Here is a 53,981-nt window from a genome sequence, read left to right on the forward strand (position 1 = left end):
ACCTTGCGCTCGGGGGCCGCCACCGCGGCGCCGACGGCCAGCGGCAGGCCGATGCCGATCGCCCCGCCGGTCAGGGCGAGCACCTCGTGCGGGGCGGCGGTCAGGGCCGGCACGGCGATGCCGCCGCCGGAGGTCACGCTGTCGTCGCAGATGATCGCGCCCTCCGGCAGGTGGCGGGCGACGGAGAGGCCGGCCATCGCCGCGCTGAGCGGGCCGGACGGGGCGGCCTCGGGGCGCTTCAGGGGCTGGCTCGGGCCCTGCTTCGGGGCGCCCATGGCGTCGGCCAGCGCGGCCAGACCGGCGACCGCGTCCTCGGCCCGCGCGGCGAGCGTCAGGGTCTTGCAGCCCTCGGGGACCAGCACGCTCGGCCGGTTCGGATAGGCGAAGAAGGCCACCGGCTCGGTGGTCCCGGCGAAGACCATCAGGTCGACGCCGGCCAGGTCGCTCAGCGCCATCTCGCCGAAGTACTGCATGCGGCTGGGGGCGAAGTGCCCGGCCCCGCGCGGCTGGCGGGCGACGAAGGTGTCTGAGACGATCCTGACGCCGGCGGCCTGCAGGCGGGCGGCCTGGACCAGGCCCTCGGCGCGGCAGGCCTGGCCGCCGATCAGGATCACCGGTTTCGCCGCGGCCTTCAGCGCCTTGGCCGCGGCGTCCACGGCCGAGCCGGCGGGGGCCGGCCGCACCGTCCGCTGAGCGATGATCGGTTCGCCCTTGGTCTCCAGCCAGGCGCTGTCGGCGGGCAGGATCAGGCTGACCGGGCCGCCCGGCGGTCCGAAGCTCGCGGCCACCGCCTCGGCGGCGAGGCCCGCCACCGCGTCGGGGCTGTCGGCGGACTTCACCCACAGCGAATTGGGCGCGGCCAGCGCCGGGATGTCGGAGTTGAGCGGGGCGTCGTACTGGCGGTGATAGGTGGCGTGGTCGCCGATGACGTTGACCACGGGCGTGAAGGCGCGCCGCGCATTGTGCAGGTTGGCGATCCCATTGCCGTAGCCGGGACCCAGATGCAGCAGGGTGCAGGCCGGCTTGTCGGCCATGCGGCCGTAGCCGTCGGCGGCGCCGGTCGCCACGCCCTCGAACAGGCAGAGCACCGGCCGCATCTCGGGCTTGCGGTCGAGCGCCGCCACGAACTGCATCTCGCTGGTGCCGGGGTTGGCGAAGCAGGCGGTCACATCGTTGGCGACAAGGGTCGCGAGCAGGGCGTCGGCGCCGTTCATGTTCAGAACACCATCACGTCTGGAGGAGGAGGGTCGGCGAACAACTTCTGGATGGCTCCGGCGCGCCGGGCGCGGGCCAGGGCCTGGGCGATATAGCCCTTGTCGGTGATCTCGCCGGACGCGGCGTCGGGGGCGTCAGGCAGGACGAGGGCGCGCGCCACCCGGCCGCCGGACCCGCGGGCCCTGGCGTTGAAGCCTTCGAGGCCCGCGCGCACCGCGGCGGCGACCTCGGCGGGCGCCAGGCGGGGGTTGGGATAGAGCAGGAGGCCCACGGCCTCTTCGCCCTCGCCGCAGACCACCGCGTCGGTGACCGCCCCGCCGATCGCGCCCACCGCGCCGATGCGCAGGTCGCCGACGCCCACGAAGGTGCCGCTGGCGAGCTTGAAGTTCTCCGAGAGCCGGCCGTCGAAGATCATCCCCTGCGCGGGATCGTCTGGGTCGACGAAGCGGGCGGCGTCGCCGATCACATAGAAACCTTCGTCGTCAAAGGCGCGCGCCGATAGCTCCGGCTGGCCGAGGTAGCCGCAGGTGATCTGCGGTCCCTTCACCCGGAAGTCGAGCTTGCCGGGCTGCGGGACCAGCCGCACCGACGTCCCCGGGATCGGGAGGCCGATCATCCCCATGCGGTCGTTGGGCCAGTGGACGTTGCAGGCGGTGGGGCCGGTCTCCGTCGCGCCATAGCCGGACGCGAAGCTGATCTTCTCCCCGACCGTGCGGACGGCGACGGCCTGGATGCGGTCGGCGGTCGCCTGGCCGAGCGCCGCGCCGCCGTACTGCAGCACCCGCACCCGCTCGAAGAACCGCCGGGCGAGCGCCTGGTCCTTCTCAAGCTCGTCGACGAACAGCATCCAGCCGGCCGGGACCATGTTCTGGTAGGTGGGCGAGATCTCGCGCAGGTTCCGCACCGTCTCGCCGAACCGCGCGGCGGTCGGCTGGCCGTGGTCGATGTAGAGCGTGCCGCCCCGCTGCACGCCCATGTGCAGGATCGAGTTGGCGCCCAGGCTGTGGCTCCAGGGCGCGGAATTGACCATCACCGGCGGGTCGGGATCGTCGTAGCAGGCGGCGATCTGGGCGGAGTTCAGGCAGACGTTGGCATGGCTGCAGATCACCGCCTTGGGGTGGCCGGTCGAGCCGGAGGTCAGCAGGTACTTGGCATGGTCGGCTGGGCTGGCGGTCGCAACGGCGGGCGAGCCGGCCAGCAGGGCTTCGAAGGCGATGTCTCTGTCCCGCGGGTTCCTCGAGGCGATGACCGGCAGTCCGGCGAGGCTCGGCGAAGCGAGCCCGTCAGCGAACAGCGCCGCGTCGTCGGTGTAGACCGCCGCCGGCTTCAGCACCTCGCAGGCCCGCGCCAGCCGCTCGGGCTGGGCGTTCTTCAGGCCGTACTGCGGCGAGACCGGCGCGATCGGCATGCCCTGGCTCATCGCCGCATAGCCGATCAGCGCATGCTCGATGCCGTTGTGGGCCAGGATCAGCAACGGCGCGGGGCCGATGACGCCGAGCGCCCGCAGGCCGCCGGCGATCGCGGCCACCCGCCTATGCGCCTCGGCGAAGGTGACGGTCCGCCAGCCTTCGCCGGAGCGTTCGGCCAGCCATACCCGGTCGGGCGCGGCCTGCGCCCAATGCGCCAGGCCGGCGGTCATGGTCTGGAACCCGGTCGAATGGGGCGTCGGGTTGGTCAGCACCATCTCGTCCCCCGCCCGCCGCTCGACCTCCAGCTTTCGCGGCGCATAGCGCGGGTCGCGGAACGGGGCGGTGGAAAGATTGAGCTCGGCGTCCATGCTGGGAGCCTTATTCCAAGCGCCGGGCCAGAAGGGAAGGCTCAGGCGCCGAGCGCGGCCAGCCTGCGTTCCAGGAACAGGCGTTCGGCGGGAGCGGGGTGCAAGGCGAGCGCGGCCTTCAGCGCTTCGGCCGCCTCGGCGTCCCGGCCGGCCTTGGCGTAGAGGCCGGCGCGGGCGGCCTGGTAGGGAAGCCAGGCGGCGAGACGTTCCGGACCCTCGACCGTGGCCAGCGCCGCCAGGCCGGCCTCGGCGCTCTGCGCTTCGGCCACCGCCACCGCGCGGTTGACCGCGGTGACGGCGGAGGGGCGCACGGCCATGAGGATGTCGTAGAGCGTGACCACATCGCTCCAGGGCGTGGTCCCGATCTCCAGCCGCGAGGCGTGGGCGGCGTGGATCGCGGCCATCAGCTGGTAGGGGCCGCTGCGTCCGAGCTCGGCGGCCCGGCGCATCAGGGCCACGGCCTCGGCGATCAGGCGGCCGTCCCAAAGCCGCACGTCCTGCTCGGAGAGTGGGATCATGGCGCCGGCGGCGTCGAGGCGCGCGGGGCGGCGGGATTCGGTGAGCCGGACGAGCGCCGCCAGCCCCAGCACCTCCGGCTCCTCAGGCAGCAGTTCGGCCAGCAGGCCGGAGAGCCGCAGGGTCTCGGCCGCCAGGTCCGCGGCGTCCGAGGCGAGGGCGGCGTCCTCATAGGCCTGGGCGTAGGCGATCTCCAGGGTGGCCAGGACGGCGTCCAGACGCTCGCCCCAGGCGTCGGGCTCGGGGATCTCGAAGCCGATCCGGGCGTCGCGGATCTTGCGCTTGGCCCGGGTCAGCCGCTGCAGCATGGCGACCTCGGTGGTCAGCCAGGCGCGGGCTATGCGCTCCACCGACAGGCCGCAGAGCGTGCGCAGGGTGAGCGCGATCCGCGCCTCGGGAGCCAGCGCCGGGTGGCAGCAGACGAAGATCAGCCGCAGCCGCTCGTCGGGGATCGGCTCGAACGCCGCCATCAGGATGGTCTCGGGGTTGGGCGCGGGTTCGGGGGCGTCATGGACCGCCGTCTCGCGCACCTTGGTCCGGCGGCCGATGTCGAAGGCCCGCCGCCGCCCGACCGCATAGAGCCAGGCGGCCGGATCGCGGGGAACGCCGTCGCGCGGCCAGGTCTCCACCGCGCGCAGGCTGGCGAAGGCGAAGGCCTCCTCGGCCATGTCGAGGTCGCGGAAGCGGATGGCGAGCGCCGCGCGGATGCGGTCGCCCGCCTCGCGCACGGCCTCGGCCAGGATCTGCGCCGCATCCCGCGCCATGGGCCTACATCACATGGACGGGGCGGACTTCGACGGCGTAGTTGGGGCCGCCCGGGATCTTCTTGCCCCAGGCGATCGCCGCATCCAGGTCGGGCGCCTCCACCAGGTAGTAGCCGGCGAGCTGCTCGCGGGTCTCGGCGTAGGGTCCGTCGTGCAGGCTCTGCGAGCCGGCCACGGTGCGCACGGTCGTGGCGGTGGCGGTGGGCTGCAGCCGGTTGCCGCCGACCATGGCGCCTGCCTCCTGCAGCTCGGCGCCCAGCCGCATGTGGGCCGCGGTGATCTCCTGCAGGACCGCCGGCGCGGTGCCGGTCGCGGGATCCCAGAGCTTCTCGTCGGTATAGATCAGCAGCAGATATTGCATGGGTCTCGTCCTCTTCAGGGGCCAGCTTGGCCGACGCGAAGGGCCGCGTCATCTGAGAGACGCGCCGCCTGGCCGGGATTCGACCGGGCTTCCTGCCTTTCTCAGGTGGGGGGCGCGGGCGGGTTTTCCAGCAGCTTGCGCAGGTCGGCGATGGCGTGGGCCGCGGGCGAGCGGCGCTGCCGCCAGACCAGCAGGGTGACGGCGCCCAGGGTCGCGGCGATAAACGGGATCGGCCCGAACAGCCAGGCCGCGGCGGCGAGCGCGAAATAGTAGCCGCGGACCCCGGAATTCACCGAATGGAGCGCCGGGTTGAGCAGCCGGCCGGCCGCGTCCCCGAAGGCGTGGTGGGTCGCATCGTCCGCCCGCTCGGGCGTGGCCCCGATGGCGGCGAGGACATAGTTGAGCTGACGGATGCCCCAGATGAAGTCGAGCAGGCCGCGGGCCAGGGTCAGCAGCACCAGCGCGAGCTGGCCCTCGAACAGGAGCCTCGAAGAGCTGTTGATCGCCACCAGGCTGGAGACGTTGCGGTAGCTGGTCTGCCCCCCGAACAGCACGCCGGCGAGCGCCGCGATCAGCAGCAGGTTGGAGGAGGCGAAAAAGGAGGACGAGCTCAGCGCCTGGGCCAGCAGCTGGCCGTCCATGAAGCGGTTCTCGCGCCGCGCCATGTTGTGCATCCAGGCGGTGCGCACGACCATGAGATCGGTGTTGATCACCGCCCCGCCGCGCCGGCCCATGAGGTTCAGGAACGGCTGGTAGAACAGCCAGCAGACGCCGAACAGGCTGACGGCGGCGAGGTTCAGGGGGCTGAGCTCAATCATCGGCGATCAGGCTGGTGACGTTGGTGTTCCGCAGGCGTGCGGCGGCGATGGCCCCGACGCCCATGACGACGGCCACATAGATATAGAAGCGGCTTTCGACGTGGGCCGCCTTGAACCATTCGGCGATGTATTCCGCGGTGCCGCCGAAAAGGGCGTTGGCCAGGGCATAGGGAAGCGAGACGCCCAATGCCCGCACATGCGCCGGGAAGAGCTCGGCCTTGACCACCGCGTTCACTGCCGAATAGCCCGAGTGGCAGAGCACCAGGATCATCACCAGGCCGAAGGCCACGAGCGCCGAGCCCGCATCGCTGATGGCGGTCATCACCGGATAGGTGGCCAGCGCGCCCAGCCCCAGGCCCACGGCCATGGTGGTCTTGCGCCCGACGATGTCCGACAGCCAGCCGACGCCCGGCTGGATCACCATGTAGAGCACCAGCACGCCGGCCATGATCGCCGTGCCGGTGTCCTTGGAGAAGTGCGCGGTGTTGACCAGGAACTTCTGCATGTAGGTCGTGTAGGCGTAGAAGGCCAAGGAGCCGGCGGCGGTCAGCACCAGGACGATCCAGAACTCGCGGGGATGCTGGCGGATCAGCGTCATGGTGCGGCCCCGCTCGGAGGTCGCCGCCGTCTCGTTGAGGTAGGAGCGGGTCTCGTCGAGACCGGTGCGGATCCAGAAGACCACGATGGCCAGCACGCCGCCGACCGCGAAGGGGATGCGCCAGCCCCAGGCCGCCAGGTCGGCCTTGGAGAGCACGTGCTGCAGGACCACCAGCACGACGAGCGCCGCGACCTGGCCGCCGATCAGGCTGGTGTACTGGAAGGACGACCAGAAGCCGCGATGCTTCGCGCCGGCCATCTCCGACATGTAGGTGGCGCTGGCGCCATATTCGCCGCCCAGCGACAGGCCCTGGACCAGGCGCGCGGCGAGCAGGCCGAGCTGCGCCAGGACGCCGATCTGGGCGAAGGTCGGGAGGATGGCGATGGCGAAGGAGCCCAGGCTCATCAGGGCCACCGACAGGGTCAGCGCCGCGCGCCGTCCCGACCGGTCGGCGTAAATCCCCATCAGCCAGGCGCCCGCCGGCCGGGCGATGAAGCCGGCCGCGAAGATCGCCGCGGTCTGCAGCTGCTGGGCGGTCTGGTCGCCCTTGGGGAAGAAGTGGGCGGCGAAATAGAGGCTGGTCGAGGAATAGGCGAACCAGTCGTACCACTCGACGAGGTTGCCGGCCGACCCGCCGAGGATCGCCTTGATGCGCTTGAGCGCCGACATCGGCCCTGGGGTAATCGGCCCAGGGGTCGCCTCCGCCGTCGCTCCGCCCTGCGCCATGCATCCCCCGCTTGTTGCGGGGAGATGCTAGGCGATTTTCAGCCGCGAGGCGCCCGAAAATCGCCCGGCAAGGACTCCGTGAGCGTTCGGCGGCGCCGAACGCCGGGTTGGTTCGCTACCTCAGGGGCTGCGCTAGATCTTGCCCAGCAAGACCAGCACGATGATGATCACGAGGATCAGGCCGAGACCGCCGCTCGGATAGTAGCCCCAGCTGCGCGAATGGCCCCAGGTGGGCAGGGCGCCCAGCAGCAGCAGAACCAGGATGATGATCAGGATCAGGCCCACGCGTCTCTCCTCCGTGTGATGTCGGCTGCGCGAGCAAACGGACGGTCACGGTAGAGGTTCCGGCGCGGATCGGCCGGCGGGCTAGTCGGCGGCGTCGGCGGTGTGCAGGTGGGCGTCGGTGTCCTTGACGCCCATGGCGTACATCAGCCCGATCCAGCCGCCCTTGATGCGCGGCAGCAGCGCCAGCGTCAGCGCCGCCAGCGGGATCAGGATCAGCGGCAGGGAGTAGGCCGGGTTCGAGCGCCAGACGATCGGGAAGAACAGCATCGGCGCCACCACCAGGTGGCCGACCAGGAGGATGGTCAGATAGGCCGGGCCGTCGTCGGCGGGATAGCGGGCGAGGTCGGTGTCGCAGACCTCGCAGCGGCCGTTCACCTTCAGGTATTTCCAGAACAGCTTGCCCTGGCCGCAGGACGGGCAACGTCCGGCAAGGCCGCGGAACAGCGAACGCCTCAGTGGATGGACGATCTCAGCCATGGCCAGCATATGGGCCCCCCGCGAAGGAAAGGAAAGCCGGCCCGGCGAATCCGCCGCACCTGTCGCAGAGGATGGTTTCTCCCGGCGTCTGTGAGGTTTTGGCCGGCCGCGCCGCAGCCCCTAGAGGGGTGCTGCCAGGGCGGCGGCAGCGGCCAGGGCGCCGCGCGCCCGCGCGATCACCCGGGCGCCTCCGTTCGGCGTTGTCAGGGCCTCGACGATCAGCCGGGCGCTCAGCGAAAGACGAAGCGCGGTCAGCGGCTTGCCGTCGCGGACGCCGACTGAGACCGCCTGTCCCAGATGCACCGGCGAGGCCGCGCGCATCAGCCCGCGATGCAGCGCCTGCGTCTGCTCGGGACTCGGCGGCCCACGGCGCCCGAGCGGCAGGAAGGAGAAGATCGTCTGCTGCGCGTCCCAGGCCCCAGGCGCCGTCCGCCGCAGCAGGGGCGCGGGGAGCGGTTCCAGGTTTCCGGCCTCGCCCATGGCCTGCGAAACCGCCGCGCCGAAGGCCGCCAGGAACCCGGCCACGCTATCCTCCGGCAAGCTCCGGAAGGCGGCGAGTTCATGCAGCGCGGCCTCCCAGCGCAGCATCATCCCGGGGTTGGGCCGATCGGGGAGCAGGCGGCGTCCGAGCCAGGCTTCCGGCCAGTCCTGGCGGCCGCAATAGTCGCCCAGCGCGGGCAGCAGGGCTCGGTGACGCAGCGCTTCGGCTTCGCCCGGCGGCACGAGGAGGGCGCCTGAAAACGCCGGGCCTCCGAGGAATTTCGATCCGGTGACCGCCACCAGGAAATCCCGGCGCAGATAGTCGGCGAGCGTCGCGTTGGAGATCCGGAACTGGCAGGCGTCGACCAGCACGCTCACCGCGCCGGCGAAGCGCGCCTTGAGCCGGCTCGCGCAGTCCGGGCTCGGCGCGACCAGGCCGGTCTTCGAGACATCGACGAGGCTGAGCAGCACCCGCGCGCCGCCTTCTATCGCCAAGGCGCAGGCGCGCTCGAAGTCCGCGTCGACCGCTTCAGTTGGCCGCGGGACGCCGCTCGGTTCGCGGACCGGGATTCCGATGGCTTCGCCGCACACGGCCCCGGCCAGCGGCTCGCCGGCGTCACCGGCCCGGCCGTGCGGCGTCAAGGCGGCGAACCGGCGGCCCCGGACCGCGTCCGGCACGCCGCGTCCCGTCTCGGCGGGAGCGGCCAGCAGGGCGGTCAGCGGGCGGCGGCCGTCCGAGGCCAGGGTGGCGGCGATCAGATGCAGGTCGGTGCCGGACGCCGCGAGGATCAGGTCACCGGCGGCGGCCTCGGGCAGGCCGCACAGGGCGGCCAGGCGCCGGCGAAGGCCGGTCATCTCCTGCGCGTAGGCGTCGGCCGGTCCGGCGGTGATGCGCGCCGCGGCCCGGGCGGCCGCGTCGTAGGCCGAACCGGAGATCACCGAGGCGGTGGACGATCCGAATGCGGCGAGGCCATCGTGGGGCGCCGCCGCGCAGCCGTAGCGGTTGAGGCCGGTCTGCGGGTCGAGCACGATGCGCTCGTCACCTCCGGCGGCGAGCAGTCCGGCGATCCGTCCAGGGTCCGGACGGCCGTCGATCGATGTCAGGACAGCAGCTTGCGCCATACACGCGTCCGGGACGGTCACTCGCCCCTAGGGTGCGGGCGACCCACATTCGCCTGGAATAGGTGTTGTGCGCGTTAAGGCTGGGCCACTCGGCCTGAAGCCGTGCGGGGAACGGCGGGCGGCGCTTCGCCGCCGCGCCGCATCCCCCGCGATTAGTGCTTGGCGTCGTCAGCGGTCTGGGTGACCGCCTTGCCGGCCGCCGAGACGTCCTTGCCGGCGCCGGCGACGGTGTTGCAGCTCGCCACCAGCAGGGCCGAAGCCGCGGCCACCAGAACGATCAGTTTGCGCATCGAAAATCTCCCCGAAGATTGGGCGGGATTTCACCGGACGGAGCGCTACAGTCAAGGTCTGAGGTTGGCCTTGGTGCGCTTTCGCGTTCTTCTAGCGTCATCATGAGCGCCGCCGCCGCCGCCCTGCTTGTCCTCGCCCTCCATTTGGCGGTGATCGCGTTCAATGTTCTGGGCCTCATCGCCATTCCGCTCGGCGCCGCCTTGGGATGGCGTTGGGTCCGTGTCCGCTGGTGGCGGATCGCGCACATCGCCTCCTGGAGCGTGGTGGCGTTGCAGGCCCTGATGGGCCGCGCCTGCTTCCTGACGCTGTGGCAGGATCGGCTGACAGGAACGAGCGGACCCCCGTTGATCGAGCGCTGGGTCAACCGCCTGATCTACTGGCCGCTGCCGATCTGGGGGTTCGGGGCGGCCTATCTGGGGTTGTTCGCCGCCGTCGTCGCCTTGTGGTGGCTGGTCCCGACCCGCAGGGTGACCGCCTAAGCCCGCTCCTGTAAGGGGGAAGGCGACGACATGAGGAGACGGCCATGGCCGACGGTTCCGTTCAGGGCTTCACCCAGGATCGCTACGCGCCGGTGCGCGAGGCCTTCGAGGAGAACTTCGCCAGCGGCGCCGACGTGGGCGCCTGCTTCTGCGCGACGCTCGAGGGCGAGACGGTGGTCGACCTCTGGGGTGGCTTCGCCGACGCCGCGAAGACCCGGCCCTGGGAGAAGGACACCATCGTCAACGTCTATTCGACCACCAAGACCATGACCGCGCTCTGCGCCCTGTTGCTCGCCGATCGCGGCGAGCTCGATTTCGGTGCGCCAGTCGCCCGCTACTGGCCGGAGTTCGCGGCCAACGGGAAGGAGGCCGTCAAGGTCAGCCACCTGATGAGCCATTCGGCGGGGCTGTCGGGCTGGACGGAAGAGGTCACCACCGAAGACCTCTACGACTGGCAGAAGGTCACCGCCCTGCTCGCCGCCCAGGCGCCCCTCTGGACGCCGGGAACCGCGGCCGGTTACCACGCGATCACCCAGGGCTACCTGGTGGGCGAGGTCGTGCGGCGGATCACCGGCAAATCTCTGGGGACCTTCTTCCGCGAGGAGATCGCCGAGCCGCTGGGCGCCGACTTCCACATCGGCCTGCCGACCTCGGAAGACGGCCGCGTCGCCGAGCTGATCCCGCCGCCCCCCGGCCAGGCCGCGGGCGACGGCCAGCAGACCAGGATCCAGGCCGTCAGCTTCAACAATCCGAGCGTCGATGTCTCGGCCACGCGCACCCGGGGCTGGCGCGGCGCGGAAATTCCGGCCGCCGGCGGGACCGGCAACGCCCGCTCGGTCGCCGAGATCCACACCATCCTGGCCAACGGCGGCATGGCCAGGGGCAAGCGCTTCATGTCCGAGGCCGGCTGCCGCAAGGCGCTGGAGCTGCAGATTGAAGGCCAGGACCTGGTCCTCACCACGCCGGCCCGTTTCGGGATGGGCTTCGGCCTGGGCGGCGGCATGATCCCGTTGCCCAACCCGGCCGACAGCATGTTCTGGGGCGGCTACGGCGGCTCGCTGGTGATCATCGACATGAAGGCCCGCACCACGCTGGCCTACGCCATGAACAAGATGGCCGGCACCACCACCGGCGACCTGCGCGCGCTCGGCCTCGCCATGGGGTTTTGGGGTGCGCTGGGGGTGATCTAGCCGAAAACCGGAGCCGCCATCGCGGCCGTGGCCCCAGCGGCCCGGAAGGCGCATAGTCGGCCAGGAGCTATCGCCTACCGGGACAAACAGGGGGTGAGCAGATGGCGTTTTCGATCCGTCGAATTCAGACGTGGGCGCTGGCGGCCGGGGTGGCCGCCGCCCTGCTCGCGGGCTCCGCGGACGGCCAGGCCTACAAGGCGCCGCGCAACGGCTTCGGCCAGCCGGACTTCTCAGGCGTCTGGACCAACGCCTCGATCACCCAGCTCGAGCGTCCGGCGCAGTTCAAGTCGCTGGTGATCACGCCCGCCGAGGCCCGCACGCTGGAGCAGGGCTACGCCCAGGCGGTCTCGGCCGACGCCAAGCCCTCGGACCCGAAAGCCGGCGCGCCGAGCGCGGGCACGGACCCCGGGGGCTACAACACCTTCTGGATCGATCCCGGAACCAAGATCGGCGCGATCCGCGGCCAGCTTCGCAGCTCCTGGCTGATCGAGCCGGCGGACGGCAAGCTGCCCTACAGCCCTGAGGGCCGCCGCCTCTTCCTGGCCGAGGTGCGGAAGATCTCCGGCGCCGCCGACGATCCGGAATATCGCCAGGTCGCCGAGCGCTGCCTGCTGGGCTTCGGCTCGACCGCCGGGCCGCCGATGCTGAACGTGCTCTACAACAACACCTATCAGATCCAGCAGGATCGGGACCACGTGGTCATCCTGGTCGAGATGGACCACGACGCGCGGATCATCCGGCTGGGCGACCGCACGCACCTGCCGGCCCATATCCGCCCCTGGATGGGCGACAGCGTCGGCTGGTGGGAAGGCGACACCCTGGTGGTCGAGACCACCAACTTCAATCCAGGCGAGGTGCTGAGGCCCGGCATCCCGACGACCATCTTCGTCTCGAAGGACGCCAAGGTGACCGAGCGCTTCACCCGCGTTTCGGCGGCCCAGATCCTCTATGAGTTCAAGGTCGAGGACCCGACCGCCTACAGCAAGACCTGGCGGGGCGAGATGCCGCTCAACACCACCAAGGGACCGCTCTACGAATACGCCTGCCACGAGGGCAACTACGCCCTGCCGAGCATCCTGCGCGGGGCGCGGCGGGCGGAAGAGGCGGCGGGCAAGGCGCCGGGGCCTGGCGGGTCGCGCTAGCGGCTAGGGCCGCGCGGCCCTAGCCCTCCATCCGGAAGAGCGCCAGGGCGGTCTTGCCGAGGATCTTCTGGGCGTCCTCGAGCGCGACGGCCTTGAAGACCGCTTCGATGGCGCTGCGGGTATAGCCGAAGGTGCTTTCCTGGTGCGGGTAGTCGGAGGACCACATCACCCGATCCGCGCCGATCCGATGCAGCATCTCCAGCCCCACAGGATCGGTCATGAAGGTCGCGTAGCAGTGCGCCCGCCAGTACCAGCTCGGCGGATGGGTGAGCTTCGGCGAGACCATGGTCGGGAAGGAATTATAGATCATGTCGGCGTCGTGGAGCATGCCGGGGATCCAGGCGAGGCCCGCCTCCACGAACACCACCTGCAAGCCCGGGAAGCGGTCGAAGACGCCGCCAAAGGTGAGCTGGGCCCAGTTCTGGCGGAAGCCCTGCATCTGGGTCAGCACCGAGACCCCGACCGCGCCCGGCTCGGCGGTCGGGATCGCCTCGCCGATGTGGAAGGCCAGCGGCAGGCCCGAGGCTTCGATGGCCGCCCACAGGGGGTCCATGCGGCCGTGGTTGTACTGGATGGTGCGGCCGTCGGCGAACTTGCCGGGTTTGATCGGGACCATCAGGCAGCGCGCGCCCAGCTCGGCGCAGCGGGCCACGCTGTCTTTCGCGGCTTCGGGCTCCCAGTAGCTCGGAACCATCACCGGATAGCAGCGGCCGTTGGAGCGGGCGCAGACCTCGCCGATGTGTTCGTTGTAGGCGCCGAACACGTGGTCCTTGTTCTCGATCTCGCCGAACGTCATCAGGCCGAACAGCCGTTGCGGGAAGATCAGCTCCTTCTCCACGCCCTCGATGTCGAGGTCGGCGATCCGCGCGTCGAGGTCGGTCAGCCCCGGGTAGCATTCGAGCGCGTTGCAGAGCGCCGCCGCCACCGGCTCCGGCGTCATCGACCGGCCGGCGATGGAGAGGTCCCAGCCGCCGTCCCGGAAGAGCATCCGCGGCGCCTGGTCGCGCAGGTGCGGCGGGAAGCGGTCAACCCAGAGGTCCGACTCCAGCATGTGGCTGTCGGCCGAGACGATCCGCGTGCCGGCCGGCCAGTCGCGGGTCCTGGCCTGAGGCTGTCGCGCCGTGGCGACCGCTAGGCCCACCTGCTCGGGGATCTCGAGGACGAAGCTGTCGGCCATCGCGGCCTCCCTGCGCGTCTCTAGGACGAGCGAAGGCTATGCCCGGGCGCGTAGGCCCGCAATCGTGACCCAGCGTCAGGCCACGAGCCTAGTCCGCGTCCATCTTCAGGGCCGCGATGAAGGCTTCCTGCGGGATCTCGACCTTGCCGAACTGGCGCATGCGCTTCTTGCCGGCCTTCTGCTTGTCGAGCAGCTTGCGCTTGCGGCTCATGTCGCCGCCGTAGCACTTGGCGGTGACGTCCTTGCGCAGCGCCCGGACGGTCTCGCGCGCGACGATCCGGCCGCCGATCGCCGCCTGGATCGGGATCTGGAACATGTGCGGGCTGATCAGGTCCTTCATCTTCTCGACCATGCCGCGGCCCCTGGCTTCCGCGCGGTCGGCGTGGACCAGCATGGAGAGTGCATCGACCGGCTCGGAATTCACCAGGATGGTCATCTTCACCAGGTTGCCGACCCGATAGTCCTCGATCTGGTAGTCGAAGGAGGCGTAGCCCTTGGAGACGCTCTTCAGCCGGTCGTAGAAGTCGAACACCACCTCGTTGAGCGGCAGGTCGTAGACGACGAGGGCGCGGGAGCCGACGTAGGAGAGCTCGCGCTGCGAGCCGCGGCGGTCCTGGCAGAGCTTGATCACGCTGCCGAGATATTCGTCGGGCGTCAGGATGGTGGCCTTGATCCAGGGCTCGGCGATGGTGGCGATCTTCACCGGGTCGGGCATGTCGGCCGGATTGTGCAGCTCCACCTCCGAGCCGTCGATCAGGCCGATCTTGTAGATGACGCTGGGCGCCGTCGCGATCAGGTCGAGGTCGAACTCGCGGGAGAGCCGCTCCTGGATGATCTCCAGATGGAGAAGGCCCAGGAATCCGCAGCGGAAGCCGAAGCCGAGCGCCGCGGAGGTCTCCATCTCGTAGCTGAACGAGGCGTCGTTCAGGCGCAGCCGGCCGATGGCGGCGCGCAGGTCCTCGAAGTCGGCGGCGTCCACCGGGAAGAGGCCGCAGAACACCACCGGCTGCACGTCGCGGAAGCCGGGCAGGGCCTCGGCGGCGGGGCGCTTTTCGTCCGTGATGGTGTCGCCGACCGCGGCCTGGGCGACTTCCTTGATCTGGGCGGTGATGAAGCCGATCTCGCCGGGGCCCAGGCTCTCGACCTCGGTGCGCTTGGGGTTGAAGACCCCGATCCGGTCGATCAGGTGGGTCGAGCCCTGCTGCATCATCTTCACGCGCTGGCCGGAGCGCAGCGTGCCGTCGATCACCCGGACCAGCACGACGACACCGAGGTAGGCGTCGTACCAGGCGTCGACCAGCAGCGCCTTGAGCGGCGCGGCGGCGTCGCCCTTGGGGGCCGGCAGGCGGTGGACGATGGCCTCCAGCAGCTCGTGGATGCCGACCCCGGTCTTGGCCGAGGTGAGGATGGCGTCCGAAGCGTCGAGGCCGATGACGTCCTCGATCTGCTGGCGGATCCGCTCGGGCTCGGCGGCCGGCAGGTCGATCTTGTTGAGGACCGGGACGATCTCGTGGTTGTTGTCGATGGCCTGGTAGACGTTGGCCAGCGTCTGGGCCTCGACGCCCTGGGACGCGTCGACCACCAGGATCGAGCCTTCGCAGGCCGCCAGGCTGCGGGAGACCTCGTAGGCGAAGTCCACGTGGCCTGGCGTGTCCATCAGGTTCAGGACATAGGTCTCGCCGTCGTCGGCCTTGTAGTTCAGCCGCACGGTCTGGGCCTTGATGGTGATCCCGCGCTCGCGCTCGATGTCCATGTTGTCGAGCACCTGCTCGGTCATCTCGCGCTGGGTCAGCGCGCCGGTCTCCTGGATCAGCCGGTCGGAGAGCGTCGACTTGCCGTGGTCGATGTGCGCGACGATGGCGAAGTTGCGGATGTGGGAAAGCGGGGTGGTCATGTTGCGCCCGCGTCTAGCACATTCCTTCGCGTGTGCGAGAGAGACGCCCGCGCCTTGGCGCGGCCTGGGCCTTCGCGTGTGCGAGAGAGACGCCCTATCGCAAGCGGCCGCCGCGCCGAAACACGGTTAATCGGGCGTTAAGACGACATATTCCAAGAACAGCCTGGGCGGGCTGGAATCGAATAACGCTGGAGGACTTGCGCCCATGGACCGTCGAACCCTGATCGTTTCGGGCCTCGTCACCCTGGGCGCCGCCGGCGTCGCCAGGGCCGAGCCTATCCAACTGCCGCCGGCCCGGCCGCGCGATGAGGGTCCGCAGCTGCGCGACGACCCGATCAATCCGCCGCCGCAGGCCCCGCCGCCGCCCAATTCGACGCCGAGCTATCCGACTAGCGGGCCCACCGGCTCGCCGCCATCCGACGGCCGGCCGCCGCACGCCGAGCCCTATAGCCGCGACGAGATCGTCAACTCCGTCTCCGACTTCCTGGGCGTCACCGCCGAGGCGGCCGGCGGGGCGGTCGAGCGGGTGTTCAAGAACAACGGCCGGCCCACCGCCTATATCGCCGGCCAGGAGGGCTCAGGCGCGATCGCCGTCGGCGCGCGCTATGGCCGGGGCCTGCTCTACATGAAGGGCCGCGAGCCGATGGAGGTGTTCTGGCAGGGCCCCTCGGTCGGCTGGGACTTCGGCGGCAACGCCAGCCGGGTCTTCACCCTCTGCTACCTGCTCGACGACCCGAAGGACATCTTCCAGCGGTTCCCCGGCGTCGAGGGCTCGGCCTATTTCATCGGCGGCCTGGGCGTGAACTACCAGAAGGCCGACCAGATCGTGCTGGCCCCGATCCGCGCCGGCGTCGGCTTCCGGCTGGGCGCCAACATCGGCTACCTCGCCTACACGCGCCGCCGCAGCATCATTCCGTTCTAGATCCAGGCCCGACCGGCTGATCTGACTTAGGGCGCTTAGGGGCTGCTCTGCCCCAGGCGTGGCTCTGTTCCGGCCAGCAGCCGCTGGATGTTGGCGCGATGGCGCACGATCACGTAGAGGCCGCCGGCGATCACCAGGACCCGATAGGCCGCCGGCTGCGGTAGGGCGCAGACGAGGGCGATCGCCGTCAGCGCCCCCAGCATCGAACCCAGGGACATGATCCGGGTGAGCGCCAGCACGACGCCGACAGCGATCGCGGCGCCCAGGCCGACCGGCCAGGAAAGCGCCAGCAGGACCCCGAGCCCTGTCGCCGCGGACTTGCCGCCCGCGAACTTCAGCCAGATCGAGCGGCTGTGCCCCACCACCACGGCAAGGCCGGCCAGGCAGACCGCCCAGGGCGCCAAGGTTTGCAGATCGAGCCCCGCCGGCGGCGTGACGGATGGCAGGGTGTAGAGCCAGGGATAGAACCAGCGGGCGAACACGATCGCCGCCGCGCCTTTCAGCACATCGACCACGAGCACGGCCAGCGCCGGCCATGTTCCCAGGGTCCGCAGGACGTTGGTCGCCCCGACGGATTTGGAGCCGTGCTCCCGGATATCGATGCCCTTGAGCAGTTTCCCCGCCAGGTAGCCGGTGGGCAGAGACCCGAAGAGATAGGCGACCCCCAGTCCGGCCAGGCTCGCGATCCAGAAAATCATCGGATTTGCCTCGGCGCTCAATCCAGGCTCGCGCCGACCGTCTGGCTCTCGGTGGCGAAGAGGCCGCGGCCGGGGACGTGGTTGATCTCCAGGCGCACGCCGTCCGGGTCCTCGAAGAGGATCGAATAGTAGCCCGGCGCGAAGGCGTCCTCCTGCGGCCCATGGACCACCCGCGCCCCGATCGAGGTCAGGAAGGCGAAGGCCTCGTCGATGTCGCCCCGCTCGCGGGCCCGCCAGCAGTGATGGTGCAGGCCGATCCGGCCCTGGTCGAACCGGGCGCCGGCATGGTCCGCCGACGGGCGGCGGATGCCGAAGCCGGTCCGCCCGCCGACGCCATAGAAGGTGTCGGGGCTGTCGGCGACGATCTGCATCCCCAAGAACGGCAGCAGCCGGCGGTAGAAGGCGACGCTCGCCTCGAAGTCGCCGGCGGTGATGAAGGTGTGCGCGACGCCGTTGATGTCCATGTCCGCCTCCTCGGGTTCGGGCCTATCGCGGCCGCGGCGCCCCGGCGGAAGTCAAGCTCAAGGCGCGCGCCAGCAGGCGAGACTGCCGATCTCGGCGTCGCCGATCCGCTCGCAGGTCCAGCGTGGATCGAGCGCCGGGATGTTCGGCGGGAAGCGCCGGGCCGAGGTCGCGCCGCGGCGGTTGTAGATCCAGATGATCCCCGGACGCGGCCCGCTGGCGGCGGCCAGCGCCAGCGGATTGGCGTCCTGGTCCGGCCGGGTGACGACCGGGGTCACGGCCACCGGATACCCCGCCCGGCGGAAGAAGGCCGCACCGGCGCGCTCCAGTGAGGCCGGCGCCTCGATCCGCGTCGCCTCGTGATCCCAGACGTAGGCCACGTGGGTCACGCCGTGCCGCATCAGCGTCGTGGAGGCCTCCTCGTAGCCGTAGGGCGCGCCTTGGCGCAGGCTGGCCGTGAAGCCGCCCGGCCACAGGGCGGCGCCCAGGTAGAGGGCCATCAGGGCGCCGTAGGCGAGGCGAGGGTGGGCCGCGCGCCGGGCGCAGAGCACGAGGCCGAGCAGCAGGCCCGGCGCGAGCGGGATCAGGTAGCGTCCGGTGAGGCTCGGCCGGAGCGCCCCGAAGGCCAGCATCAGGGCCAGGCCCAGGACGGCGGCCCCGACGACCAGCCATAGGGGGTCCGTCTCCTCCGGCGTGGTCTCCACATCGGGCGCCGGGCGGCGGCCGAGCAGCAGCATGGCGACGACCAGCCCGCCCGCGAGCGGCAGGCCGAGCAGGGTCGAGGGATTGACGGTGAAGGCCGCGAACTGCGGGGCGCTTTGCAAGGTCACCAGCGGGTGCCAGGCGACGTCGGCGGCGGAGAAGGCCCTAAGCCGGGGGGCATGGTAGGCGATCCAGCCGAGCGCCGGGGCGAAGGCGAGGAGGGCCGGCCAGGTGCGCAGCGCCTGTTTCCGCCGGGCCGCCAGATAGACCAGGCCCTGGGCTGCAGCCGGGATCGCGGCCACATATTGGGTGAGGATCGCCGCGGCGGCGAGGCCGCACCAGAGCCAGGCGTTGCGCCGGCCGGGCCGGACCAGCAGGGCCGCGAACGCGATGGCCTGGGCGACGGATAGCGCCAGCAGCAGGCCATAGCAGCGGCCGCTGAGGAAGACGCCCACGCCCCACCAGCCGAAGATCGTCACGCCCCAGGTCAGCCGGGCCGCGAACGACAGACCCTTGATGCGGGTCATGAGCGGGATCAGGCCTGCCGCTGCGACCGCCAGCAGGCCCGGCAGCCGCAGGGCTATGTCCGAGGCCCCCGCGACCATCGACCAGAGCCGCATCAGGCCGTAGTAGAGCGGCGCGTTGACGTCGTTATAGGCCTCGGCGAGGAAGCTCTTCCAGTCGGGCGTGGCCGCCACCGAGAGCGTCCAGGCCTCGTCGAACCACAGCGGCTGGACCGCCGCCAGCCAGGTCCGTTCGACGCCGAGCGCCACGGCCGCCAGACCAACGAGGACGAGCAGGATCGCTGGCGACCGGCCTGCCGGTCGGGACGCGGCCTCGGATGCCGACAAGGGACGCTCCCTGGGTGAAGCGCCAGTCTGACAGCCCCCCGTTAAGCGAGGATTGTCGCGATCCGCCGGCCGCTTGACTAACATATAAGTATCAACTTATGTATTGACCGTGACGCCTCCACCCGCCCCCGATCTCTTCCGCACCCTCGCCGACCCGACCCGCCGGGCGGTATTCGAGCGGCTGGCGGGGGAGGGCGAGCTCAGCGTCGGCGATCTGGTGGCGGGCGCGGGCGTCTCCCAGCCGGCGGTCTCCCAGCACCTGGCGGTGTTGCGCCAGGCGGGACTGGTCACCGAGCGGCGGGACGGCCGCTTCGTCCGCTACGCCGCCTCGCCCGAGGGGCTGAAGCCGCTGATCGACTGGATGGCGCTCTACGCCGTCTTCTGGCGCGAACGCTTCGACCGCCTGGAAGACCTGCTCAACCGTATGGACCAATAGCCAGAGGCCCGACCCATGACCGAAACCCTCGCCACCAAGAGCATCGTCGTCGAACGGCTGATGCCCCACCCGCCGCAGAAGGTATGGCGCGCCCTGACCCAGGGGCCGCTGGTCGCCGAATGGCTGATGCAGAACGACTTCGAGCCGGTGGTCGGCCACCGCTTCAATTTCCGCGCGACGCCGATCCCGAACATGTGGAACGGGGTCACCGACTGCGAAGTCCTGGCGGTCGAGGCGCCGACGCGGCTGGTCTACAGCTGGAACGCCTCGGGCGATGAAGCCAAGGAGGGGTTGAAGACCATCGTCACCTGGACCCTGACCCCGACAGCGGGCGGGACCCAGGTGCGCATGGAGCAGTCCGGCTTCCGGCCGCAGGATGAAGGCGGCTACCAGGCCATGGGCGGCGGCTGGCCGCGGATCGTCGGGGGCCTCGAACGCGTGGCGGGCGAGCTCGCGCATTAATCGAAGATTCGGTGAGCTCTGCGCATCGTCCGGGAGAGCGCCCTCGGGCGCGAGGCGGAGGTCCTGGTGCAGCAGCTGCTGGAAGCGTTGGAACGGCTCGCAAAGCCGTTTGCCGCGGTGATCGGCCCGCTGGTGCTCTGCGCGCTCGCCTTCGCGGCGCTGGCCTGGCTGACCAAGGGCCGCCGCGCGCTCACCGACGCCCGCCTCGCGGCGGGCGAGACGAAGATCAATCTGACCATGGTTGTGGTCGATGCGCTGGCCATCAGCCCGCTGCTGACCATCGGTCTCGCCACGGTGGTCGGGATGGCCGCGGCCCACGGCCTGCAACTCGACAGCGCCCGGGTCTGGGCCTGGCTGGGGCGCTGGCCGACGGTGGCCGTGGCCATCGTGCTCGGCGACTTCTTCGGATATTGGCGCCACCGCATCCAGCACAGCCGCTGGCTCTGGCCGGCCCACGCCGTGCACCACAGCGACACCCACCTGACCTGGCTCAGCCTGGAGCGCATGCACCCGATCGACCGGGCGGGCTCGCTCGTCGACATGGTGCTCCTGAGCGCGCTCGGCCTGCCGGTCTGGGCGCTCGCCGCCAATGCGCTGGTCCGCCACTACTGGGGCTATTTCATCCACGCCGACGTGCCCTGGACGCTCGGCAAGGCCGGCCGGGTGGTGAATTCGCCGGTGATGCACCGCTGGCACCACGCCCGCGACGTCGAGGGCTCCGGCCACAACTTCGCGACCGTCTTCTCGGTCTGGGATCGGGCGTTCGGCACCTACTACCAGCCCGGCCCCTGCACGGCGCCGCTGGGCGTCCGCGAGGACCTGGGCGCGGGCGCGCTCGGCCAGTACGCCCACCCGCTCAAGGTCTGGTGGCGCGCGATCCGGCCGGGCCAGGTCGAACTCAGCTCCTGAGCTTCGCGCCCACGGCCTTTTCCGCCGCCGCGACGATCTTGGCCGACAGCGCCTCGATCTCGGCGTCGGTGAGGGTCTTCTCGGTGGGCTGGACCGTGACCTCGACCGCCACCGACTTCTGGCCCTCCGGCACGCCCTTGCCCTGGTAGATGTCGAAGACCCGTGCGTCGGCGATCAGCGATTTGTCGACGCCCAGGATGGGGCGAACGACCTCCCCGGCCGGCGTCGCCTGATCCACCAGGAACGCGAAGTCGCGGGTGAGCGGCATCAAGGGCGAGAGCGCCAGCGCCGGCCTGGTCTTGGTGGGTTTCTTCTTCGGCTCCGGAATGGCGCCCAGGTCGAGCTCGAAGGCCAGCATCGGCCCCTCGGCGTCGAGGTCCTTCAGGATGCGCGGATGCAGTTCGCCGAACTCGGCGATCACGTTTTTCGGTCCAAGCTGCAGCCGGGCCGAGCGGCCGGGATGCCACCAGGGCGAGGCGTGGCCCTGCACCACCTGCAGGGGCGGGGCGCCCATCTCGTCCAGCAGGGCCATCAGGTCGGCCTTCAGCGCGAACAGCGGATCGGCATGGCCGCCGTCCCAGCGGCGCGGCTCATGCGGCGCGACGAGGGCCGCGACGATGGTCAGCTGGTCGGCCGGCTGGTCGCCCTTGAAGGTCGGACCCACCTCGAAGACCGCGGCGTCGGCGAAGCCCTGGCGGGCGTTGCGGGCGGCCGCGTCGATCAGGTTCGGCAGGATCGAGGGCCGCATGCAGTCGAGGTCCGACGCGATCGGGTTGGAGAGCCGAAGCGCCTGGTCCCCGCCGCCGAACAGCCTGGCCCAGTCGGTGCGCATGAAGCTCCAGGTCACCGCCTCGGCATAGCCGCGGGCCGCCATGGCGCGCCGGGCGTTGCGCATGCGGGTCTGGCGCACGGTGAGCACGCCGCCCACGGCGCGCGGCATCTCCGGCAGGGGCGTCGAGGGCAGGGCGCCGAAGCCCTCGATGCGGGCCACCTCCTCGACGAGGTCGGCCTTGCCCTCGACGTCGCGGCGCCAGGTCGGGGGCGTGACCATCTCGCCGCGCACGGCGAAGCCGAGGTCGGTGAGGATCGCCTCGATCCGCGCGCTGCTGACGGTGAGGCCCGAGAGCTTCTTCACATAGGCGTGGTCGAACTCGAAGGCGGCCGGCGGAGCGGGCGCGTGGCCGGCCACCCGGACCTCCGAAGGCTCGCCGCCGCAGATCTCGAGGATCAGCTTGGTTGCCAGTTCCAGGCCCGGCGTCACGAAGGCGGTGTCGACGCCGCGGGCGAAGCGGTACTGGGCGTCGGAGCCGATGCCGAGCGTGCGGCCGGTCTGGGCGGTGCGGATCGGGTCGAAGTAGGCGCTCTCCACGAAGACCTCCGTGGTGGCCTCGCTGACCTTGGTGGATTCCCCGCCCATGACGCCGCCCAGGCCGATCGCGCCAGAGCCGTCGGCGATGACGCAGACCTCGGCGCTGATCTCGTAGGTCTTGCCGTCGAGGGCCTCCAGGCGTTCGCCGGCCTTGCCGAGCCGCGCTTCGACGAAGCCGCCCGATAGCTTGGCGGCGTCATAGACGTGCAGCGGCCGGCAGCGGTCGTAGGACATCAGGTTGGTGATATCGACCAGGGCGCTGATCGGGCGAAGGCCGATGGCGATCAGCTTGCGCTGCAGCCAGGCGGGCGAAGGGCCGTTCTTCACGCCACGGATCAACCGCCCGGCGAACACCGGGCAGGCGTCGCCATCGACGCGGATTTCCAGGCTCAGCGGGGACTTGCCCGGCACGGCCGCGACCGCCGGATCCTTCAGCTTGCCCAGGCCGACGGCGGCCAGGTCGCGGGCGATGCCGACCACGCCCAGCCAGTCGGGCCGGTTGGGCGTGACCTCGAAATCGATCACCGCCTCCAGGCCGAAGGCCTCGGTGGCGCTGACGCCCACGGCCAGGCCGTCCGGCAGCTCGACGATGCCGTCGGATTCCTCGGCGACCTCCAGCTCCTTGGCCGAGCAGAGCATGCCGTTGGAGACCACCCCGCGAACCGGCCTGGCTTCCAGCGTGATCCCGGAGCCCGGCACATAGGCGCCCAGCGGGGCGTAGATAGTCGTCAGCCCGGCCCGTGCGTTAGGCGCGCCGCAGACGATCTCCTTGCGCCCGTCGACGGTGTCGACCTGGCAGACCCGCAGGCGGTCGGCGTTGGGGTGCTGCACCGCCTCGACGATCTTGGCGACCGTGAACTGGGCGAGCTTCGCCGCCGGGTCTTCGACGTGCTCGACCTCGAGGCCGGCCATGGTCATCGCCTCGACCACCTCGGCGGCGGTGGCCGTGGTGTCGAGGTGTTCCTTGAGCCAGGAGAGTGTGAACTTCATCGCTCTCTCCTCAGCTCAGGCCGGTGGCGGGATTGGGCGCGGCGAAGGCCGAGAAGCCGAAGTGCTCCAGCCAGCGGACGTCCGAGGCGAACATGTCGCGCAGGTCGGGCATGCCGTACTTCAGCATCCCCAGCCGGTCGATGCCGAAGCCGAAGGCGAAGCCCTGCCAGACGTCGGGATCTAGGCCGCAGTTCTTCAGCACATTGGGATGCACCATCCCGCAGCCGACGATCTCCATCCAGTCGTCGCCCTGGCCGATCCTGACCTCGCCGCCGGAGCGGTCGCAGCGCACGTCCATCTCGGCGCTGGGCTCGGTGAAGGGGAAGTGGTGCGGCCGGAAGCGGGTCTCCACCAACGGCGTCTCGAAGAAGCGCGAGATGAAGGTCTCCAGCGTCCACTTCAGGTGGCCCATGTGGATCGCCTTGTCGATGACCAGGCCCTCCAGCTGGTGGAACATCGGGGTGTGGGTGGCGTCCGAGTCCGAGCGGTAGGTGCGGCCCGGCACGATGATGCGGATCGGCGGTTCTTGCCCGTTGGCGATCCAGGCCGGCAGCTTCTCATTGGTCCGCTGCATGGTGCGGATCTGAACCGGGCTCGTGTGGGTGCGCAGCACCTTGCGCTCGCCGCGTTCGTCCTCGGGCAGCCAGAAGGTGTCGTGCATCTCCCGCGCCGGGTGCTTCGGCGGGAAGTTCAGGGCGGTGAAGTTGTGGAAGTCGTCCTCGATGTCGGGGCCTTCCGCCAGGCCGAAGCCCATTTCGGCGAAGATGGCGATCATCTCGTCCTGCACCTGCATGGTCGGGTGCACCCGGCCGCGGCGCTCAGGCGGCGGCGGCAGCGTCAGGTCGACGCGCTCGGCGGCGAGCTTGGCGTCGAGTTCGCCCGCCTCCAGCCCGGCCTTGCGCTCGGCGATCGCGGCGGCGATGCGGTCGCGCAGGCCGTTGATCGCGGGCCCCCGCTCGCGGCGCTCGTCGGGGCTCATGGCCCCCAGCGTCTTGAGCAGTTCGGAGACGGACCCGGATTTGCCCAGTGCTGCGACCCGCACGGCTTCCAGGGCGGCCACGTCGGACGCGGCCTCAACGGCGGCGGCCAGCTCGGCCTCGAGTTTGGTCAGATCGGTCATATGACGGGTGTCCTAGCCTGCGCACTTCACGGGGTGAAGGGGGACAGCAAAAAGCCCCCCGGCGGTTCAGCCGGAGGGCTTTGGAATGCTTCGAGGTCTAGGTGACCTTCAGCCTCAAGCCAGCGCGGCGCGAACCTTCTCTGCGATGGCCTTGAAAGCGGTCGGATCGTTACCCGCGATGTCCGCGAGGACCTTGCGGTCCATTTCGATCCCGGCCCGATCAAGGCCGTGGATAAATCGGGCGTAGGTCATGCCTTCTTCGCGCGCCGCGGCGTTGATGCGCTGGATCCACAGCGAGCGGAACGCCCGCTTGCGGACCTTGCGGTCGCGATAGGCGTACTGGCCGGCCTTGTCCACGGCCGCCTTGGCGGTGCGGATGGTGTTCTTGCGGCGCCCGTAGAAGCCCTTGGCCTGCTCGAGAACCTTCTTGTGCTTGGCGTGGGCGGTGACGCCCCGTTTGACGCGAGCCATCTGTCAGCGCTCCTTAGCTGAGGCCGTAGGGAAGGAAGATCTTGATGATCTTCGCGTCGGACGCGCTCATCACCTTCGTTCCACGGTTCTGACGGATGTACTTGGCGTTGTGGGAGAGCAGGCGGTGGCGCTTGCCGGCCACACCGGCCTTGATCTTCCCGGTCGCAGTGAGTTTGAAGCGCTTTTTGGCGCCTGACTTCGTCTTCAGTTTCGGCATTTCTCTGCGGAGCCGAAGCCCCGTCCTCTGGCGTATTGATGAGCCGCCCTGGCATGCCATGGGCCAGGCGGCTCCGAAGGGGCGGGTTAGTAGGGGAAAGAGCGGCGAAAAGCAAGATCATGCGCCGGGGCCGGCCAACGGGCCGCTTGCGCGGATTTTTCGCCAGCTCTGAACGAGAGGTTAAGCGTGATCCCCTATGGTGCAGCTTAGGTCGCGAACGGCGACCGCTCGGAGACTAGAATGTCGAGTATTTCTCCCATCAGTTCGACACCGCCCTCCATTCCCCTGACCCCGGTCAAGCCGGTCCAGAACGATCAGCCGCCGGTCGCGGCCGCCCCGGACCAGGACGACGACCAGGACGATAGCCCCAAGGTCACAGCCGCCAAGCCGCCCGGCATGGGCGGGTTGGTCGACGTCAAGGCCTAGGCCGACAGCGGAACCCGCTTCCTGACCTGCCCGGCGAACCACAGGCCGGGCAGGATCAGGAAGGCCGCCACCGCGAAGGGCGCCCCCGGCGCCACTACCGAGAACAGCTCCCCCGCCAGCACCGGCCCGCCGATCCGCGCCAGCGCCATGCCGCTCATGTTGAGGCCCAGCATCTCGCCCTGGCGGTCCGGCGGCGCGGCGCGCGAGATCAGCGCCGTGAGGTTCGGGAAGCAGATCGACTGGCCGATGCAGACCAGGGCGAAACCGACGATCGCCACCGGCCATACCGGCGCTAGGCCCTGCACCGCCAGGCCCAGGCCCATGAACGCCAGGCCGCCGGTCAGTGTCCGGGGCTCGCCGTAGCGGCGCACCAGCCGGCCCGAGAGCCACCCCTGGCAGAAGGCGCCCAGCAATCCGATCACCATGAAGGCCAGGCCGATCTGGCGTGGGCCCCAGCCGAAGCGCGCCTGGGTCCAGAGGCCGTAGGTCGCTTCGATGCCCGCGAAGCCGACGACGACGATGAAGCTGATCAGCAGGATCCGGCTGATCACCGGGTGCGCCCAGGCCTCCTTCAGCCCCTCGATCCGGGGGCGGTGCGGACGGTGGGCGGAGGGATCGGGCCGGCTCTCGCGGACGAAGGCCACGACCGCCACCGCCGAGGCGAGCGCGAATCCCGCCGCGACCAGCAGCGGCAGCTGGAAGCCGAGCGCGCCGCGGCTCGGCTGGGCCAGCAGGCCGCCGATCGCCGGGCCGGTGGTGAAGCCCGCGCTGAACGCCGCGCCCATGATCCCCATGCGCCCGGCGCGGCGGTCGGGCGGGGTGATGTCGGCCATCGCGCCCTGCAGGGTCGAGATGTTGCCGGCGAAGATGCCGGTCAGGAACCGGATCACGAAGGCCGCCATAATATTGGGCGCGAAGGCCAGGGCCGCATAGCTCAGGGCCACGGCGGTGATGGTGATGATCAGCACGGGCTTGCGGCCGATCCGGTCCGACAGCCGCCCCCAGAAGGGCTCGCCGAGGAACTGGCCGAACGAGAAGGCCGAGAACAGCAGGGTCACCTGCCAGGGCGGGGCGTCGAAGGCCTTGGCGAAGAACGGCAGGAGCGGGATCACCAGGCCGAAGCCCGCGATCATCAGGAAGATGACCGTGAGCAGGACGATCAGCGACCGCCGCTCCTCGACCGGGGTCAGATGGTGCGGGACGGCGCTCACAGCGCATGCCCCTGGACGTTGCGCGGCGGGGCCCGGCGCGCGGCGCTGAGCGCCAGGAGGATGGCCGGCGCGACGATCAGCGCGCCCTGGATGAAGGGTGCGTCGATGCTGATCGCGGCGAAGGTCAGGCCGGCCGAGAGCGGCCCCACGAAGCGGGCGAAGGCGCCGGCGGCGTTGTTCAGGCCGAGGATCTGGCCCTGGCGGTGCGGGTCGGCGGTGCGGGAGATCAGCGCGCCCACATTGGGCCAGGCCACCGACTGGCCGATGGCGGTGACGCACATCAGACCGGTGGTCATGATGAGGCCGGTGGAGAATGGCTGCAGCACCGAGCCCAGCGCGTTCACCCCCATGCCGATCGCCAGCATGCGGCCCTCGCCGAACCGCTCGGAGAGCGGGCCGGTGACGAAGAACTGGGTCAGCGCCGCCACCAGGCCGACGGCGGCGAAGCAGATGCTGATCTGCCGCGGGCCCCAGCCGAAGCGGGCCTGGCCCCAGAGGCCGAAGGTCGACTCGATGCCGGTGAAGGCGAAGCCCACCAGGAAGGTCAGCAGCATCAGCCGCCCGATCACCGGATGGCGCACCGCCTCGCCCACCGCCGACCAGCGGCTCGGTCGGTGGCTGATGGACTGGTCGCGCACCTTGCTCTCGCGGATGAACAGGACGATCCCCGATACCGCCACCGCCGACAGGGCCGAGGCGATGAACAGCGGGATCCGAAAGCCGATCGGCCCCATGTCCGTGTGGGCGAAGGCGCCGCCCACCGCCGGCCCCACGATCATCCCGACGTTCCAGGCCGCGCCCTGCCGCGACAGCATCCGCGCGCGGCGCTCCGGCGGGGTGACGTCGGCGATATAGCCCTGGATCACCGCGCCGTTGCCGCTCATCAGCCCGCCGAGGAAACGCACGACGAAGGCCGCCGCGACGTTCGGCGCGAAGGCCAGCGCCAGATAGCAGAAGCAGTTGCCGGTTATGGTCGAGATCAGCAGGGGCTTGCGCCCATAGCGGTCCGAGAGCCGCCCCCAGAACGGTTCGCCGAAGAAGCCGCCCATGGCATAGGCCGAGAAGATCAGCGCGATCTGCCAAGGCGCCGCGTGCATCGACTTGGCATAGAAGGGCAGCAACGGGACGATGATCCCGAAGCCCAGCATGTTGATAAAGATCACGGCGATCAGCGACGGCGCGGCCCACTGGGACGGCGTCGACGCCTCCCGCGGCGCAGTGTCGGACATGGGCGCGGTTGTTAAGCCCGGGCGCCTATCGCGGCAAGGCTTGCGGAGCGCCGTTCGCTCGTTCGCCGCTCAACGTTGGCGGGGGGCCACAGTTCGCGGTGTTCATGGATTCCCGGCGCAAGGCCGGACGATGACGGCCGAAAGCGAAGGGACCCCTAAGGGTTCTGCTTCTTCAGCTCGGTGCGGAAGGCGGCTTCGGCCTTGGCGTAGAACGAGCGGCAGCCCTCAGGATCCACGAAGGCGTCGGCCTTGCCGGCGTCGAGGGCGGCCTTCTTGGCCTTCATGTCGAAGAACTGGCCGTGGCTGGCGATGAACACCTCGCACGGCAGCTTCTTCCAGGTGGCGAAGCTCTTCTCGTAGTCCGCCGTCTGGCCCGGATAGGTCTCGGTCTTGCCGAGCTTGTAGCCCGGCAGGACGCTGGAGGAGCAGTGGTCCAGCGCCTGGCGCACCTTGCCGGCCACCGTCACCGGGAAGGTCCAGGTGGTGCAGCCGGGCGTATGGCCGGGCGTGATGTGGGCGGTCAGGGTCCAGCCGCCGAGGCTGACGGTCTGGCCGTCCTTCAAGGTCACGTCGGGCTCCACCGGCTCGTAGTAGAAGCGCTCGCCCTTGAGGAACGGGTCGCCTCGGCCGCCGGCGGCGACGATCGCCCCGTCGGCGGCGCTGGCGTAGAACTTCGCGCCGGGCGCGGCCCGCTTGATCTCGGCCAGGCCCGCGGCATGGTCGAAGTGCTCGTGGGTGTTGAGCAGGATCTTGATGTTCGCCGGGTCGAAGCCGAGCGTCCTGATGTTGCCGACCACCTGATGGCCGGTCGGCGCGTCACCGCCATCGATGACGATCAGCCCGGCCTTGGTGACGATCAGGTAGGAGGAATAGTCCGAGGCGCCGACATAGTAGAGGCCCTCGCCGATCTTGAACGGCGGGAAGGGGTCGTGCGCGGGATCGGCGGTCTGGGCCGCCGCCGGAAGTGCGAAAGCCGCCGCCGTCACGGCGACCGCTCCCAGGATTCCGAAGATCGTCCGGCTCACCCCGCGGTCCCTATCGCGGCGCCAGGATCATGATCATCTGCCGGCCTTCCATGCGCGGCTCGTATTCGCACTTGGCGATCGGCTCGAAGTCGGCGCGGACCCGCTGCAGGAGCTTCATGCCGAGCTCCGGGTGGGCCAGTTCGCGGCCGCGGAAGCGCAGGGTGACCTTCACCTTGTCGCCCTCCTCGAAGAAGCGGTTCATCGAGCGCTGCTTCACTTCGTAGTCGTGGATGTCGATGTTCGGGCGGAGCTTGATCTCTTTGATTTCCTGAACCTTTTGCCGCTTGCGCGCCTCGTTCTTCTTCTTCTGCTCCTGGAACTTGAACTTGCCGTAGTCCAGGATCTTGCAGACGGGCGGATCCGCGTTGGGGACGATCTCGACCAGATCGAGGCCCGCCTCTTCGGCGGCTTCCATGGCGGAAGATGTGGGCATCACGCCCTGCTTCTCGCCGTTCTGATCGATGAGCAGAACCTTGGGGACGCGGATTTCATCATTGATGCGCAGCCCGTCCTTGACGGGGGGGGCGTTCATGGGACGGCGAATAGGCGAGGCTCCTAGGATTGTTTCAACATGACGACCGGGACGCGCAGCCGCGTCCCGGTCACTGGGACTCTATATGATTTGACGACCCGGCGCTATCAAGCCGCCGTCTAGGCGCTGGGCAGCAGAGCGGCCGCGGCCTGCGCCACTTTCGCCACAGCCAGCTCGGAGAGTTTATCGGCCTGCAGCACCGCGACCCGCCCGCGCGGAGCCGACAGCGCCGGGTCCGAGGCGCCGGAAAACAGCACCACCGTCGGCGCTCCCGCCGCGGCGGCCAGGTGCAGCGGGCCGGTGTCGTTGCCGATGGCCAGCGCCGCCTTGGCGCCCAGCACCGCGATGCGGGCGAAATCGGTCCGGCCGGTGAGATCGCGCGAGCGCGGCACCTGGCGCTGGATCGCCTGGGCGAGCGAGGCCTCCTGCGGGCCGCCGATGATCACGATGTCGAGGCCGCGCGAATAGAGGATGCGGGCGAGCTCGCCGTACTTCTCGACCGGCCAGCGCTTCTCCGGACGGTGCGCCGAGCCGCCGGGCACGAACATCACATAGGGCTTGGGCTTCACCCCGCCGGCCGGCGGGCGTTCGCCGGGCGCGGCGGCCAGCACCCAGGAGAGATCCGGCGGCGGCGCCGTGCCGGGCGCGGTCGGCGCATCGGGCCAGGCGCCGGCGTACATCAGCTGGTCGGCCTGGCGCTCCAGGGTGTGCATCTGGTTGCGCAGCGGATTCCTGTGCGGCAGCGAGCAGCCGAAGGCGATCCCCGACCAGGCCGGCGGGTGGGGCCGCAGGATCTGGAAGATGCGGTTCGAATGGGCCGAGGTCTGCAGGTCGTAGACCAGGGTGTAGGCCGCGGACCGCAGCCGTCTGCGCAACGCCATCCACTGCGGGAAGCCCTCCGGCCGGCCGTCGGTGAACACCGCGTTGAAATAGGGCGAGGCCTTGGCCAGACCCTCGAACGGCGGGGTGGTCAGGAGGCTGATGTGGGCCTTCGGATGAGCCTGGCGGATCTTCTTCATCGCCGCCAGCGCCAGTACGAAATCGCCCAGCGCCGAGAGCTTGATCACCAGGATCTTCTCGACCGTTCGGCGGGCCATCAGCCCTTCTCCTTCGGCGGGAGATGCGCCTCGAGGACGCGTTCGTAGGCCGCCAGGGTGGCCTCGCACATGGCGTCGACGCGGTAGAGCTGGCGGGTGCGGTTCATGCCGACCTGGCCCATCTCGGCGCGCTTGCCGGGGCCAAGGTCGATGGCCTGGACCATGGCCGCGGCCCAGGCGACGGGCTCGCCGGGCGGGACCAGCCAGCCCGAGACCCCGTCGGCGACGGTCTCGGTGGTGCCGCCGTGGTTGGAGGCGATCACCGTGCGGCCCATGGCCTGCGGCTCGACGGCGGCGCGGCCGAAGGACTCCGGCACCGTGGTCGGCAGGATAGCGATGTCGGCCAGCAGGTAGGCGGCCGGCATGTCGTCGCAATGGCCGACGATGCGGATCCGGTCGGTGAGGCCCGCCTCGGCGACCGCTTTTTCGAGCTCCTCGCCATAGCCGGTGCGGCCCTGGTCGTCGCCGGCGAAGAGGATCAGGAAATCGTCGCGCCCCTGCGCCTTCATCCGCGCCGCCGCCTCGATGATCGTCAGGTGACCCTTGATGCGGGTCAGCCGCCCGGCCAGCAGGAAGCGGGTGCGCCGGTCGTCCGCCGCGATGCCCCAGCCGTCGCGCAGCGCTTCGATCCGGTCGGGGGTGACCCAGGAGGGGTTGAAGCGGTCGAGGTCGACGCCGCGCGGAATGGTCAGCACCTTGTCCGGGTCCACCGGATGCTCGGCCAGCACATGGTCGCGGGTGTAGTCGGAATTGGCGATCACCAGGTCGCCGCGGGTCATGACGGCGTTGTACCAGCGCTTGAGGCTGCTCTGGGCCTTATAGACCCCGTGATAGGTGGCCACGAACGGCGTGTGGGTGGTGCGCGCGGCCCAGAGCGCGGCGAAGGCCGGGGCGCGGGAGCGGGCGTGGACCAGGCTGACGTGCTCGCTGCGGATCAGGTCCACCAGGCGTGCGGCGTTGCCCAGCATGACCAGCGGGTTCTTCGACTGCACCGGCATCTGGGCCAGGCGCCCGCCGTCGGATTCTAGGCGCGCCGTCATCCGCCCGCCGCGGGTGGCGACCAGCGCCTTGCCTCCCGCCGCGATGACCGCGCGGGCCACGTCGATCGTCGTCTGCTCGGCGCCGCCGGTCTCAAGCTCCGGGACAACCTGCAATAGGGTGAAGTTCGAAGGAAGCGCCACGTCCCTTGCATACCCCGAAACGGGGTGGCGTAAAGGCCGCCTCGCGCTATCTGTCGGGTGATGACCGAGCGCGTCGGAAAACTGGCCCGCCCCGATGGCGAGAAGATCGCCTGGCGGCGCATCGACGGCCGTGGTCCGACGGTGGTCTGGCTGGGCGGATTCCGCTCCGACATGACCGGCGCCAAGGCCCAGGCGCTGGCCGATTGGGCGAAGGTCGCCGGGCGCGCCTACCTGCGTTTCGACTACCTCGGCCATGGCTCATCCAGCGGCGACTTCCGATCCAAGGGGACCATCACCCGCTGGCGCGAAGACGCGCTCGCGGTGCTGGACGACCTGGTCGAAGGGCCCGCGGTCCTGGTCGGCTCGTCGATGGGCGGCTGGATCGCCTGCCTGGCGGCCATGGCGCGGCCTGAGCGGGTGTCGGCGATGGTGCTGGTCGCGCCGGCCCCGGACTTCACGGAAAAGCTGATGACGCCGGAGATCCCGCCCGACGGCCATGCGGCGCTGGCCGCCGACGGGGTCTGGCTGCGGCCCTCCGAATACGGCGATCCCTATCCGATCACCCGCACCCTGCTGGAAGACGGCGCCCGCTGGTCGATCCTTGGCGCCGAGCCCGTGCCGATCGAGGTCCCGGTGCGCATCCTGCAGGGCGGCGCGGACCCCGACGTCCCCTGGCGCCACGCCTTGGAGCTGGCCCAGGCGTTGAAGGGCCGCGACGTGGTGTTTTCGCTGATCAAGGACGGCGACCACCGGCTCTCGCGGCCTGAGGACATCGCGCGGCTGCTGGCGGCGGTGGACGAGGCCCTCAGATCAGGCGGGTGATCTTGAAGGCGAAGACGAAGAGGACGGCCAGGCCGCTCGCCAGGAAGTTCAGGGCGAAGCCGACCCAGGCGCCGACCATCGCGGCGCGGTAGCGGCCCCTGAGCGCGAGCGCCGATAGGACCAGCGCCAGGGCTTCAACCGCCGCGAGGCCGGCCACCTGCAGATCGACGGGCGCGGTCAGCCAGCGCAGGTCCTGGACCAGGATGAGCAAGGTCAGTCCCGCGACCAGGATGTTGAGGCCGAAGGCGGGCCGGGTCCGGCGCCGCCAGATTGCAACCCCGAGCGCCAGGAGGTGGGCCAGGAGCGCGGCCACGGCGATCATCGTCAGCTGGAGATTGCTCATGGCGGGGCGCCCCCCGGGCCCGTCCGCCCTATCCACCCGCCTTCAGCGCGGCGCGCAAGCCCTCGCGGCGAAGGTTGGCCGCGCGCCGGCCGATTTGCTAGGCTCGGCCCATGGACGTGAATGCCGAGACCATCGCCAAGGCGCGCGTCGTCTATCACCAACTCCAGGATGAAGCCCTCGCCTCGAGCCCGCTCGCGGGCATGGAGGAGTGGATCCGCGACGGCGCGCCGCCGAGCGCCGGCGTGCTGCGCGCCGGGGGCCTCAGCGCGGAGTCCGAGCGGCAGGACATCCGCCTGGCCCGGCGCGCCTTCATCCGGCGGTGGGGCTTCTCGATTCCCTGCGCGGAGGCGGTCGCCGCGATTGGCCGGCTGGGCCCGCTCGTCGAGATCGGGGCGGGGAGCGCCTATTGGACCGCACTCTTGCGGGCGGCCGGTCACGATGTGATCGCCACCGATATCCTGGCGGCGGGCGAGGAGGAGTCCGAGTTCTCGGTCGGCCGCCACGCGCCGAGCGAGCGGCTGGATGGGCCCGGCGCGATCGTGAAATACCCGGAGCGCGACGTCTTCTGCTCCTGGCCCACCGAAGGCGCCGACTGGGCGATGCGGGCGGCGGTCGCGATCCGGCCGGGCCGCGGCCTGGCGCTGATCGGCGACGGGCGGGGCGGCTGCACCGCGACGGCGTCGCTGTTCGATGTGCTCGATGCGATCTTCACGGTCGAGGCCGTCGTCGAGCTTCCGCAGTTCCCGCGCATCCGCGACCGGCTGACGATCTACCGGCGCACCTAGCCGCCCGCCGACAGCACGGCGCTCAGGCCTTCCCGATAGGTCGGATAGGCCGGCCGCCAGCCCAGCTCGGCCTTGGCGCGGGCGTTGGAGACCCGTTTGCTCTCCCCGTAGAAGCGCAGGGCGGCCGGCGAGAGCTCGGCGTCGGCCAGCGGGACTTCCGGCGGCGGGGCGAGGCCCAGCAGGTGGGCGGCGTGGGCGATGACGTCGCCGTTCGGCGCCGGCTGGTCGTCGCAGAGGTTGTAGGCCGCCCCGGCGCGCGGCCGGGCGATCGAGGCCTCCAGACCCGCGGCCAGATCGTCCACGTGGAGGCGCGAGAACACCTGCGCGGGCGCCAGGATGCGCCGCGCCGTCCCGGCCCGCAGGCGGTCGAAGGCCGAGCGGCCGGGACCGTAGAGGCCGGGCAGGCGGAAGACCGCCACCGTCAGGCCCATGCCGCGGCCGACCTCCAGCCAGTCGCGCTCGGCGCCGACCCGGCGCGCGCCCTCGACCGACTGCGCCGCGAGCCGGCTCTGCTCGAACACCCAACCGCCGTGGCGGTCGCCGTAGACCCCGGTGGTGGAAAGGTAGCCGATCCAGTCCGGGAAGGCGTTGGCCGACGCGAGCGCCGGGACCAGCGCCTGCAGGCCGGGGCAGCCGCCGGCGTCGGGCGGGGCGGTGATCAGCAGGGCTTGAGTCTGCGCCAGCGCCTCGGCCAGGCGGCCGCGGTCGGCCAGGGGGATCGCGGTGACGCCATCGGCCTCCAGCCGCCCGGCGTCGGCCGGATCGCGGACCCCGGCGGCGACCTGCCACCCCTTGGGGATCAGCCGGCGGGCCAGCGCGCGGCCCGAATAGCCATAGCCGAAGACGAACAGCCGCAACCCCTATTCCGCCGCCTGCAACGCGGCTCCGGCCGTCGCGGCCGCCGCGCGCCCCGCGTTCCAGCAGGAGACGCTGGGAATCTTCGAGAGGTCGGCGCGATGGGCGTAGCGGCGGGCGACCTCGGCGATCTCCAGCAGCAGCCCGTCCTTGAGCGTGATCGGGTCGAGGCCGAGCGCCAGCAGGCGGCCGTTGTCGACGTCGAGGTCGTTCTCCTCGGCCTCCTCGCGCGGATTGGGCACGCAGGCGATCTGGGCGCCGGTCAGCCGGGCCACGATCTGGGCGAGCTCGCGCACCCGCCAGCATTCGGTCATCTGGTTCATCACCTTCACACGTTCGCCCCGCGCGGGCGGATTGGCGAGCGCCAGTTCGACACAGCGCACGGTGTCCTGGATGTTGATGAAGGCCCGGGTCTGGCCGCCGGAGCCGTGCACGGTCAGCGGATAGCCGACGGCGGCCTGCATCAGGAAGCGGTTTAGCACCGTGCCGTAGTCGCCGTCGTAGTCGAAGCGGTTGATCAGCCGCGGATCGGCGCGGGTCTCGGCGGTCTGGGCGCCCCAGACGATGCCCTGGTGCAGGTCGGTGATCCGCAGGCCGTCGTTGCGCGCATAGAACTGGAAGGCGAGCGCGTCCTGGGTCTTGGTCAGGTGGTAGATCGAGCCCGGCTGGGCCGGATAGAGGATCTCGCGCGGCGCCCAGCCCTGCGCGGTCTCGACCTGCACGGTCAGATAGCCCTCCGGGATCGCCACGCCCGCCGAGCCGTAGCCGTAGACCCCCATGGTCCCCAGGTGCGCCAGGTGGATGTCGAGCCCGCTCTCGACGATGGCGGCCAGCACATCGTGGGTCGCCCCCACGTTGGCGGCCATGGTGTAGCGCTTGTGGCGGGCCGACTTCATCGAATAGGGCGCGGCCCGCTGCTCAGCGAAGTGTACGACCGCGTCGGGACGGAAGCCCTTCAACAGCGCCACCAGGGCGTCGAAATCCTGGCCGACCGTGAACTCGAAGGATGGGATGGCGCGGCCGGAGACCTCGCGCCAGGCGGAAAGCCGGACGTCGAGCGGCGCGATGGGGGTGAGCGAGCCCACGCCGAGCTCCTCGTCGATGGCCCGGCGCGAGCCGTCGTCGACGATAGCGACCTCGTGGCCGCGGGCGGAGAGGTGCAGGGCGGTGGGCCAGCCGCAGAAACCGTCGCCGCCGAGGATCAGAACGCGCATGGGCTGCTCCGTCGCTGTCCCCCACCGAACGGCTAGCGCAGGGAACCCCGGTTCGCGAATCGATTCTGCGTCAACCGCCCGCCCCTTGACTGGGCCGCCCGTGCGACAGCCCGGTGAAGGCGTCCGCTAGAGCAGCGCCCGAATCGCCGCCCGGGCCTCGTCGGCGAGATCGGGACGGCGCAGCGCGAAGGCGACGTTGGCCCGCAGGAGGCCGATCTTGTCGCCGCAGTCGTAGGTGGTCCCCTCGTACTCCAGGGCGTGGAAGTCCTGGATCTTCATGAGGTTGAACATGCCGTCGGTGAGCTGGATCTCGCCGCCGGCCCCGCGCTCCTGGGTCTCCAGGATGTTGAAGATCTCGGGCTGCAGGATGTAGCGGCCGGAGATGAACAGGTTCGAGGGCTCGGTCCCGAGCGGCGGCTTCTCGACCATGCCGGTCATGCGGTTCAGCCGGCCCCGCTCCCCGGTATTTGGGCCGTCGAGCGCCACGATGCCGTACTTGTGCGTCTCACCTTCCGGCGCGGGCTCGACGACGACGACGTTGCCGCCGACCTTTTCGTAGGCGTCCACCGTCTGGGCCAGCGCCGAACGGTCGGCCGCCATCAGCATGTCGGGCAGCATGACCGCAAACGGCTCGTCGCCGATCACGTCGCGGGCGCACCACACCGCGTGGCCAAGACCCAGGGGCGCCATCTGGCGGATGAAGCTCATCTCGCCGGGTTTCGGCAGGTCGCGGCGCAGGTCGGCGAGGATCTCGGTCTTGCCCTTGGCCTCCAGCGCCTGCTCGATCTCGGGGCTGGAGTCGAAATAGTCCTCGATGGCGCCCTGGCCGCGGCCGACGATGAACACGAAGTGCTCGATGCCGGCGGCGCGGGCCTCCTCCACGACGTAGGAAAGGATCGGCCGGTCGACAACGTTCAGCAGGTTCTTGGGCGTCGTCTTGGCGCCGGGCAGGACCCGGGTCCCCATTCCTGCCACCGGCAGAACCGCCTTGCGAACACGCTTGCTCATCGACTTCTCCGCCTGCCTGATAAAGGGGGTGCTAGATGACGCGGGGCTTGAAATCCATCGCCAGTGCGACGAAAAAGCACGCCGGACGCACGATCACGATTTCGGGAACTCACGAAGCCGTGTAAGAGTCGCCCATTGTCGGGGGATCGTCCTCCATAGTCCTCCAGGGGAGCAATTCCATGAAAATGCGTATCATCACTTCCGTCGCCGTCGCGGCCGGTCTGGCCCTGAGCCTGTCGGCTTGCCAAAAGAAGGCCGACGACACGGCCACCACGACCACCACCGCGACCGATTCGGCGGCTCCGGCGGCTGCGGCTCCCGCGGCTGACGCCTCGGCGACCACCACCACCACCACGACTCCTCCGGCGGACGCTGCGGCGGCTCCGGCGGCTGCGGCTCCCGCGGCGGCCACCCCGCCCGCGACGAGCTCGATGTCGTCCACCACGACGACCACGACCAAGAAGTAAGACGTTTCGGCCCTCTTCTGGGTCTGGACTAGGCGCGGCCGCTCCCTCACGGGGGCGGCCGTTTCCTTTGGCGCCGCCGTCTGGGCGGACGCTGAGCGCTACTCGACCGTCACCGATTTCGCGAGATTGCGCGGCTGGTCGACATCGGCGCCCTTCTGGACGGCGACATAGTAGGCCAGCAGCTGGATCGGCGCGGCCATCACCAGGGGCGCGATCAGCGGGTCGCAGCGCGGGGCGGTGACGACGACGCGGGCGCCGGCCGGCGCATGCCGCTCGCCCTCGGGATCGGTGATGAACACCACCTGGCCGCCGCGGGCCATGACCTCGCTCATGTTCGAGGCCGACTTCTCGAAATAGCTGTCGAAGGGGGCCAGGATGACCACCGGCGTCTGCTCGTCGACGAGCGCGATGGGACCGTGCTTCAGCTCGCCCGCCGCATAGCCCTCGGCGTGGATATAGCTGATCTCCTTCAGCTTCAGGGCGCCTTCGAGCGCCAGCGGATACATCGGACCCCGGCCGAGATAGAGGACGTCGCGGGCCTTCGAGATCTCCGCGGCCACCGCCTTCACGGCGTCTTCCAGCTGGATCGATTCGGCGATCAGCCGGGGCGCGCCCAGCAGGATATGGACGAGCCGCTTCTCTTCCGCCTCGTCGATCTTGCCGCGCGCCCGCGCCGCGGCGATGGCGAGCGCCGTCAGCACGGCGATCTGGGCGGTGAAGGCCTTGGTCGAGGCGACGCCGATCTCCGGCCCGCAGTGGATCGGCCAGACCACATCGACCTCGCGGGCCATGGTGGACTCCGTCGCGTTGACCACTGCGGCGCTCTGCATCCCCTTGGCCTGGCAGTAGCGGAGCGCCGCGAGCGTGTCGGCGGTCTCGCCGGACTGCGACATGGCGATGGCCAGCGCGCCGGACCGCAGCGCCGGTCCCCGGTAGCGGAACTCAGACGCGATCTCGACATCCACCGGCAGGTCGGCGAGCTGCTCGATCAGGTATTTGCCGAGCAGGCCGGCGATATAGGAGGTGCCGCAGGCGACGATCTGGATGCGCTCCAGCTTAGCGAAGTCGACGCCGCCCGGCATGGCCGTACGCTCGGTCAGGGTGTCCACATAGGCCGCGATGGTGCGCTGGCAGCCCTCCGGCTGGTCATGGATCTCCTTTTCCATGAAGTGCCGGTAGTTGCCCTTCTCGACGAGCGCGGCCGAGGCCGAGACCGTGCGGACCTCGCGCCGGACGGCCTTGCCCTGGGCGTCGAAGATGCGGGCGATGTCGTGGTCGATGGCGACGTAGTCGCCTTCTTCCAGATAGGCGATCCGGTTGGTGAAGGGCCCGACCGCCAGCGCGTCGGAGCCGATGAACATCTCGCCCTGGCCATAGCCCACCACCAGGGGGCTGCCCTTGCGCGCGCCCATCACCAGGTCGTCCTCGCCGTCGATCAGCACGCCGATGGCGTAGGCGCCGGTGAGCTGGTCGAGCGCGGCCTTCAGGGCTTCGAGGGGCGGCTTGCCGGACTCGAGTTCGAAGTCGATCAGGGCGGCGATCACCTCGGTGTCGGTCTCGCTCTCGAAGGTGCGGCCCTTGGTCTTCAGCATGTCGCGCAATTCGGCGTAGTTCTCGATGATGCCGTTGTGCACCAGGGTGACGCGTCCGGCGGTGTGCGGGTGGGCGTTGCGCGTCGAGGGCCCGCCATGGGTCGCCCAGCGGGTATGGCCGATGCCGACGGTGGCGTTCAGCGGATCGGCGGCCAGGACTTCTTCCAGCGCCTTGATCTTGCCGGCCGCCCGGCGGCGCTGCACGTGGCCGTCGACGACGCCCGCCACCCCGGCCGAATCATAGCCCCGGTATTCCAGGCGCTTCAGGCTATCGATCAGACGTTCCTGTACGGAGCTTCGCCCGACGATGCCGATGATGCCGCACATGGGGTATGGCGTCCTTTTGTGATAGTCCCGTCGCGGGGCCGCGAGATTGCGGCTTTACCATCCGCCAAGAGCACGTCGACTAAATCTGGGTTTCGGATCGTTTCGAGAGCGGTAGATGAGCAAGCGCGCCTATTTCGGCACCGACGGCATCCGCGGCGAAGCCAACCGCCACCCCATGACGGCGGAGGTGGCCCTGCGGGTGGGCATGGCCGCCGGCAAGATCTTCATGTCCAAGGATGACCGCCGCCACCTGGTGGTGATCGGCAAGGACACGCGGCTGTCGGGCTACATGATCGAGCCCGCCCTGGTGGCCGGCTTCGCCAGCGTCGGCATGGACGTGCGCCTGCTGGGCCCGATCCCGACGCCGGGCGTGGCGATGATGACCCGTTCGCTGCGCGCCGACCTGGGCGTGATGATCTCGGCCTCGCACAACGCCTACATCGACAACGGCATCAAGCTGTTCGGCCCGGACGGCTACAAGCTCTCCGACGAGCGCGAGGTGGAGATCGAAGCCCTGATGGACCAGGGCCTGGCCGATGGCCTCGCGCCGCCGACCGCGCTCGGCCGCGTCGCCCGCGTCGAGGATTCCCAGGCCCGCTATGTGGAAATCGCCAAGGCGACATTCCCGCGCCGGCTCAGCCTGTCCGGGCTGCGCGTCGTCATCGATTGCGCCAATGGCGCGGCCTACAAGGTCGCCCCCGTCGTGCTCTATGAGCTGGGCGCCGAGGTGATCAAGGTGGGCGTCGAGCCCAACGGCACCAACATCAACGAGGAGTGCGGCTCGACCTATCCGGCGGCCATGCAGCGCGCGGTCAAGGAATACCGCGCCGACATCGGCATCGCGCTCGACGGCGACGCCGACCGGCTGGTGGTCTGCGACGAGAAGGCCCAGGTGATCGACGGGGACCAGATCATGGCGCTGATCGCCGCCGACTGGGCGCGCCGCGAGCGCCTGCGCGGCGGCGGTGTGGTGGCGACGGTGATGTCGAACCTCGGGCTCGAGCGGTTCCTGGCGGCGCGGAACCTGAAGCTGGAGCGCACCCAGGTCGGCGACCGCTACGTCATGGCCCGCATGCGCCAGGGCGACTTCAACCTCGGCGGCGAACAGTCGGGCCACCTCATCCTGTCGGACTTCTCCACCACCGGCGACGGTCTGCTGGCCGCCCTGCAGGTGCTGGCGGTGCTGAAGGAGAGCGACAAGCCGATGAGCGCGCTCGCCCGCCAGTTCGAACCCGTGCCGCAGAAGCTGGAAAACGTCCGCTTCGGAGCCGGCAAGCCGCTCGAGGACGCCGACGTGAAGGGCGCGATCGCCGACGCGGAGCAACGCCTGAACGGCTCCGGCCGCCTGCTGGTCCGGGCCTCGGGCACCGAGCCGCTGATTCGCATCATGGCTGAGGGCGACGACGAGAAGCTGGTCTCCCAGGTGGTCAAGGAGATCGCCGGCGCGGTGAAAAAGGCCGCAGCCTGAAGGACGTGACTCGGCCCGGCCCCACCCCCCGCCTCGGCATGGGCCAAGTGTTCGCCCTGGGCGCGCTGGTCACCGCCGGCCTCGTCGTCTTTGGCGTCTTCACCATCAGCAACCCTACCCAAGCGCTAAGGATTATGACAATCTCGTAATCCTCTGCGCCGCTCGACCGGCGCCGACGAAGAGATTGTTGGGAGGATACATGGCTCGCCACCTCGCTTTTGGAGGTGCGGCGCGGCCGCTGGGCCGGGGCGCAAGCTCCGTTGCATGCCTGGCGTTCGTCGCCCTACTTGGACTGGCCTTCTGGGCCGGCGCCGTCTGGATCGGACAGGTCCTGCTGCAGATGGGCGTCTGGGGCTTCTGAGTCGTCCGAGGTCCCGCGGGCGGGCGTTCCGCCGGCGGAGAATTGAGATCGCCGGCCGATTCCGGCCGCGCTATGGCGTGGACCTGGCGCCGCGCGAACAACCCCTTATCCCGGCCGTTCTAGGCGACAGGCGTCAGGCCGGGGGCCGGCCGACGCTGGTGTAGGCGAAGCCGCGGGCGCGCATGTCGTCGGGCTTGTAGATGTTGCGCAGGTCGACCAGCACCGGCGCCTTCATCAGGAGCTTGATGCGGTCGAGGTCGAGCGCCCGGAACTGGTCCCATTCGGTGATGATCACCAGGACATCGGCGCCCTCGGCCGCGCCATAGGGGTCGTCCTTGAAATCCACGTCGCGGAGCAGCTGGCGGGCCTCGTGGCCGCCCTCCGGATCGAAGGCCTGCACGCGGGCGCCCTGGGCCTGCAGGGCGGGCACGATGTCGAGCGCCGGGGCGTCGCGCATATCGTCGGTGTTGGGCTTGAAGGTCAGGCCGAGCACGCCGACGGTCTTGCCGTTGAGGTCGCCGGTGATCGCGGCGCCGACCTTGACGGCCATGGCCTTCTTGCGCGCGTCGTTGATCCGGACCGTGGTCTCGATCAGCTCGACCGGCGCGCCGGCCTCGCGCGCGGTGCGCACCAGCGCCAGGGTGTCCTTCGGGAAGCACGAACCGCCGTAACCGGGGCCGGCGTTCAGGAACTTGTTGCCGATCCGCTTGTCGAGGCCGATGCCGCGCGCCACCTGCTGCACGTCGGCGTCAACCGCCTCGCACAGGGTCGCCATCTCGTTGATGAAGGTGATCTTCATCGCGAGGAAGGCGTTGGCGGCGTATTTGATCAGCTCGCTGGTCCGCCGGTTGGTGAAGACGATCGGCGTCTCGTTCAGATAGAGCGGCCGGTAGAGCTCGCGCATCAGCGCCTGGGCGCGCAGGTCGGTGGTGCCGACCACCACGCGGTCGGGGCGCTTGAAGTCCTCGATGGCCGCGCCCTCGCGCAGGAACTCCGGGTTGGAGACCACGGCGAGGTCGGCGTCCGGCCGCACGCGCTTCATGATCGCCTCGATCTCGTCGCCGGTGCCGACCGGGACGGTGGACTTGGTGACCACCACGGTGAAGCCGTCGAGGAAGGCCGCGACTTCCTCCGCCGCGGCGTAGACGTAGGAGAGGTCCGCGTGGCCGTCGCCGCGCCGCGAGGGCGTGCCCACCGCGATGAACACCGCGTCGGCCTCGCGCACCGCCTGGCTGGCGTCGGTGGAGAAGAAGAGGCGTCCCGCCTTGACGTTCTGGGCGACCAGCAGGTCCAGGCCCGGCTCATAGATCGGGATGCCGCCGGTCTGCAGGCGTTCGATCTTCGACGCATCCTTGTCGATGCAGGTCACCGTGTGCCCGAAGTCGGCGAAACAGGCGCCGCTGACGAGGCCCACGTAGCCCGTCCCGATCATCGCAACGTGCATGAAGCAAACTCCGTAGTGCGCGCCGGAGGCGCTTTCAGCACGCAACCGGCCCGGGCGCTAGCATCGCGGCGGGAATTCGCGCGAGGAAATAGGCTTTGCCGTGAGGATGGTTTCGATTTCCTATCCGCCGCCGCGCCGTTAACGGGGTTCGAACCCAATCGGCGGATGACTAGAGTCCACGGACCACGGGTCGGAGCGGCTGGAAAAATGCATCTTGAGCGGCGGGTCCTCATCACCGGCGGAGCCGGTTTTCTCGGGTCGCACCTGGCCGAGCGGCTGCTGGCCGACGGTTGCCAGGTCCTCTGCGTCGACAATTTCTACACGGGCACCCGGCGCAACATCGAGCACCTGATCGGCGAAAAGCACTTCGAGCTGATGCGGCACGACGTCTGCCAGCCGCTGTTTGTCGAGGTCGACGAGATCTACAACCTCGCCTGCCCGGCCTCGCCGATCCACTATCAGCGGAACCCCGTGCAGACCACCAAGACCAGCGTGCTCGGCGCGATCAACATGCTGGGCCTGGCTAAGCGCACCCGCGCCAAGATTTTCCAGGCCTCCACCAGCGAGGTCTACGGCGACCCCAGCGTCCATCCGCAGACCGAGGACTACTGGGGCAACGTCAATCCGATCGGACCGCGATCCTGCTACGACGAAGGCAAGCGCTGCGCCGAGACCCTGTTCTTCGACTACCAGCGCCAGCATGCGATGGAGATCAAGGTCGCCCGGTTCTTCAACACCTACGGCCCGCGCACCCATCCCAACGACGGCCGCGTCGTCTCCAGCTTCATCGTCCAGGCCCTGACCAACCGGCCGATCACCATCTTCGGGGAAGGCCAGCAGACCCGCTCGTTCTGCTATGTCGACGACCTGGTGGACGGCGTGGTCCGGCTGATGAACACCGCGCCGGACGTCTCGGGGCCGATGAACCTCGGCAACCCCGGCGAATTCACCATCGCCGAGCTGGCCACCCAGGTCATCGCGCTCACCAATTCGCGATCCGAGATCGTCAACCGGCCGCTGCCGCAGGACGATCCGAAGCAGCGTTGCCCGGACATCTCCCAGGCCAAGGCCGTCCTGGGCTGGGCGCCGCGGGTCGCGCTCACCGAAGGCCTGAAGAAGACGATCGTCTATTTCGAGGAGATGATCTCCGCGGGCCTCGTCCAGCGCGTCACCGAGCCGGTCTGAGGCTTCCGGCGGCCTGCGCGCGCGCCGCCGCGGCGCGGCGCTGCTCCTGCCACAGCAGAAGCCTATAGTAGCGGGCCATGAACCCCGCGTCGGGCTGGCGGGCGATGACCAGCCGCACGAGCTGCGTCAGGCTGCGGGCCGCCAGACCCGGAAGCTGCGGGATCAGCGCCCTCACCGAGGGGGCCGGCGGCGGCGGATCGCGGTCGCCATCGACGATCACCCGAGCCACGGCCATCCGCCGCGCCGAGGCCATGAACCCGCGGATGGTCAGGCGGTCGAGGCGGAAATGGTGCTCCACCGCCACGGCCGGCAGGAAGATCTTGCGGTAGCCGGCGCGTTCCAGCTCCCAGCCCATCACCGTGTCCTCGAAGAAGCCCGCCGCGCCCGGGCCCAGCCGCACGTCCGGCAGGGCGATCGACTCCAGCGCCGAGCGCCGGCAGGCCATGTTGGCGCCGACCAGGCCCTCGGGCGGGTGGTCGGGGTCTTCGACCGAGGCGACCCAAAAGCGCAGGACACCGGTCAGCCAGGGACGCTCGAGGTGCGGCGCGATGCGGATGCCGCCCTGCACGGCGTCGGCCTTGTCCGAAAGGATCGGCCCACACATGCCCTCGATCCAGTCCGGCGGCACATGGACGTCGTCATCGGTCATTAAAAGCGCGCGGCCGGTGCTCATCGCCACGCCGGTGTTGAAGGCCTGAACCTTGCCGCCTTCAGGCGCATAGACGTAGCGGACCTCAAGGTTGGGCAGGTCCGCGGTCTCGACAATGGCCTTGGTGTCGTCCGTCGAGCCGTTGTCCATCATCAGGAGCTCGACCCGCCATCCCTTCGGGATCCGCACGCGGCCGAGGCGCGCGAGAACCTCTTTCAGCTCGGGGCCGCGGTCCTTCGTGCAGACGATGATCGAGACGTCGACAGGCGCGTCCTTGGAACTCTTGCGGGCGGAACTAGTCATTTGCATTCTGCTTGACCATGAACGATCGGCGGGCGTCCAGAGCCACGGTCGCGGTTTCCCTAGATTTCCTGATTGTAGGCGCCGACCTGCGGCCGCTTGGCGAGGCGCGGCTTCACCTCTTCGCGGAACAGGGCCCGCATGTCGTCCTCGCTGCGGGTGCTCTCCACCACGACCACGATCTCCGGCTTGTTGGAGGAGGCGCGGACCAGGACCCAGGAGCCGTCCTCCAGCGCCACCCGCACGCCGTTGACGGTGATCAGGTCGGCGATCTTGCGGCCGAGGATCGTGCCGCCGGCGTCGCGGAGCGCGGTGTATTCGGCGACCACTTCGTCCACTAGGCCGTACTTCACCTCGTCGGCCACATGCGGGCTCATGGTCAGGGAGGTGTAGGCGACGGGCAGGGCCTTCTTCAGGTCCGAGAGCTTCTTGCCCGGGTTGCGGTCGAGCATGGAAAGGATGGCGGCGGCGGCCACGATGCCGTCGTCATAGCCGCGGCCGATCGGCGGGTTGAAGAAGAAGTGGCCGGACTTCTCGAAGCCGGCCAGCGCGCCGAGCTCGGCGGTCTTGCGCTTGATGTAGGAGTGGCCGGTCTTCCAGTAGACGGTCGTGGCGCCGTTGGATTTCAGCACCTCGTCGGTGGCGAAGAGGCCGGTGGATTTCACGTCGACAACGAAGGTCGCGTTGGGATGAAGGCCGGAAAGATCGCGGGCGAGCATCAACCCGATCTTGTCGGCGAAGATCTCCTCGCCTTCGTCGTCGACCACGCCGCAGCGATCGCCGTCGCCGTCGAAGCCCAGCGCCAGGTCGGCGTCGTGCAGGCGCACCGCGTCGGCCATGGCGTGCAGCATGACGCTGTCTTCCGGGTTCGGATTGTACTTCGGGAAGTTCCAGTCGAGCTGGCAGTCCATCTCGACGACCACGGCCACGCCCATCCTGCGCAGGGCTTCGGGCGCGAAGGCGCCGGCCGTCCCGTTGCCGCAGGCGCAGACCACCTTCAGCGGCCGGCTGATGCTGGCGCGGCCCGCGGCGTCGGTGATGTAGCGCTCGGCGACCCCGGCCACGTGCGCGAGGCTGCCGCCCGGGCGCTGTTTCCAGGTCCCGCCGAGCACGATCTCCTTCAGCCGGCCCATCTCGTCGGGACCGAAGGTGAGCGGGCGCTGGGCGCCCATCTTGACGCCGGTCCAGCCGTTCTCGTTGTGGCTGGCGGTGACCATGGCGACGCAGGGGGCGTCGAGGTCGAACTGGGCGAAATAGGCCATGGGCGACGTCGCCAGGCCGATGTCGATCACCTCGCAGCCGGCGGCCACCAGGCCGATGGTCAGGGCCTGTTTGATGCTGAGCGAATAGGACCGGTAGTCGTGGCCGATAACGATGCGTTTTTGGCCAAGCTCGTGGATGTAGGTGCCGAGGCCCAGGCCCAGCGCCTGGATGCCCAGGAGGTTGATCTCCGGCCCGAACAGCCAGCGCGCGTCATATTCCCGAAAGCCCGTGGCCTTCACCAGCGGCTGGTTCTCGAAGTCGTAGGTGTTGGAGATCAGATCGGCGCGGGGAGCGGGAAGCATCGGGACTCCGAAATAGTCGAGCGGCAATGGACAGGGTTACCGCGGGCGCCCTTCAAGAATTGTGTACGGCCCCGGCGCGCTACATGACCCCGGCGCGCAGGATGTCGTGAACGTGCAGTATGCCGACCGGTTTCCCGCCATCGACCACGAAGAGCACGGTGACCGCCGGGGCCGGATCGCTCATCAGCGCCAGCGCCTCGGAGGCCAGCATGGCGGAGGGCACGGTCTTCTTCGGGCCCGCGGTCATCACCTCGCCGGCGGTGTGGGACATCAGGCCTTCGATGTGGCGGCGCAGGTCGCCGTCGGTGATGGCCCCTGTCAGGGCGCCGTCGGCGCCGGTCACGCCCACGATCCCCCAGCGCTTCTCGGTCATCACCAGCAGCGCGTCCTTCATCGGCGTTGCGGCGCCGACCAGCGGCAGTTCGTCGGCGCCGTGCATCAGGTCGCCGACGGTGCGCAGCATGGCGCCGAGCTTGCCGCCCGGATGGAAGACGCGGAAGTCCTGCGGCTTGAAGCCCCGGCGCTCGAGCAGGGCCACCGCAAGGGCGTCGCCGAGCGCGATCTGCAGGGTGGTCGAGGTGGTCGGCGTATTGACCTCGGCGGTGGCTTCGGCCGAGGCGGCCAGGGCCAGCACCACGGTCGCCGCGGCGCCGAGCGCGCTGGTCCGGTCGGCGGTCAGCGCGATCAGCGGAATGGAGAACCGCTTGGCGTAGGCCAGGATGTCGGCCAGCTCGCGGCCCTCGCCGGATTTCGACAGGCCGACGATCACGTCGTCCTGGGTGATCATGCCGAGGTCGCCGTGGCTGGCCTCCGCGGGGTGCACGAAGAAGGCCGGCGATCCGGTCGAGGCGAAGGTCGCGGCGATCTTGCGCGCCACGTGGCCCGACTTGCCCATGCCGGTGCAGATGATCCGCCCCTTGGCGGCGAACAGCAGGTCGACGGCCTCCGCGAAGCTCGCGTCCAATCCCTTGGCCTGGGCCTCAAGCGCCTCGGCTTCGGCGGCGAGCACGCGCCGGCCGACGGCGATGGCGTCGAAGCCGCTCATGCCGCCAGGTCCTTCATTCTGAGGGCGCGAGCGCCTGGGACTGCAGGGCCCGCACCTGGTCGCGGGCCTGGGCCACGTGACGCTGGGCGGCCTCGGCCTCGCGCTTCATCGCCGCCTGCATCGCGGGCGTCCGCTGCAGCGGGACCGAGCCGAAGGGCGCGGGCGAGCGGTCGCCGAGCCCCTGCGGCCAGGCCATGGCCAGGGCCACGGCGGCCACGGCGGCCAGCGCCAGCATCGGCAGGTACAGTCGATCGAGCATCGGGCTCATATAGCTGGTCGGCTGCGCCGCACCAATCCGTCGCGGGCTTGACGGGCGAAGGCGGCGCCCCTAGCCGCTCATCACCGCATCCATTGGGGAGTGACGCGCCTTGCCGACCTTGATCCTGCTGCGCCACGGCCAGAGCCAGTGGAACCTGGAGGACCGCTTCACCGGCTGGGTGGACGTAGACCTGACCGCCGAGGGCGAGGCCCAGGCCCGCAAGGGCGGCGAGTTGATCGCCGCCGAAGGTCTGGCGATCGACCGCTGCTACACCTCGGTCTTGACCCGGGCGATCCGCACCTCCTGGCTGGCGCTGGCCGCGGCCGGCCAGGCCTTCGTGCCGGAGATCAAGGACTGGCGGCTGAACGAGCGCCACTACGGCGGCCTCACCGGCCTCAACAAGGCCGAGACCGCCGCCAAGCACGGCGAGGACCAGGTGAAGATCTGGCGCCGCTCCTACGACGTGCCGCCGCCGCCGCTGCTGCCCGGCGGGGAATTCGATTTCTCGAAGGACCGCCGATATGCCGGCGCCGTCCTGCCCGACACCGAGAGCCTGGAGACCACGCTCTTTCGCGTGCAGCCCTATTGGGAGGCCGAGATCGCGCCGCGGCTCGCGGCCGGCGAGACGCTGCTGATCGCCGCCCACGGCAATTCGCTGCGCGCGATCGTCAAGCTGCTCTTCGGCCTCAGCGGCGAGGCCATCGTCGGGGTGGAGATCCCCACCGGCAACCCGCTGCTGATCGAACTCGACGGCGCGCTGAAGCCGACTACGGCGCGCTACCTGGACGCCGCGCGGGCGCAGGCTCTTCCCGCCATCGCCTAGCGCGCTAGGGTGCGGCAATGACCCCGCCTGGCGACGAAACCTGGATGCGGCGCGCGATCGCGCTCGCCCGCGCCAACCTCGGCCTGACCGGCGACAATCCGTCCGTGGGCTGCGTGATCGTCAGGGACGGCATGGCGATCGGCGAGGCCGCCACCGCGCCCGGCGGCCGGCCGCACGCCGAGGAGCAGGCGCTCGACCAGGCGGGCGAGGCGGCGCGGGGCGCAGCGGCCTATGTCACGCTCGAACCGTGCGGCGAGCGCAGCGCCGGTCACGCCTCCTGTGGCGAGCGCCTGGCCTCGGCCGGCGTGGCCCGTGTGTTCGCCGCCTGCGCCGATCCGTCGGCCTTCGCCTCGGGCCGTGGCGTCGAGCGGCTGCGGGCCGCCGGCGTTCACTACAACCTGGGCTTGCTGCAGGCCGAAGCCGCCCCGCTCTATGTCGACTACCAGCCACACAGCCGCGCGCCGCCGGAACGCTAAGCTTTTGGAAATGGGACGTTAATCACCGCGGTCTAGGATTGGGTAACCATGCCGTCAGTTCCGTAAGGTTTTTCGTAGCGACCATGTCCGAAGCCGCCCACATCACCCGCCGCATTAACCAGGCGGAGGCCGACCGGATTTGCGCGCGGCACGACCGTCTGTGGAGCTCCAAGCCCGGCGGCGCCCGGGCGGTTTTCGCCTGGACCGACCTCTCGGGCCTCGACCTCGAAGGCCGCAACCTCTGCGACGCCGACTTCAGCGGCGCGGTGCTGGCCGGCTGCAAGCTCAAGGGCGCGCGGCTCGACCACGCTACCCTGTTCGGCGCCGACCTGCAGGACGCGGACCTGCGCGACTGCTCCCTGCGCCGCGCCGACCTGCGCGGCGCCTGCCTGCGCAACTCCGACCTGACGGGCGCCGACCTCTTCGAGGCCGACCTGCGCGAAGGCGTGCTGGCTGCGGCCGATCCCAAATACGGCTTCCGGCGCATCGAGGCCGGCGGCAAGGCCCGGGTCGGCGACGCCCAGGGCGCGAAGCTGGTGGGCGCCAATCTCGAACGCTCCAAGCTCTCCGGCGTGATCGCCGTCAGGGCCGACTTCACCGACGCTGTCCTCAAGGACGCTCGCCTGGTGCGCGCCAACCTCAAGCAGGCGACCATGAAGGGCTGCAACCTCTCCGGCGCCGACCTGTCCGGCGCGGACCTCGACGGCGCGGACCTGCGCGACGCCGTCCTGGTGGGCGCCAAGACGCTGTCCTGGAACGTGCAGAACGCCAACATGGTCGGCGCGCTCACCGACAAGCCCGCCGGGATCGCGGCCACCAGCATGCCCTACAAGACCATGATCCAGGAGCATGCCCGCTGGTGCGAGAGCGGCGGCCAGCACGGCACGCCCTCGGTGTTCGACGGCGCCGATCTGCGCGCGCTGGAGACGGTGCGCGGCTATAACCTGACGGCGCTCTCCGGCAAGGGCGCGGTCTTCTACGGCCTCGACATGGAGGGCGTGCAGCTGCAGGGCGCCCATCTGGAGGGCGCCGACCTGCGCAACTGCAATCTGCGCCGCGCCGACCTGCGCGGGGCCAAGCTCGCCGACGCCAAGCTCTCGGGGTCCGATCTGCGCGAGGCGCAGATGGGCCCGCTGCTGCTGGGCGCGGATCGGGTGCTGGCCTGCGACCTGCGCCGCGCCGAACTGAAGGGCGCCGACCTTTCCGGCGCCGACGTGCGCCAGGCGCTGTTCACCGACGCCGACGTCAGCCGCGCCAACTTCACCGGCGCGCTCCTGCGGCAGGCCAGCTTCACCGGCGTCTCCCGCCACGGCGCCCGCGGCCTCGACGCCATCTGACGCCCACGAAAAAGGGCGACGCGATCGCCCGCGCCGCCCCTCGTCGTTGATGTCCGGCTGTCGCCTACGCGGCCTTTTCAGCCTCGATCAGCGTCGGCTGGCCGACCGCGATCTCGATGCGGCGGGGCTTCAGCGCTTCGGGCAGTTCGCGCTTCAGCGCGATGGACAGCAGGCCGTCGGCCAGCGCCGCCTCGGTCACCACCACGTAGTCGGCGAGCTGGAACTTGCGCTCGAAGTTGCGCTCGGCGAGGCCGCGGTGCAGGAACCGGCGCGGCTCGTCGTTGGCGGCCTTGCGCCCGGTGACGGTGAGCAGGTTTTCCTTCACCTCGATCGAGAGTTCTTCCTGACGGAAGCCGGCCACCGCGATCTCGACGCGGTAGGCGTTCTCGTCGGTGCGCTCGATATTGTAGGGCGGATAGCCGGCGGCGCCGTCGGCGGCGGCGGAATCCAGCAGGTCGGCCAGGCGGTCGAAGCCGACGACGGAACGGTAGAGGGGGGAGAAATCGATCGTACGCATGCGGTCACATCCTTCTTTCAAAGCAAGGTTGCCGTTTCAGTTGAGCGTCTTTGCGAGCCATCAGGCCTCGCGCGACACCCTGAAGGCCCGGACATCCGGCGCCTTCACGCCATGAGGTAGGCGGCGGATTTTCCGGTTCAAGGCCTTGCGGCGGCGAGCCCGAGGCGCGGTCTTTGACCCAACGGCGCGCCCGCGCTACCCCTAGGGCGAAGGCTGGGCCGGGGGGCTTGGGCGAGGTCGAATGGCGCACCCGTACATCTCACGCCGCGCGGTCTTGCTGAGCGCGGCCGCGCTCAGCGCCTGCGGCGGCGCGGGCGGCTCCAAGCCCGGCGCGCCGCCCAAGACCCTCGAGGCGGCGGTGGCCGGGGCCTGGCGCCTCGCCGCCGACCGGGCGCGCGACCCGTGGCGCCATCCGCTCGAATCGCTGAGGTTCTGGGGCCTGAAGCCCGGCCAGACGGTGGTCGAGTTCTGGCCCGGGGCCGGCTGGTACACCGACATCCTGGGTCCCTTCCTGGCGGCCACCGGCGGCAAGCTCTATGCCGCCAACCTGCAGGCCGCCGACCCCGAGGGGCGCGAGATGGCCGAGGCTTATCGCCACAAGCTCGACGCCAAGCCCAAGCTCTACGGCAAGGTGGAGATCACCGCCTTCGGCCCGACCAGCGGCCCGGTGGCGCCGGCCGGGAGCGCGGACCTCGTCCTGTTCCTGCGCAACCTGCACAACTGGATGGCCGCGGGCCTGGCCGAGAAGGCTTTCCGCGACGCCTTCGCGGCGCTGAAGCCCGGCGGCGTCCTGGGCGTCGAGGAGCACCGCGCCGACCCCGCCGCAACGCCCGATGTCATGGCCTCGTCGGGCTATGTGCTGCAGGCCTATGTCGCGCAGCTCGGCAAGGAGGCCGGCTTCGAGCTCGCCGCCGCCAGCGAGATCAACGCCAATCCGAAGGACACCAGGGATCACCCCTTCGGCGTCTGGACCTTGCCGCCGGTCCGCCGCTCCTCGCCGCGCGGCCAGCCCGCCGATCCGCACTTCGATCACGCGAAGTACGACGCCATCGGAGAGAGCGACCGAATGACGCTGAAGTTCGTCAAGCCGGGCGCCACGCACGCCTGAAGGTTTACTTCGCACACGTCAGAAGCGAAGCTGACGCGGCTGGGAGAACATGAACATGGCGACGCTGGAGGAGCTGACGGATCGTATTCGCGCCGCCGCCGCGGCCGATTCCGGTCTCGCCACATCCATCAAGCTGGATCTGAAGGGCCAGGGCGTCATCCACATCGACGGCGCAGCGGTCAGCAACGAGGACCTGCCGGCGGACCTTGTGGTCACCGTGGCGCTGAACGATCTGGCGGCGCTGGGGAAGGGCGAGCTCGATCCCACGCGGGCGATGATGACCGGCCGGCTGCGGCTCTCCAACATGGCGCTCGCCATGCAACTTCAGCCGAAGATTCAATCTCTGTTTTCCAAGGCCGCGTAAGGCAGGGGCATGGCCGACGAAGCGCCTCTCATCGAGACGGCCGACGCCAAGGCCCCCCCGGGCGGCGAGGCGGAGTGGTATGTCGGCGCCGGCGGCGCGCGGCTGCGGGCCGCGCTGTGGACTCCGGCGGCCGTGGCCGCGGGCGGCCGGCCGCGCGGCTCCATCGTGCTCTCCGGCGGGCGCACCGAGGCCATCGAGAAGTACTATGAGTTCATCGGCGAGTGCCTGGACCGCGGCTTCGTCGTCCTGGCCCACGACTGGCGCGGCCAGGGCCTGTCGCAGCGCGAGCTGTCCGACCCGCTGAAGGGCTACGCCAAGGGCTACAAGGCCTACCTCGACGACTTCCGCGCCCTGCTCGGAGCCTATTCGGCGCGCCTGCCCAAGCCCTGGGTGGCCGTGGGCCATTCGATGGGCGGTTGCCTGACGCTCCTGGCCATGGCGCACGGCGAGGACCGGTTCGCCGGGGCGATCTTCTCGGCGCCGATGCTGGGCATCCGCACGCCGTTCCCGCTGGTGCTGTCGCGCGCGCTCACCAGCCTGAACCTGATCCTCGGCCAGGGTCGCGGCTACACCCTCGGCGGGGCCGGCAAGCCCTATGACGCGGTGTTTGAAGGCAATGTGCTGACCCACGACCCGGTGCGCCACGCCCGCGCCTGGGGCCTGATCGCCGCCGAGCCGAAGCTCGCGCTTGGCGCCCCCACCTGGAGCTGGGTCGATTTCGGCCTGCGCGCCACCGCCTACCTCGCCCGCCCTGACGCCTTGCGGAATGTCACCGCGCCGGTGGTGATTGTCTCGGCCGAGGACGACCAGCTTATCGACACCGCCGCACAAGCCGCGGCGGCCCGCCACCTGCCGCAGGGCAAGTTCATCAACGTCCCCGGCGCCTACCATGAAATCCTGATGGAGACCGACCCGATGCGTAACATCTTCCTGAGAGCCTTCGACGCCCTCACCGGCAGGGTCGCGCCGACGCCCGCCGAGCCGCCCAAGCCGGCCCCCGCGCCGACGCCCGCCGCCGCCCCGGTGATGGTCGCCGCCGCCGCGCCGCCGCCGCCCAGGGCCACGGCGCCCGCCAAACCGGCGGCGAAGAAGAAGCCCGCGGCCAAGAAAGCGGCGGCCAAGAAACCGGCCGCCAAGTCCGCCGCCGCCAAGGCGCCGGCCAAGGCCGCGGCCAAACCCGCCGCAGCCAAGAAGCCCGCGGCCGCGAAGAAGCCCGCCGCGAAGAAGCCGGCGGCGAAGAAGGCTCCCGCCAAGACCGCGGCCAAGCCCGCCGCGGCGAAGGCGCCCGCCGTGAAGAAGGCTCCGGCCAAGAAACCGGCCGCCAAGAAACCTGCCGCGGCGAAGAAGCCGGCGGCGGCCAAGGCGGCGAAGCCCGCGGCGGCCAAGAAGCCTGCGACCGTCAAGAAACCCGCCGCGAAGAAGCCGGCCGCCAGGAAACCGGCGGCCAAGAAGCCGGCGCCGAAGAAGGCCTAGGCGGCCGCGCCGGCCAGCGCGGCCAGCGCCTCACCGAGGCAGGCGCGGTCGCCGGCGATCGCGACCTGGCCTCCATGGCCGCCCACCGGCTGGCCGCGCCAGTCGGTGGTGACGCCGCCGGCGCCGGCGATCACCGGGATCGCCGCGTCGATGTCCCATGACTTCAGGCCGGTCTCCAGGACGAGGTCGATGGTGCCGGCGGCGACCATGGCGTAGGCGTAGGCGTCGCAGCCCAGCCGCGCGAGCCGCGCAGCCTGGCGCACCGCGCGCCAGGCGTCGCGCTCGGGGCCCTGGAAGATGGCCGGGTCCGTGGTGGCGATGAGGGCGCCCGAGAGCGCCGGGCAGGCGCGGACCTTCAGCGGCCGGCTCTGGCCGCGGGCCACCAGTCGCGATCCGCCGGCGTGTCCGATATAGAGCTCGTCGAGGAACGACTGGCCGATCGAGCCGAGCACCGGCTTGCCCTCGAACCGCAGGCCGATCAGCGTGGTCCACACCGGCAGGCCGGCGATGAAGGCCCGGGTTCCGTCCACCGGGTCCAGCACCCAGACGAACTCGGCGTCCGGCCGGTCCTC

57 protein-coding genes (2 of these 57 running past the window's edge) are annotated in these 53,981 nt (G+C 70.2%); 20 read left to right on the plus strand and 37 right to left on the minus strand.

Going from position 1 to position 53,981, the window contains the following annotated elements; genetic code table 11:
• The 10 genes from ACESMY_RS07545 to ACESMY_RS07590 all read right to left on the minus strand — a co-directional run.
• Positions 1 to 1,214, minus strand: partial view of an acetolactate synthase large subunit gene (locus tag ACESMY_RS07545; protein WP_372783821.1) — the 5' portion only. Its footprint begins 328 nt before the window's first position; 1,214 of the gene's 1,542 nt are visible here — the first part of the coding sequence; its start codon is at positions 1,212 to 1,214; its stop codon lies off the left edge, out of view.
• A 2-nt stretch (positions 1,215 to 1,216) separates the two neighbouring features.
• Positions 1,217 to 2,992: a feruloyl-CoA synthase gene (locus tag ACESMY_RS07550; protein WP_372783823.1), complete on the minus strand. Its 1,776-nt coding sequence runs from the start codon at positions 2,990 to 2,992 to the stop codon at positions 1,217 to 1,219.
• A gap of 41 nt (positions 2,993 to 3,033) precedes the next feature.
• Positions 3,034 to 4,272 carry an RNA polymerase sigma factor gene (locus ACESMY_RS07555; RefSeq protein WP_372783825.1) on the minus strand — a complete coding sequence of 413 codons (1,239 nt, stop codon included), beginning with the start codon at positions 4,270 to 4,272 and terminating at the stop codon, positions 3,034 to 3,036.
• A 4-nt stretch (positions 4,273 to 4,276) separates the two neighbouring features.
• Positions 4,277 to 4,633, minus strand: coding sequence for a YciI family protein (locus ACESMY_RS07560; protein ID WP_372783827.1), 357 nt, complete (start codon positions 4,631 to 4,633; stop codon positions 4,277 to 4,279).
• Between the two features lie 101 nt (positions 4,634 to 4,734).
• Positions 4,735 to 5,451 (minus strand): DUF599 family protein, encoded by a 717-nt coding sequence (locus tag ACESMY_RS07565; protein ID WP_372783829.1) that lies wholly within the window; start codon positions 5,449 to 5,451, stop codon positions 4,735 to 4,737.
• A complete protein-coding gene (locus ACESMY_RS07570) occupies positions 5,444 to 6,775 on the minus strand; it encodes an MFS transporter (RefSeq protein WP_372783831.1) in 1,332 nt (443 codons plus the stop codon). The genes ACESMY_RS07565 and ACESMY_RS07570 overlap by 8 nt, the downstream gene beginning before the upstream one ends.
• 132 nt (positions 6,776 to 6,907) lie before the next feature.
• Positions 6,908 to 7,060: a DUF3309 family protein gene (locus ACESMY_RS07575; protein ID WP_372783833.1), complete on the minus strand. Its 153-nt coding sequence runs from the start codon at positions 7,058 to 7,060 to the stop codon at positions 6,908 to 6,910.
• A gap of 81 nt (positions 7,061 to 7,141) precedes the next feature.
• Positions 7,142 to 7,546 carry a DUF983 domain-containing protein gene (locus ACESMY_RS07580; RefSeq protein ID WP_372783835.1) on the minus strand — a complete coding sequence of 135 codons (405 nt, stop codon included), beginning with the start codon at positions 7,544 to 7,546 and terminating at the stop codon, positions 7,142 to 7,144.
• A 111-nt stretch (positions 7,547 to 7,657) separates the two neighbouring features.
• The gene (locus ACESMY_RS07585; RefSeq protein WP_372783837.1) at positions 7,658 to 9,139 is read right to left on the minus strand and encodes a hypothetical protein; all 1,482 of its coding nucleotides are present in this window, start codon (positions 9,137 to 9,139) and stop codon (positions 7,658 to 7,660) included.
• A gap of 152 nt (positions 9,140 to 9,291) precedes the next feature.
• Positions 9,292 to 9,429: an entericidin A/B family lipoprotein gene (locus tag ACESMY_RS07590; RefSeq protein ID WP_372783839.1), complete on the minus strand. Its 138-nt coding sequence runs from the start codon at positions 9,427 to 9,429 to the stop codon at positions 9,292 to 9,294.
• Between the two features lie 102 nt (positions 9,430 to 9,531).
• Here ACESMY_RS07590 and ACESMY_RS07595 point away from each other — a divergent pair, with 102 nt between their 5' ends.
• The 3 genes from ACESMY_RS07595 (at position 9,532) to ACESMY_RS07605 (ending at position 12,241) form a co-directional block, all read left to right on the plus strand.
• Complete coding sequence (locus ACESMY_RS07595) at positions 9,532 to 9,909, plus strand: DUF2784 family protein (protein WP_372783841.1); 378 nt, start codon at positions 9,532 to 9,534, stop codon at positions 9,907 to 9,909.
• A 44-nt stretch (positions 9,910 to 9,953) separates the two neighbouring features.
• Entirely contained in the window at positions 9,954 to 11,099 is a 1,146-nt protein-coding gene (locus ACESMY_RS07600; protein ID WP_372783843.1) for a serine hydrolase domain-containing protein, read from the plus strand.
• 101 nt (positions 11,100 to 11,200) lie between these two features.
• Positions 11,201 to 12,241, plus strand: a complete 1,041-nt coding sequence (locus tag ACESMY_RS07605) for a hypothetical protein (protein WP_372783845.1) — start codon at positions 11,201 to 11,203, stop codon at positions 12,239 to 12,241.
• 19 nt (positions 12,242 to 12,260) lie between these two features.
• Here ACESMY_RS07605 and ACESMY_RS07610 read toward each other — a convergent pair whose 3' ends face one another.
• Together ACESMY_RS07610 and lepA are read right to left on the minus strand one after the other, a co-directional pair.
• Positions 12,261 to 13,418, minus strand: coding sequence for an amidohydrolase family protein (locus ACESMY_RS07610; RefSeq protein ID WP_372783847.1), 1,158 nt, complete (start codon positions 13,416 to 13,418; stop codon positions 12,261 to 12,263).
• An 88-nt stretch (positions 13,419 to 13,506) separates the two neighbouring features.
• The gene (gene lepA / locus ACESMY_RS07615) at positions 13,507 to 15,312 is read right to left on the minus strand and encodes a translation elongation factor 4 (protein WP_372783849.1); all 1,806 of its coding nucleotides are present in this window, start codon (positions 15,310 to 15,312) and stop codon (positions 13,507 to 13,509) included.
• Between the two features lie 205 nt (positions 15,313 to 15,517).
• Between lepA and ACESMY_RS07620 the strand changes: the two genes are divergently transcribed.
• Positions 15,518 to 16,234: a DUF1134 domain-containing protein gene (locus tag ACESMY_RS07620; RefSeq protein WP_372783851.1), complete on the plus strand. Its 717-nt coding sequence runs from the start codon at positions 15,518 to 15,520 to the stop codon at positions 16,232 to 16,234.
• Positions 16,235 to 16,269: 35 nt separating this feature from the next.
• On the opposite strand, the gene plsY is transcribed toward ACESMY_RS07620, so the two are convergent.
• Genes plsY through ACESMY_RS07635 form a run of 3 tightly spaced genes read right to left on the minus strand, consistent with a single transcriptional unit; the run spans position 16,270 to position 18,947 of the window.
• Positions 16,270 to 16,932, minus strand: coding sequence for a glycerol-3-phosphate 1-O-acyltransferase PlsY (gene plsY / locus ACESMY_RS07625; RefSeq protein WP_372783853.1), 663 nt, complete (start codon positions 16,930 to 16,932; stop codon positions 16,270 to 16,272).
• 17 nt (positions 16,933 to 16,949) lie between these two features.
• Positions 16,950 to 17,396 (minus strand): VOC family protein, encoded by a 447-nt coding sequence (locus ACESMY_RS07630; RefSeq protein WP_372783855.1) that lies wholly within the window; start codon positions 17,394 to 17,396, stop codon positions 16,950 to 16,952.
• A gap of 57 nt (positions 17,397 to 17,453) precedes the next feature.
• Positions 17,454 to 18,947, minus strand: a complete 1,494-nt coding sequence (locus ACESMY_RS07635; protein ID WP_372783857.1) for a hypothetical protein — start codon at positions 18,945 to 18,947, stop codon at positions 17,454 to 17,456.
• A gap of 109 nt (positions 18,948 to 19,056) precedes the next feature.
• Here ACESMY_RS07635 and ACESMY_RS07640 point away from each other — a divergent pair, with 109 nt between their 5' ends.
• From ACESMY_RS07640 to ACESMY_RS07650, 3 genes are all read left to right on the plus strand, one after another.
• Positions 19,057 to 19,383, plus strand: coding sequence for an ArsR/SmtB family transcription factor (locus ACESMY_RS07640; RefSeq protein WP_372783859.1), 327 nt, complete (start codon positions 19,057 to 19,059; stop codon positions 19,381 to 19,383).
• Between the two features lie 15 nt (positions 19,384 to 19,398).
• Positions 19,399 to 19,845 carry an SRPBCC domain-containing protein gene (locus tag ACESMY_RS07645; RefSeq protein ID WP_372783861.1) on the plus strand — a complete coding sequence of 149 codons (447 nt, stop codon included), beginning with the start codon at positions 19,399 to 19,401 and terminating at the stop codon, positions 19,843 to 19,845.
• A 66-nt stretch (positions 19,846 to 19,911) separates the two neighbouring features.
• Positions 19,912 to 20,754: a sterol desaturase family protein gene (locus ACESMY_RS07650; RefSeq protein WP_372783863.1), complete on the plus strand. Its 843-nt coding sequence runs from the start codon at positions 19,912 to 19,914 to the stop codon at positions 20,752 to 20,754.
• Here the strand turns inward: ACESMY_RS07650 and pheT are convergent.
• The 4 genes from pheT to rpmI form a co-directional block, all read right to left on the minus strand.
• Entirely contained in the window at positions 20,744 to 23,113 is a 2,370-nt protein-coding gene (gene pheT, locus ACESMY_RS07655) for a phenylalanine--tRNA ligase subunit beta (RefSeq protein ID WP_372783865.1), read from the minus strand. The genes ACESMY_RS07650 and pheT overlap by 11 nt on opposite strands.
• Before the next feature lie 10 nt (positions 23,114 to 23,123).
• Positions 23,124 to 24,233 carry a phenylalanine--tRNA ligase subunit alpha gene (pheS, locus tag ACESMY_RS07660; RefSeq protein ID WP_372783867.1) on the minus strand — a complete coding sequence of 370 codons (1,110 nt, stop codon included), beginning with the start codon at positions 24,231 to 24,233 and terminating at the stop codon, positions 23,124 to 23,126.
• Between the two features lie 114 nt (positions 24,234 to 24,347).
• Positions 24,348 to 24,704, minus strand: a complete 357-nt coding sequence (gene rplT, locus ACESMY_RS07665) for a 50S ribosomal protein L20 (protein WP_372783869.1) — start codon at positions 24,702 to 24,704, stop codon at positions 24,348 to 24,350.
• Positions 24,705 to 24,717: 13 nt separating this feature from the next.
• Positions 24,718 to 24,921, minus strand: a complete 204-nt coding sequence (gene rpmI / locus ACESMY_RS07670; RefSeq protein ID WP_293375785.1) for a 50S ribosomal protein L35 — start codon at positions 24,919 to 24,921, stop codon at positions 24,718 to 24,720.
• 240 nt (positions 24,922 to 25,161) lie between these two features.
• Between rpmI and ACESMY_RS07675 the strand changes: the two genes are divergently transcribed.
• The gene (locus ACESMY_RS07675; protein ID WP_372783872.1) at positions 25,162 to 25,347 is read left to right on the plus strand and encodes a hypothetical protein; all 186 of its coding nucleotides are present in this window, start codon (positions 25,162 to 25,164) and stop codon (positions 25,345 to 25,347) included.
• Here ACESMY_RS07675 and ACESMY_RS07680 read toward each other — a convergent pair.
• The 6 genes from ACESMY_RS07680 to ACESMY_RS07705 all read right to left on the minus strand — a co-directional run bounded on the left by ACESMY_RS07680 (position 25,344) and on the right by ACESMY_RS07705 (position 31,622).
• Positions 25,344 to 26,558 (minus strand): MFS transporter, encoded by a 1,215-nt coding sequence (locus ACESMY_RS07680; protein ID WP_372783874.1) that lies wholly within the window; start codon positions 26,556 to 26,558, stop codon positions 25,344 to 25,346. The two genes, ACESMY_RS07675 and ACESMY_RS07680, sit on opposite strands and share 4 nt — an antisense overlap.
• Entirely contained in the window at positions 26,555 to 27,787 is a 1,233-nt protein-coding gene (locus ACESMY_RS07685) for an MFS transporter (RefSeq protein ID WP_372783876.1), read from the minus strand. The genes ACESMY_RS07680 and ACESMY_RS07685 overlap by 4 nt, the downstream gene beginning before the upstream one ends.
• A gap of 155 nt (positions 27,788 to 27,942) precedes the next feature.
• Positions 27,943 to 28,812 (minus strand): subclass B3 metallo-beta-lactamase, encoded by an 870-nt coding sequence (bla, locus tag ACESMY_RS07690; RefSeq protein ID WP_372783878.1) that lies wholly within the window; start codon positions 28,810 to 28,812, stop codon positions 27,943 to 27,945.
• Positions 28,813 to 28,822: 10 nt separating this feature from the next.
• A complete protein-coding gene (infC, locus tag ACESMY_RS07695) occupies positions 28,823 to 29,344 on the minus strand; it encodes a translation initiation factor IF-3 (RefSeq protein WP_324358005.1) in 522 nt (173 codons plus the stop codon).
• Between the two features lie 119 nt (positions 29,345 to 29,463).
• Positions 29,464 to 30,441, minus strand: coding sequence for a glycosyltransferase family 9 protein (locus tag ACESMY_RS07700; RefSeq protein ID WP_372783880.1), 978 nt, complete (start codon positions 30,439 to 30,441; stop codon positions 29,464 to 29,466).
• The gene (locus ACESMY_RS07705) at positions 30,441 to 31,622 is read right to left on the minus strand and encodes a glycosyltransferase family 4 protein (protein WP_372783882.1); all 1,182 of its coding nucleotides are present in this window, start codon (positions 31,620 to 31,622) and stop codon (positions 30,441 to 30,443) included. Before ACESMY_RS07705 ends, ACESMY_RS07700 begins: the two co-directional genes overlap by 1 nt.
• A gap of 60 nt (positions 31,623 to 31,682) precedes the next feature.
• On the opposite strand from ACESMY_RS07705, the gene ACESMY_RS07710 reads away from it, so the two are divergent.
• Complete coding sequence (locus tag ACESMY_RS07710) at positions 31,683 to 32,444, plus strand: alpha/beta fold hydrolase (protein ID WP_372783884.1); 762 nt, start codon at positions 31,683 to 31,685, stop codon at positions 32,442 to 32,444.
• Here ACESMY_RS07710 and ACESMY_RS07715 read toward each other — a convergent pair.
• Positions 32,428 to 32,787: a hypothetical protein gene (locus ACESMY_RS07715; protein ID WP_372783886.1), complete on the minus strand. Its 360-nt coding sequence runs from the start codon at positions 32,785 to 32,787 to the stop codon at positions 32,428 to 32,430. The two genes, ACESMY_RS07710 and ACESMY_RS07715, sit on opposite strands and share 17 nt — an antisense overlap.
• A 110-nt stretch (positions 32,788 to 32,897) precedes the next feature.
• Here ACESMY_RS07715 and ACESMY_RS07720 point away from each other — a divergent pair, with 110 nt between their 5' ends.
• Entirely contained in the window at positions 32,898 to 33,572 is a 675-nt protein-coding gene (locus tag ACESMY_RS07720) for a hypothetical protein (protein ID WP_372783888.1), read from the plus strand.
• Here ACESMY_RS07720 and ACESMY_RS07725 read toward each other — a convergent pair.
• The 3 genes from ACESMY_RS07725 to ACESMY_RS07735 form a co-directional block, all read right to left on the minus strand.
• The gene (locus ACESMY_RS07725) at positions 33,569 to 34,429 is read right to left on the minus strand and encodes an SDR family oxidoreductase (RefSeq protein WP_372783890.1); all 861 of its coding nucleotides are present in this window, start codon (positions 34,427 to 34,429) and stop codon (positions 33,569 to 33,571) included. The genes ACESMY_RS07720 and ACESMY_RS07725 overlap by 4 nt on opposite strands.
• 3 nt (positions 34,430 to 34,432) lie before the next feature.
• Positions 34,433 to 35,641, minus strand: coding sequence for an NAD-dependent epimerase/dehydratase family protein (locus ACESMY_RS07730; RefSeq protein ID WP_372783892.1), 1,209 nt, complete (start codon positions 35,639 to 35,641; stop codon positions 34,433 to 34,435).
• A 126-nt stretch (positions 35,642 to 35,767) separates the two neighbouring features.
• Positions 35,768 to 36,649: a UTP--glucose-1-phosphate uridylyltransferase gene (locus ACESMY_RS07735; protein ID WP_372783894.1), complete on the minus strand. Its 882-nt coding sequence runs from the start codon at positions 36,647 to 36,649 to the stop codon at positions 35,768 to 35,770.
• Positions 36,650 to 36,828: 179 nt separating this feature from the next.
• On the opposite strand from ACESMY_RS07735, the gene ACESMY_RS07740 reads away from it, so the two are divergent.
• Entirely contained in the window at positions 36,829 to 37,116 is a 288-nt protein-coding gene (locus ACESMY_RS07740) for a hypothetical protein (RefSeq protein ID WP_372783896.1), read from the plus strand.
• 98 nt (positions 37,117 to 37,214) lie between these two features.
• Here ACESMY_RS07740 and glmS read toward each other — a convergent pair whose 3' ends face one another.
• Positions 37,215 to 39,035, minus strand: a complete 1,821-nt coding sequence (gene glmS / locus ACESMY_RS07745) for a glutamine--fructose-6-phosphate transaminase (isomerizing) (protein WP_372783898.1) — start codon at positions 39,033 to 39,035, stop codon at positions 37,215 to 37,217.
• A 115-nt stretch (positions 39,036 to 39,150) separates the two neighbouring features.
• On the opposite strand from glmS, the gene glmM reads away from it, so the two are divergent.
• Both glmM and ACESMY_RS07755 read left to right on the plus strand, forming a co-directional pair.
• Positions 39,151 to 40,503: a phosphoglucosamine mutase gene (gene glmM / locus ACESMY_RS07750; protein WP_372783900.1), complete on the plus strand. Its 1,353-nt coding sequence runs from the start codon at positions 39,151 to 39,153 to the stop codon at positions 40,501 to 40,503.
• A 199-nt stretch (positions 40,504 to 40,702) separates the two neighbouring features.
• Positions 40,703 to 40,864, plus strand: coding sequence for a hypothetical protein (locus ACESMY_RS07755; protein ID WP_372783902.1), 162 nt, complete (start codon positions 40,703 to 40,705; stop codon positions 40,862 to 40,864).
• Between the two features lie 133 nt (positions 40,865 to 40,997).
• Here the strand turns inward: ACESMY_RS07755 and ACESMY_RS07760 are convergent, their stop codons facing one another.
• Positions 40,998 to 42,308 carry a UDP-glucose/GDP-mannose dehydrogenase family protein gene (locus tag ACESMY_RS07760; protein ID WP_372783904.1) on the minus strand — a complete coding sequence of 437 codons (1,311 nt, stop codon included), beginning with the start codon at positions 42,306 to 42,308 and terminating at the stop codon, positions 40,998 to 41,000.
• A 207-nt stretch (positions 42,309 to 42,515) separates the two neighbouring features.
• Between ACESMY_RS07760 and ACESMY_RS07765 the strand changes: the two genes are divergently transcribed.
• Positions 42,516 to 43,493: a UDP-glucuronic acid decarboxylase family protein gene (locus ACESMY_RS07765; protein ID WP_372783906.1), complete on the plus strand. Its 978-nt coding sequence runs from the start codon at positions 42,516 to 42,518 to the stop codon at positions 43,491 to 43,493.
• On the opposite strand, the gene ACESMY_RS07770 is transcribed toward ACESMY_RS07765, so the two are convergent.
• From ACESMY_RS07770 to ACESMY_RS07785, 4 genes are all read right to left on the minus strand, one after another.
• Positions 43,477 to 44,445, minus strand: coding sequence for a glycosyltransferase family 2 protein (locus tag ACESMY_RS07770; protein WP_372783908.1), 969 nt, complete (start codon positions 44,443 to 44,445; stop codon positions 43,477 to 43,479). The two genes, ACESMY_RS07765 and ACESMY_RS07770, sit on opposite strands and share 17 nt — an antisense overlap.
• Before the next feature lie 59 nt (positions 44,446 to 44,504).
• Positions 44,505 to 46,007 carry a phosphomannomutase/phosphoglucomutase gene (locus tag ACESMY_RS07775; RefSeq protein WP_372783910.1) on the minus strand — a complete coding sequence of 501 codons (1,503 nt, stop codon included), beginning with the start codon at positions 46,005 to 46,007 and terminating at the stop codon, positions 44,505 to 44,507.
• Between the two features lie 79 nt (positions 46,008 to 46,086).
• Positions 46,087 to 47,052: an SIS domain-containing protein gene (locus ACESMY_RS07780; protein ID WP_372783912.1), complete on the minus strand. Its 966-nt coding sequence runs from the start codon at positions 47,050 to 47,052 to the stop codon at positions 46,087 to 46,089.
• Between the two features lie 13 nt (positions 47,053 to 47,065).
• Positions 47,066 to 47,311 carry a hypothetical protein gene (locus ACESMY_RS07785; RefSeq protein WP_372783914.1) on the minus strand — a complete coding sequence of 82 codons (246 nt, stop codon included), beginning with the start codon at positions 47,309 to 47,311 and terminating at the stop codon, positions 47,066 to 47,068.
• A 109-nt stretch (positions 47,312 to 47,420) separates the two neighbouring features.
• On the opposite strand from ACESMY_RS07785, the gene gpmA reads away from it, so the two are divergent.
• From gpmA to ACESMY_RS07800, 3 genes are all read left to right on the plus strand, one after another.
• Complete coding sequence (gpmA, locus tag ACESMY_RS07790; RefSeq protein ID WP_372783916.1) at positions 47,421 to 48,134, plus strand: 2,3-diphosphoglycerate-dependent phosphoglycerate mutase; 714 nt, start codon at positions 47,421 to 47,423, stop codon at positions 48,132 to 48,134.
• Positions 48,135 to 48,151: 17 nt separating this feature from the next.
• Positions 48,152 to 48,610, plus strand: a complete 459-nt coding sequence (locus ACESMY_RS07795; protein WP_372783918.1) for a bifunctional diaminohydroxyphosphoribosylaminopyrimidine deaminase/5-amino-6-(5-phosphoribosylamino)uracil reductase RibD — start codon at positions 48,152 to 48,154, stop codon at positions 48,608 to 48,610.
• An 83-nt stretch (positions 48,611 to 48,693) separates the two neighbouring features.
• Positions 48,694 to 49,947 (plus strand): pentapeptide repeat-containing protein, encoded by a 1,254-nt coding sequence (locus ACESMY_RS07800; protein WP_372783920.1) that lies wholly within the window; start codon positions 48,694 to 48,696, stop codon positions 49,945 to 49,947.
• A 64-nt stretch (positions 49,948 to 50,011) separates the two neighbouring features.
• On the opposite strand, the gene ACESMY_RS07805 is transcribed toward ACESMY_RS07800, so the two are convergent.
• Positions 50,012 to 50,464, minus strand: a complete 453-nt coding sequence (locus tag ACESMY_RS07805) for an Hsp20 family protein (protein WP_372783922.1) — start codon at positions 50,462 to 50,464, stop codon at positions 50,012 to 50,014.
• Positions 50,465 to 50,705: 241 nt separating this feature from the next.
• Here ACESMY_RS07805 and ACESMY_RS07810 point away from each other — a divergent pair, with 241 nt between their 5' ends.
• From ACESMY_RS07810 to ACESMY_RS07820, 3 genes are read left to right on the plus strand one after another with little or no spacing between them, the layout of a single operon-like run.
• Positions 50,706 to 51,572, plus strand: coding sequence for a class I SAM-dependent methyltransferase (locus tag ACESMY_RS07810; RefSeq protein ID WP_372783924.1), 867 nt, complete (start codon positions 50,706 to 50,708; stop codon positions 51,570 to 51,572).
• A gap of 49 nt (positions 51,573 to 51,621) precedes the next feature.
• Positions 51,622 to 51,936 (plus strand): SCP2 sterol-binding domain-containing protein, encoded by a 315-nt coding sequence (locus ACESMY_RS07815; protein ID WP_372783926.1) that lies wholly within the window; start codon positions 51,622 to 51,624, stop codon positions 51,934 to 51,936.
• Positions 51,937 to 51,945: 9 nt separating this feature from the next.
• Positions 51,946 to 53,409, plus strand: coding sequence for an alpha/beta fold hydrolase (locus tag ACESMY_RS07820; RefSeq protein WP_372783928.1), 1,464 nt, complete (start codon positions 51,946 to 51,948; stop codon positions 53,407 to 53,409).
• Here ACESMY_RS07820 and hisN read toward each other — a convergent pair.
• Positions 53,406 to 53,981: the 3' portion of a histidinol-phosphatase gene (hisN, locus tag ACESMY_RS07825; RefSeq protein ID WP_372783930.1), read on the minus strand. The gene runs 252 nt beyond the window's last position; only the last 576 of its 828 coding nucleotides appear in the window; its start codon lies off the right edge, out of view; the stop codon is at positions 53,406 to 53,408. The genes ACESMY_RS07820 and hisN overlap by 4 nt on opposite strands.

It is taken from the genome of Phenylobacterium sp. (assembly GCF_041691455.1).
Lineage (GTDB): Bacteria > Pseudomonadota > Alphaproteobacteria > Caulobacterales > Caulobacteraceae > Phenylobacterium.

Coding starts and splice junctions, on each gene's coding strand:
- ACESMY_RS07550 (WP_372783823.1), bottom strand. CDS start 2,992: ATGGACGCCGAGCTCAATCTTTCCACCGCCCCGTTCCGCGACCCGCGC.
- ACESMY_RS07555 (WP_372783825.1), bottom strand. CDS start 4,272: ATGGCGCGGGATGCGGCGCAGATCCTGGCCGAGGCCGTGCGCGAGGCG.
- ACESMY_RS07560 (WP_372783827.1), bottom strand. CDS start 4,633: ATGCAATATCTGCTGCTGATCTATACCGACGAGAAGCTCTGGGATCCC.
- ACESMY_RS07565 (WP_372783829.1), bottom strand. CDS start 5,451: ATGATTGAGCTCAGCCCCCTGAACCTCGCCGCCGTCAGCCTGTTCGGC.
- ACESMY_RS07570 (WP_372783831.1), bottom strand. CDS start 6,775: ATGGCGCAGGGCGGAGCGACGGCGGAGGCGACCCCTGGGCCGATTACC.
- ACESMY_RS07580 (WP_372783835.1), bottom strand. CDS start 7,546: ATGCTGGCCATGGCTGAGATCGTCCATCCACTGAGGCGTTCGCTGTTC.
- ACESMY_RS07585 (WP_372783837.1), bottom strand. CDS start 9,139: ATGGCGCAAGCTGCTGTCCTGACATCGATCGACGGCCGTCCGGACCCT.
- ACESMY_RS07590 (WP_372783839.1), bottom strand. CDS start 9,429: ATGCGCAAACTGATCGTTCTGGTGGCCGCGGCTTCGGCCCTGCTGGTG.
- ACESMY_RS07595 (WP_372783841.1), top strand. CDS start 9,532: ATGAGCGCCGCCGCCGCCGCCCTGCTTGTCCTCGCCCTCCATTTGGCG.
- ACESMY_RS07600 (WP_372783843.1), top strand. CDS start 9,954: ATGGCCGACGGTTCCGTTCAGGGCTTCACCCAGGATCGCTACGCGCCG.
- ACESMY_RS07605 (WP_372783845.1), top strand. CDS start 11,201: ATGGCGTTTTCGATCCGTCGAATTCAGACGTGGGCGCTGGCGGCCGGG.
- ACESMY_RS07610 (WP_372783847.1), bottom strand. CDS start 13,418: ATGGCCGACAGCTTCGTCCTCGAGATCCCCGAGCAGGTGGGCCTAGCG.
- lepA (WP_372783849.1), bottom strand. CDS start 15,312: ATGACCACCCCGCTTTCCCACATCCGCAACTTCGCCATCGTCGCGCAC.
- ACESMY_RS07620 (WP_372783851.1), top strand. CDS start 15,518: ATGGACCGTCGAACCCTGATCGTTTCGGGCCTCGTCACCCTGGGCGCC.
- plsY (WP_372783853.1), bottom strand. CDS start 16,932: ATGATTTTCTGGATCGCGAGCCTGGCCGGACTGGGGGTCGCCTATCTC.
- ACESMY_RS07630 (WP_372783855.1), bottom strand. CDS start 17,396: ATGGACATCAACGGCGTCGCGCACACCTTCATCACCGCCGGCGACTTC.
- ACESMY_RS07645 (WP_372783861.1), top strand. CDS start 19,399: ATGACCGAAACCCTCGCCACCAAGAGCATCGTCGTCGAACGGCTGATG.
- pheT (WP_372783865.1), bottom strand. CDS start 23,113: ATGAAGTTCACACTCTCCTGGCTCAAGGAACACCTCGACACCACGGCC.
- pheS (WP_372783867.1), bottom strand. CDS start 24,233: ATGACCGATCTGACCAAACTCGAGGCCGAGCTGGCCGCCGCCGTTGAG.
- rplT (WP_372783869.1), bottom strand. CDS start 24,704: ATGGCTCGCGTCAAACGGGGCGTCACCGCCCACGCCAAGCACAAGAAG.
- rpmI (WP_293375785.1), bottom strand. CDS start 24,921: ATGCCGAAACTGAAGACGAAGTCAGGCGCCAAAAAGCGCTTCAAACTC.
- ACESMY_RS07675 (WP_372783872.1), top strand. CDS start 25,162: ATGTCGAGTATTTCTCCCATCAGTTCGACACCGCCCTCCATTCCCCTG.
- ACESMY_RS07685 (WP_372783876.1), bottom strand. CDS start 27,787: ATGTCCGACACTGCGCCGCGGGAGGCGTCGACGCCGTCCCAGTGGGCC.
- infC (WP_324358005.1), bottom strand. CDS start 29,344: ATGAACGCCCCCCCCGTCAAGGACGGGCTGCGCATCAATGATGAAATC.
- ACESMY_RS07700 (WP_372783880.1), bottom strand. CDS start 30,441: ATGGCCCGCCGAACGGTCGAGAAGATCCTGGTGATCAAGCTCTCGGCG.
- ACESMY_RS07710 (WP_372783884.1), top strand. CDS start 31,683: ATGACCGAGCGCGTCGGAAAACTGGCCCGCCCCGATGGCGAGAAGATC.
- ACESMY_RS07715 (WP_372783886.1), bottom strand. CDS start 32,787: ATGAGCAATCTCCAGCTGACGATGATCGCCGTGGCCGCGCTCCTGGCC.
- ACESMY_RS07720 (WP_372783888.1), top strand. CDS start 32,898: ATGGACGTGAATGCCGAGACCATCGCCAAGGCGCGCGTCGTCTATCAC.
- ACESMY_RS07730 (WP_372783892.1), bottom strand. CDS start 35,641: ATGCGCGTTCTGATCCTCGGCGGCGACGGTTTCTGCGGCTGGCCCACC.
- ACESMY_RS07735 (WP_372783894.1), bottom strand. CDS start 36,649: ATGAGCAAGCGTGTTCGCAAGGCGGTTCTGCCGGTGGCAGGAATGGGG.
- ACESMY_RS07740 (WP_372783896.1), top strand. CDS start 36,829: ATGAAAATGCGTATCATCACTTCCGTCGCCGTCGCGGCCGGTCTGGCC.
- glmS (WP_372783898.1), bottom strand. CDS start 39,035: ATGTGCGGCATCATCGGCATCGTCGGGCGAAGCTCCGTACAGGAACGT.
- glmM (WP_372783900.1), top strand. CDS start 39,151: ATGAGCAAGCGCGCCTATTTCGGCACCGACGGCATCCGCGGCGAAGCC.
- ACESMY_RS07755 (WP_372783902.1), top strand. CDS start 40,703: ATGGCTCGCCACCTCGCTTTTGGAGGTGCGGCGCGGCCGCTGGGCCGG.
- ACESMY_RS07760 (WP_372783904.1), bottom strand. CDS start 42,308: ATGCACGTTGCGATGATCGGGACGGGCTACGTGGGCCTCGTCAGCGGC.
- ACESMY_RS07765 (WP_372783906.1), top strand. CDS start 42,516: ATGCATCTTGAGCGGCGGGTCCTCATCACCGGCGGAGCCGGTTTTCTC.
- ACESMY_RS07770 (WP_372783908.1), bottom strand. CDS start 44,445: ATGACTAGTTCCGCCCGCAAGAGTTCCAAGGACGCGCCTGTCGACGTC.
- ACESMY_RS07775 (WP_372783910.1), bottom strand. CDS start 46,007: ATGCTTCCCGCTCCCCGCGCCGATCTGATCTCCAACACCTACGACTTC.
- ACESMY_RS07780 (WP_372783912.1), bottom strand. CDS start 47,052: ATGAGCGGCTTCGACGCCATCGCCGTCGGCCGGCGCGTGCTCGCCGCC.
- ACESMY_RS07785 (WP_372783914.1), bottom strand. CDS start 47,311: ATGCTCGATCGACTGTACCTGCCGATGCTGGCGCTGGCCGCCGTGGCC.
- ACESMY_RS07795 (WP_372783918.1), top strand. CDS start 48,152: ATGACCCCGCCTGGCGACGAAACCTGGATGCGGCGCGCGATCGCGCTC.
- ACESMY_RS07800 (WP_372783920.1), top strand. CDS start 48,694: ATGTCCGAAGCCGCCCACATCACCCGCCGCATTAACCAGGCGGAGGCC.
- ACESMY_RS07805 (WP_372783922.1), bottom strand. CDS start 50,464: ATGCGTACGATCGATTTCTCCCCCCTCTACCGTTCCGTCGTCGGCTTC.
- ACESMY_RS07810 (WP_372783924.1), top strand. CDS start 50,706: ATGGCGCACCCGTACATCTCACGCCGCGCGGTCTTGCTGAGCGCGGCC.
- ACESMY_RS07815 (WP_372783926.1), top strand. CDS start 51,622: ATGAACATGGCGACGCTGGAGGAGCTGACGGATCGTATTCGCGCCGCC.
- ACESMY_RS07820 (WP_372783928.1), top strand. CDS start 51,946: ATGGCCGACGAAGCGCCTCTCATCGAGACGGCCGACGCCAAGGCCCCC.